This window comes from Parvimonas sp. KA00067 (assembly GCF_001553085.1).
GTDB classification, from domain to species: domain Bacteria; phylum Bacillota; class Clostridia; order Tissierellales; family Peptoniphilaceae; genus Parvimonas; species Parvimonas parva.
In genome coordinates, this window is record NZ_KQ960151.1 from 1 (window position 1) to 57671 (window position 57671).

The following is a 57671-nucleotide window of genomic DNA, read 5'->3' on the forward strand; positions in this document are numbered from 1 at the left end:
TATATTATAACATATTATTAATAATATGTCAACACTTTTTACAAAAAAAATTGAAAAAATTTAAGATTTTTTTATTTTTAAATGCAAAAAAAGATAGATTTTAAAATCTATCTTTTCAGTAAAACGTCCACAATTATTATTTGTTGTGGGCTTAAAAATGGTGCAGGAAAGAGGACTTGAACCCCCACGTCAATGACACTAGATCCTAAGTCTAGCGCGTCTGCCAGTTCCGCCATTCCTGCATAAATGGGGTGGATGATGGGATTCGAACCCATGACCTTCAGAGCCACAATCTGACGCCCTAACCAGCTAGGCCACACCCACCAAACTTTATCATTTTTCAATGCTTGTATATTATACCAGTTTATAAAATTTTTGTCAATACTTTTTTTAAAAATTTTTTATTTATATGCAATGTTCGTCTTTACAAGTATGTGTATGATGTTTTTCTTCTTCTTTTGAATGTTTTATTTCTTCAAGTTCTTCTTTTGACAGTTTTTCTCTACAACTTTTGCAAAGTCCTTTTATTTCTAGGTGATGACTTGTTACGATAAATTCTGTTTTGCTTTCAATGTCGTCTATCAAGCTATGTATCGGGCAATGATTTATCGGAATTATTTTTTTGCATTTTTCACAAATCAAGCTATGTATATGTCCGTTGTTTAATTGGAAATATGTTGTTCCGTCAATTTCTGCGGTCTTTTTTGCAATATTTTTTTCGCAAAATTGATTTAATGCTCTGTAAACACTTGATATGCTATATTTTTCGTCTTTTGTTGAGATTGCGTTGTAAATGTCTTCGGCTGTTGTCGGAACTTCTCTTTTTTGTAATTCTTTTAGTATAGCTAATCTGTTTTTTGTGATTTTTAAATCATTATCTTTTAAAATTTTCAAAAAAACTTTTTTCATAAATAAACTCCTTTGCTTGATTTTTGTTTAAAATAGTTATATAATAATGTTTATGTAAATGCGTTTTATTTGCAAATGCAAATATTCGCAAAATAAAATTTAAAGGAGTAGATTATGAAAAAAATCTTATCAAAAATCATTTCCTTTGTCCTTATTATATCACTTTTTTCAGCTTGTGGCAAAGATAATGTAAAAAATAATCAAAAAGAAGAAAAACAAACAATATATACTTCATTTTATGCTTTGCAAAGTGTAACAAAAGAAATTGTTGGAGATAAAATGGAAGTTAAAAATTTAATTCCAAATGGACAAGGTGTTCATCATTGGGAGCCGACTGCCAAGGATATGAAAGACTTATACAAAGGTAGTGTTATTTTAGTCAACGGTTTAAACTTGGAAACTTGGACTGAAAAATTCAAATCAGCACTTACGGATTTAAAATTGGTTGAGGTTTCAAAGGGTGTTAATTTGTTAGAAACAGAGCATCATCATGAAGAAGGTGAGGATCATGAACACGAGCATCATCACGAAGAAGGTGAGGATCATGAACACGAACATAAGCACGAACACGAACACGAACATAAGCACGAACACGAACATAAAGGCGAAAATAAAGACGTTGTAAAACCTATGACTGAAAAGGAAGAAAAGCATCATAGTCATGGAAAATATGACCCGCATATTTGGTTAAGTCTTAGAAATATGAAGGTTGTTGCAAAGAATATTTGCGACCAAGTTATTTCTATGGATAAGGCTAACGAAAGTTACTATAAAGAAAATTTAAAAAAGGTTGAAAATAGACTTGATGAGTTGGATAAAAAATATGCTGATGAATTGAAAAATTCAAGAACAAAGTCAATCATAACTTCTCACGAGGCTTTTGCATATCTTTTTAATGATTATGGTTTAAAACAAATTGCAATCGAAGGGTTAAATTCAGAGTCAGAACCTGATTTAGCAAAGATGAAATCAATCGTTGAACAAGCTAAAAAAGAGGGCTTAAAATATGTTTTCTATGAAGAACTTAGTGAAAGTAAAGTTGAAGAAACTATTGCGAAGGAAATTGGTGGACAAGTTAAGATGCTTTATACAATAGAAGGTCAAACTGAAGAACAATCTAAGGAAAATAAAGACTATTTTACAATGATGGAAGAAAATTTAAAGGCTTTAGTTGAGGCAACAAAGTAGGAGAATAGTTTGGATAGTATTATTTCTATAAAAGATTTAACTTTTTCTTATAATGGAGGCGTAAACATTTTAGAAAATCTCTCTTTTGATATTCAAAAGAGGGATTTTATAGCTATAATCGGGGCAAATGGTAGTGGAAAATCTACTTTGTTAAAACTGATTTTAAAAGAGCTTACCCCTTCAAGCGGAGAAATTGTTATTTCAAATACAAATATTAAAAATTTTAAAGATTGGAACAAAATCGGTTATGTTCCACAAATAAATGCAAATAGCATACCTAATTTTCCGATAACGGCTTTAGAGATTGTAACTCTAAATCTTTATGATAAAATGGGATTTTTAAAATTTTCAAGAAAAAAACACATTGAACTTGCAAAGAGAGCTTTGGCACAGGTTAATATGCTTGATTTTGCACATACGCCGATAAATAAAATGAGTGGTGGGCAACAACAGAGGATTATGATTGCAAAGTCTTTGATAAACAATCCGAAGATTTTGATTTTTGATGAGCCTACGACAGGAATAGATAAAGAGAGTAAAGAACAACTTTTTAAGATTTTAAATCATCTTAACAACGCACATGGAATTACAATTTTGCTTGTAACTCACGAGCTTGAGATTATGAAGGACAATCTTACAAAAGTTGTGGAAATAAAAGATAAGAAAGTAGTGGTGAGATAATGTTTCAACTTGAATTTATGAGAAGAGCTTTTTTAGTTGGAATTATGTTATCCATTGTTATACCTTGCATTGGGGTTGTTATGGTAAATAAGAGAAATTCTATGATAGGAGATGCTCTATCTCACGTTTCCCTTGCAGGGGTTACAATCGGACTTATCTTTAGAGTTAATCCAATTATAACGGCGATAATATCTTGTGCGGTTGCAAGTTTTTCCATAGAAATTATGAGAAGATATTTTCCAAAAAATTCGGATATATCAACTGCTATAATTATGAGTTTGGGGATTGGACTTGCAGCAGTGCTTTCTGATTTTGTAAAGGGTGCTGCCAATTTCAATAGCTTTTTGTTTGGTAGTATTGTTGCGATAAGCGACTTTGAAGTTATGCTTGTTACACTTGTTTTCATAGTTGTTATGATAGCTTTTGTAGTTTTATATAAGGCGCTTTTGTATGTTTCTTTTGATGAAGTTGGAGCAAGACTTGCAGGAATTAAAGTTCAAGCTGTTAATATAGTTTTTACATTTTTAATTTCTTTAACAATTTCTATTGCATCAAGAACTGTTGGAGTTTTAATGGTTTCATCACTTATGGTTGTGCCTGTTGCTTGTGCTTTAAGGCTTTCAAAATCTTATTTTCAAACAGTTATTTACTCTGTTTTGTTTGGAACGATATTTACAATTTCAGGAATTACAATTTCATTTTATAGAGGTTTAAAACCCGGTGGAACAATGGTTTTAACCGGTATTGTAGTTTTGGTTGCAATAGTAATTTTACAAAATTTAAAAAAGTTTTTAAAAATTTAGGAAAATCAAAATGATTTTCCTTTTTTTGCTTTAGGACTATTTTTATATTCTAATTTGTGGTAAAATATAGTTGATTTAAAAAATTTAATTTTTATGGAGAGATGATATGATTTTTGTTGAAAATAAAAACTTTGACCCTGCGTTAAATCACGCTATAGAGCTTTATCTAATGGAAAATTATGATGAAGATATTTTTATGCTTTGGAGAAATAGACCTTGTATTTTGATTGGAAGGTATCAAAATATTGACTTGGAAGTTAATTTGGACTTTACAAACGAAAACAATATGGACGTAATTAGAAGATTATCAGGTGGTGGTGCGATATATTGCGATAAGGAAAATATGCAATATAGTTTTATCACTAAAAAAACAGGAGAAGATGTAGATTCTTCTTTTAAAAAATTTGCAAAGCCTGTTGTTGACTTTTTAAATTCTCTAGGACTTAATGCTGAATTTACGGGAAGAAATGATATTCAGATAGACGGAGCAAAGGTAAGTGGAAATGCTCAATATCAAAATAAAGAAAAAATATTACATCACGGAACATTTTTATTTAAAGCAAATTTATATAATTTGACAAATTCATTAAAGTCAAGAGATATAAAATTTAAAGGAAAAGCCGTTCAATCAGTTAGGTCAAGAGTTGGATTTATCGGAGATATGCTTGATATGGACGTTGAAACTTTTATGGATAAAGCTATCGAATACATAAAAGGGGAATATGAAATTACAAATACTACGATTTTAACTGAAGAAGAGATGAAAAAAATTTACGAAATTCGTGATTCTCTTTTTGCAACAAAGGAATGGAACTACGGAAACGGCTCGCTAAAGAAGAATAGAAAAGCTGAAAAATATTCTTGCGGTGTTGTTGAGATAGGGCTTGATGTTGAAGATGATAAAATTAAAGATATTTCCATTGAGGGAGATTTTTTTAGTGAATTGGGTATAGATGAAGTATGTAGTATATTAAGAGGTGTTCAATGTTCTAAAGAGTCGGTTGCAGAGGCACTTAAAGATATTGAAATTGATAGATATATTAAGTCAATGGATAAAGAAATTTTCATTGGCGACATAATTAAATTATTTTAAGAGGTGCTATATGCTAAGAAAAAAAGCAGAAATAATGAGAAAGCCTGAATGGTTAAAATTAAAAATTCAGGGAGATAAAAATACATCAGATGTTGAAAGTATGGTTGAAGGACTGAAATTACATACTGTTTGTCACGAAGCAAATTGTCCAAATAAAATGGAATGTTATTCAAGAAGAACTGCAACTTTTATGATTCTTGGAAGAAACTGCACAAGAAATTGTACATTTTGTAACGTAACAAGACATACGCCTGACCCGATTGATTTAAATGAACCGGAAAATTTGGCAAAAGCAGTTCAAATCCTACAATTAAAACATGCTGTTGTAACGTCAGTTACCAGAGATGATCTTCCGGACGAAGGTGCGCATCAATTCGCCGAAGTTGTAAGACAAGTTAGAAAATATAATCCAAAAACTACAATAGAACTTTTAATACCGGATATGTCAGGAAGAAAAGAACTTTTGGATATAATTTATGAAACAAGACCTGACGTGTTAAACCACAATGTTGAAACAATTCCTGCGTTTTATCCAAAGGTAAGACCTGCTGCAAACTTCCAAAGAAGTTTAGAAGTTTTAAAATATGCAAAAGAATGTGGACTTAAAACAAAATCAGGACTTATGGTTGGCTTTGGAGAAACAGAAGAACAAGTTGTAGAAGTATTCCAAGCACTTAGAGATGTTGACTGTGATATGGTAACAGTTGGACAATATTTACAACCTACAAAATTCCATATCGCTGTTAAAGAGTATGTTCACCCACAACAATTTGACAGATATAGAGATATAGCTTTTAAAATGGGATTTTTAAGAGTAAATTCAGGACCATTAGTAAGAAGTTCATATCATGCAGAAGCGCTTTAGTTTTCAAAACTCATTTTTAGTTTACTAGAAATGAGTTTTTTTATGTGTTATCTTAAAGCGTGGTACTCTATTTAACAATTTGTTTCAAATAAATTTTAAAAAACTGTATTTTTCAAAGGTTTTGTGGTAAAATAAAGGTATCATATGGTTAGAGGTGTTTTATGAAAGAGTTTTACATATATTCTAGTATTGATGAAAAGAGATTGCATTGTGTTGACTTTGCTGAAAATTTAAAGAATCCGAAAATGATTTTACAGCTTTGTCACGGAATGGCTGAGCATATAAAGAGATATAAAAACTTTGCTTTATTTTTAGAAAAGCAAGGAATAAAAACTTTTGGAATGGATAATAGAGGACATGGAGAAAGTGTAGAAGAAGATGAGATTAAAGGGCATATTGCTGATGAAAAAGGGGATAAAAAACTCGTTGAAGATGTCTATGCACTTAATAAGTATATAAAAAATGAATTTCCCGGTAGGCAAATTGTAATTTTTGGTCATAGTATGGGCTCTATAATCGTTAGAAATTTTTTAAATGAATATTCCAACCAAGTTGACGGAGCAATCATTTGTGGGACTACCGGAATTTATGGAATGAAACATAGAATGGCTATGTTGTTAGCTAGAATGTTCAGTTCAAGAGGGGCAACTAAAAAGAGTGAATTTGTAAATAAACTTGCTTTTAAGGGATATAATTCCAAAATAAAGGATAAAAATACTGATTTTGATTGGCTTTCAAGAGATGAAAAAGTTGTTGAGGACTATATTTTGGATAAAAATTGCGGTTTTCTTTGTACGAATAAATTTTATTTGGATTTAATGACTTTGATAAAAGAAATGTCTGATAAAAATAATGTTCAAAAGGTGAGAAAAGACTTACCTATACTTTTTATTTCAGGTAAAGCTGATCCTGTTGGAGAATATGGAAAAGGCGTTTTAAAGAGTTACAGAATGTATAAAGAGCTTGGCATAAAGAATGTAAAATTAAAACTTTACGCTAAAATGCGCCACGAAATATTAAACGAAATCGATAAAGAGAAAGTATATATAGATATTTGTAAATTTTTAGAGAGTATAAACTAAAAGAGAAATGATTTTTTTCATTTCTCTTTTTTAGTGCTTAGGCATTAATAAAATTTTCTATTTTTTCTTTTAAATCTTCAAACTGAAATCCACCCTTTATGGCAATCATTTCAAGTGTTGCAATGTCTTTTATCATTTCAAAAAGTTCTTCATTATCAAGGTTTTTATATTCTTCGCTTAAAGATTTTAAAAAGTTTTTAACTTTTGGATATTTTTGAGTTAATTCTCCAATTTTTGTATTTTTTTCTAAATTCATTTTATATCTCCTTTATATTTTTGTTATACTAAACATATTAAAATTACTTTTTTATAAAATAAAATTGACTAAAGCTGAGTAAAGTACCACGCATGAAGATACTTCAACATGTTTACTACGCAAACGGCTCAATATGAGCCTACGGGTACACTATTGTTGACAAGTCAACAAAGTTAGGCTAGAAAATTTGCAAAAAAAAATTCCTATGAGAAAACTCATAAGAATTGGTCGGGGTGAGAAGATTCGAACTCCCGGCCCCATGGTCCCAAACCACGTGCGCTACCAAACTGCGCTACACCCCGTTACGATTACTTGTATATTATACAACTTTTATTTTGCTTTGTCAACACTTTTTTTAAAAATTTTTCAAAAAATTTTCAATATACAAGTCGTAGTTTTAACGTGGATTATCTGTTTTTTTGATGCAGTTTTTCTATATCTTCATTTGTAGGTTTATCAAACAAAAATGTCTTTATAACAGCAAGAGTTTCTCTTGTATATGATATAAGAATTGAATTTGTTGGAGTTTTTGCAGGAACTGTCTTTGCTAAAATTCCAAATCTATGAAAAATCAGTTTAGCTCTAAATAAATGGTAACTTGAAGAAATTACCATAATTTCATTTGGCTTTTTATCCAACATTTCAAGCCCGAATTTTATATTTTCAAAAGTATTTTTGCTATTTGGTTCTACGATTAGTCTTTCTTTTTCGATTTCTTTTTGTAGCAAATATTTTTGCATATATTCAGCTTGAGAAAATTCATTTCCTTTTTCTGTGCCACCACATAAAACTGCTTTGGCTTTTTTGTGTTTGTTTAAGTATTCAACGGTTGTATCAAGTCTTGAAATTAAAGTTTTTGAAAGTTTTCCGTTGTTTGCTTTTGCTCCGAGAACAAAAACATAATTTTCAAAAGTATCCATATTATTTTTTTGTGAATGAAAAATTAAAGATTGAATTAAAACAATTATACATAGTCCTAAAAATATGATAAGTTTTAAAAATTTTTTCAAAACAACCTCCTTAAATATGAGTTTCTAGTTGCTTAACAAATGCCTCAAGGTAAGTTTCTTCTTCTTTTGAAAATCTGTTAAAAATAGGGGAGTCAATATCTAAAACTCCAAAAAGTTTTTCATCTTTAAAAATCGGAATTACAATTTCAGAATTACTTTTTCCGTCGCAAGCGATATGTCCTTCAAAATTATGAACATTTTCGATATTCAAAGTCTTTTTTAGACTTGCACTTGTTCCACAAACTCCATTTCCTACTTTGATTCTAACACAAGCAGGAAGTCCTTGAAAAGGTGCAAGCACTAAATTATCGGTTTCTTTTTCTAAAATGTAAAAACCTACCCAATTTATATCTTCTAAGAAAAAATTTAGAAGTGCAACTGCATTTGATAAATTTGCAATTGTATTTGTTTCTTGATTACATAATTCATATAAATCTCTTATTAAATAGGAATATTGTTCTCCTAAAGTTCCTTCGTATTTTATCGGATTAAACATAAAAATCTCCTTAACTATTTATTAACTATTATATTAACATAAAACCTTTTAAAATACCAGATTTATATAAATAATGTATTGACAAAATGTTTATTTATTGTTATTATATTGATGTGATATTGATAACTCAAAAGAGAAAGTGCACATAGGGTTCCGAAGATTTTTCTTGCAGGTCCAAGCTGTGCAGGTGCTTTGCACTACACCTAAGGGAGAAAAGCCCAGAAGGTAGGTTTCGCTTGAAGCCTACTTTCTGGGCATTTGTTTTTTGAATTTTAATTTCTTTAAGAGTTATTTTTGTTTTTATGAAAAAAATTTATTTAGGAGGACTTATGAGTACATTTTTGGAAAAGTTTTTTAAACTTAAAGAACACAAAACAAGCGTTAGAACAGAAATTTTAGCAGGTATTACTACTTTTATGACTATGGCTTATATATTAGTTGTAAACCCTACAATTTTATCTGAGGCAGGAATGGATAAGGGAGCAGTTTTCACAACTACTGCTATCGCATCATTCATCGGAACTGTTATAATGGGTCTTTGTGCAAATTATCCTTTTGCATTGGCTCCTGGCATGGGCTTGAACGCATACTTTGCATATACAATCGTAATTGGTAGAGGATATAGCTGGCAATTTGCTTTAACAGCTGTTTTATTAGAAGGTATTATATTTTTAGTTTTAACATTTACAAAGGTTAGAGAAATGATTGTAAATTCTATGCCTTATTCACTTAAACAAGCAGTTAGTGCAGGTATTGGTATTTTCATCGCGTTTTTAGGTTTATATCAAGCAGGACTCGTTAAACAAGGAAAGGGAATACCACTAGATTTAGGAGTTATTACAAGTGCAACTTCATTAATCACAATTTTTGGTATTTTATTTACAATTTTATTACTTGTAAAAAAAGTTCCCGGAGCTATTTTATTTGGTATGCTTGCTACAACTGTTGTATCAATCATCTGTGGAGTTTCTGAACTTCCAAAAGCAGTTGTTGGAACACCTTCAAGCATAGCACCAATTTTTATGAAATTTGATTTTAGTAAAATTATTTCAACAGAAATGTTTGTAGCGTTTTTTGCATTCTTATTCGTTGACTTATTCGATACAGTTGGAACTCTTGTAGGAGTTGCATCAAAAGCTGATATGCTAGACAAAGACGGAAATCTTCCAAGAGCAAGACAAGCACTTTTCGCCGACTCAATCGGAACAACAGTTGGGGCAATACTTGGAACATCAACAGTAACTACATTTGTTGAAAGTGCATCAGGGGTTGCTGAAGGTGGTAGAACAGGACTTACAGCTATCGTTACAGCTTGTCTTTTCTTACTAGCTTTAATTTTCCAACCAATCTTCTCTGTAATTCCAACTTATGCAACATCTTCTGCTTTAATCGTAGTAGGATTATTTATGATTACAGGAATTAAGAAAATTAACTTTGAAGATTATACAGAAGCATTACCCGCTTTCTTAACAATTATTATGATGCCATTATCATACTCAATCGCAAACGGAATTGTTTTTGGTATAGTTTCTTATGCCATATTAAAATTAGTTTCAGGAAGAGCAAAAGAGGCATCACCAGTTGTTTATATCTTAGCTTTATTATTCATACTAAAATTTGTTGCAGAATCAGTTATGTAGATAAAATGAGCCTTAAGGAGCGTTCAGTTAGGGATTTTATAAAAATTATTTGATAAGTCTTTAGGTGGCAAGAGAAAAGGCTATGAGTTTAAATGCTCATAGCCTTTTTATGTTATTAAGGTTCTATGTCAAATTATTTATTGTATGAGTTAGTTCAGTAAAAAAACTATTAAAATTATTTGAAAAAAGAAGTATAAAGATAAATTATGTGCAATAAATGCGATGCTAGATTATTGTAGTGTTTTTTCTACTTGTATTGAGATTTTCTTCGTAAAATGGTATTATATATCTAGAAAGGAGGGATTTGGTGAGCAAATTTATAGATTATTTGGGTAATAAATCAAGTATTTTAGATTTTATTAGTTCAGGTATAGACCAATATTTGTATGATGGTGATACAATATTAGATTTATTTGCTGGCTCAGGTGTTGTTTCATATAAGTTTTCAGAAAAATATAATGTTATTTCTAATGATTCTGAAGCATATTCATCAACAATTTGTTCCGCTCAATTTAATAACCCTCATTACAACACTAATAATATTTTAGATATTAAAAATCAACTTCTTTCAATAAAAAGCTTTTTGATTTCTCAAGAAAATTTATCAAATTTAGTTCAAAAAGAAAACAAATTAATTCAGGAAAATAGTATTGATGAATTAAATGAATTATATAAGTCTCATGAAACTGTCTGGAATAATAAAAATTTTACTCCCAAAAAATTAAGAAGTAACAATAATTACAATCTATTTTTGAGATATTACGCTGGTTCATATTTTGGTATAGAGCAAGCATTGGAAATTGACTCTATAATAAAGTTCATCAAAGAATCAGACTCTTTATTTGTTGACTTTTTATATTCAAAGCTCTTTCTGACAATTAATAACGTAGTTTTTTCTAGAGACGGTCATATGGCTCAACCTCTAGATTTAATAACAAGCTCAAAAAGAGCCATCCTTGATAGGTCCAAAAATGTTTTTGATATTTATTTAGAATATTTAGAGAAGGATATTGATTCATCTAACACTAAAAAATATAACCATAAAACATATAACTTACCATTTTATAAACTTATTTCAAGAAAAGACATTTTAGATAAAGTTGATTTAATCTATGCTGATCCACCTTATACAGATATGCAATACTCAAGATATTATCATATTCTAAATGTTGCAGTAAATTATGATTATCCTGAGCTGACAAAAACTAAGAATGGATATACAAAAGGGCTTTATACTGAGGGAAGATTCCAATCATCATTAAGTCAAAAAAGTAAAGCTAAAGACGACCTGTACTTATTAATGAAATCATGTTTTGATACTGGTACTAACCTCGCTCTTTCGTATGCATACCCTAGAGATATCAAACAACAAAAAACTGATAGATATACAGTTTCAATTGAAGAGCTTATGAACATGGCTAAAGAAGTATTTTCCCCATCATATGTTCATGTAGAACAAATAGATTATTTTCACTCTAACAACAAAAACGCTCAGAGGAAGCCAGTAATTGAGTACTTGATTTTATGTGGCAAAAATAAGAAAAAGTCTAAATCGTATAATATAACGAAAATAAAAAGACAAATCGACTCATTGAAACCAACAAATAGAAACGAGATTTATAATACACATATTTACTGGTCACAGAAATCATTTAATATAATCGACTCTTTGATTGAAAATTTAAGCGAAGAAAATGATGTCATCTTTGACCCGTTCATGGGTTCTGGAGTGACAATTTTAGAGTCCATTACAAAAAATATGAACAGAAATGCTATTGGATGTGATATTAATGAAGCTCCAGTTTTTATTGTAAAAACTTTAGTCGAATATTCTAAAGATAAACAATTGCAAAAAGATTTGATTGATATTAGTCATCAAATAAATTCACTTATGAATTATTACGAAGCGGATTGTCCTAATTGTGATTCAATTTCTCTCATAGATAGAATAATGTTTGATAAACCAAATCGAAATTCCAATGATATAAACATTAATGCTGTCAACCACATATGTGAAAAGTGTGGGAAGGTTGTGGAAAGTGAAAATATCAAAAACTATCAAAAAGATATGTTTTTTAAGTACGAATTAGAAAATATAGATGAAAAATACGAATTCATTGAAAATTCTAAAGTAGCAGTAATAAAAAATGACAGTATCTTTAACATATTTACAAATAGGAATCTAAAAGTTTTGGACGATATGCTAGGAATTAGTAAACAATTTTCAAAGAATACTGAAAATGTTTTTAAGTATATTTTAATGTCATGCATGCACCAATGCAAAATCACAGATAAGAGATCTAATTCTCAATGGCCTCTATGGACTCCTAAAAAAGACTGTGTTGAAAGAAATGTTGTACTATTAGTAAATAAAAAAATAAATAACTTCTTAAAAGCACTATCTAGCATTCAAGAAACATATAGTGATAGCAGTTTAGTAGAATCTTTTAATGATTTAAGTATTAACTCTGCCTTTTTATTACAAAAACCAAGTCAATATATTTCTGACGATGAAATACCTGATAATAGTATTGACTTGGTCATAACTGATCCACCTTATCTAGGTCAAGTTTTATACTCTGAATATATGCAATTATATTCTTCAATATTGGGATTAAGCGTTGATATGGAAGATGAAATTGTTATCTCCTCAAGAGCAGAGAATGATAAAAATGAAGCTGATTATTATGAGGATTTAAAAAAAGTATTTAGCTTAATTGGCAAAAAATTAAAAAAAGATAAGGTTATGTGTCTATATTTTCATGATAACAGCCTTAAGGTTTGGAATAAATTAATGAAAATCTTGTTTGAAGAAGGTTTCCGATACATTGGACAAACCCATATAGAAAAATCCAATACCTTGAAAAATATTATAAGTCCTAAAAAATCTCTTAAAGGAGATTCAATACTTTTCTTCAGAAATAGTAAACACAAAAACGAATATCGATATGCACCCGAAGAAATTGAAGAAATAGAAATAAATATTATAAAAGAGGCTAAATACATGCTAAAAAATCAAAACCAATTAACTTCAGCAGAGCTGTATGATAATGGTTTAATGGAAACTTTAATTTCAAATGCATGGCTTGGCAAATTATCTGAGAAATATACTTCATTAATTGATTTGTTGCAAGAACATTTAAAATGGAATTCAGAGCTCGCAGTATGGGAAAATAATAATAATGAAAAAATCTAGTTTTCAAAAGAAAACTAGATTTTTCTTATTTAGCTATTACTTTATATCCAGCGCTCTATTATAATATTTTCCTGGGAAATATTTATTTAGTAATTCTTGAACCTTCCAACCATTCCATCCGTCCACATTAAATCTTTCTAAAGCATTCTTCCCTTCAGAAGTAAAATCTGATGATGTTACACAGATTGCTTTATCATAAGAATGATAAGAACGTTCGGCATATAACCTTTGAACAGGTTCTGAACCAACATTACTTATCCAACGCTTACACTGAAAAATATGTCTTTCAATATTTTTATCAACTAATTTAGATGCAATAATATCTACTCCTCTATCTCCAGCACCACCAACAGTAACAACATCAAAATACTTTTCTTCTTCAAGTAGCTCTTTAATTAAATTTTCAAACTCATACCCATCAAACTGTGAAATATCTTGTGAATCCTTATATTCAACATTATCTATTTTTTTCTTAACATAGTATCCATTCTTGACTTCACAATAGTTATCTATAAGCATTGAAATTTGATTTTGATAGGCAGAATCTTTAATAATTTGCTCTAAAATATTACTATCAGTACTGACTAATGAAGCTGTAATTTCTAGATATAAATCATCTAAAACAAACTTTCCTTTTTCCTCTAATAGTTTTCTAATAAACAAAGGGATTAAGTCATATAGTTTTACAAACAGTGTGGAATTATCTTCTATCGCTAAATATAATTGGTTCCCATCAATAGAAACGTCCCCTCTCGGATCTACCAAGAAGTTTTCCCTTATTATTTTTTCAGCTAAATTCATTCTTTCTAAAGTTGGTTCAATACTTTTAGATAAAAGATCATTTCTTATTAAATTAACTGCTGAACTTATAGATATAAATCTTCTCTCTTGTCTATTTATATCTTCATAAACCAACTTAGTCGCAACATATTCATAGTTCATGTTACCTTCGAACCAATATCTCTGTTCTTGTGATAATTTTTTAAATACAACTATAACTTCATTCATTATGGTATTAGCAAAAGCTGATTGTTTTCTCAACGTTGGGTCCTTTTTCTCAATGTTAACCCTCGTCACATATTCAAAACCATTCTTCCTTGCTAAATTTAAAATTTCAGAATATGTTTGTATGTATTTATTTTCTGCTAATTTCATAGTAAAAAATATATACTTTTCATCTTTTAGAACAGAGTATAAAATTCCTAGCATCTCATCTAAATCATTATAATATCTGTCAAAACTATTATGACTTTTTCTTGCTGGTGCATTGGTTAAGACAATTTCTTCATCTAAAATATCAGACGTAAGTCGGTATTTTTCTGGATAGTCAGAAAACTTTTCCAACCAGATTCTAAATAATTGATTCCTTTCTAAATACGGAACCTGATCTGTATATGGAAAGTCTGTATATATCATATCAAACTGAGTATTAGAGTTTTCTAAAATTTTATAGCTCGCATTTTTAAGTTGAACTCTATCATTGTTTGAGATATCTTCTACCAAATAATCCATAAATTCATCTTGGAATTTTAACATGGACTTGTATTTTGCTTCAAACAATACCCAAACGTTCATGTCTTGACCTTGTTCTCTAATTACATGATATAAAATGTCCGTCGAACTTCCATACATAGATATTTTAGCTAAGGCAAGAGATGTTACCAAAGCGTGTTGGATGAAATCCTTCTCTTTACATGCAGGTAATTTTGATATTTCATTCTGGATATGAAGTAAGGATTTCTTGTTTCTTTCCGAAAAATTGCGATCATAACTATCCGCTCCAGTAGAAGCAGTAATATTGATTCTACTATTTTCAATATACTTGTCAGTTGGAAACTCAGAATTATCCAACTCATATGTTCCTTGTAAAATTTCATAATCTTCTTCGTCAAACCTCTTTGACTTTTCACCACAGACAGAGCATTTATACATTAATTTTACATTTTTTCCGTCTGCAATTTCCCTATTAGTAATTGGGTTAAAGTACTCTTCGTTTTCTGGATCAAATAAAATTTTACGAATAAAATTATCTTGGCCGCAGCATTTAGTTTTATATAAATTCATAACTTTTTCTTTAGCTTCATTTTCAACTTTTTTATAAAAGCTTTGAAGTTTTGATTTATTTATTTTTGTTATTAATGTAGAAAAAACATCAAAAGTATAGGGGTCTAGTTCTATACCCTCTACATATCTATTAGCTTCCATGGATGCAATAATGAATGAACCACCTCCAAAAAATGGTTCTAAAATTTTATCACCTTGACTTGAAAATCCCTCAATAATTTCTTTTGCTAATGTATTTGATTTTCTGCCTTTAAAATAAAAAGCTTTTTTTAAATTATTAGATACTACTGAATTTTTGTCTTCAACAATATCTAATATTTTATTAGTAACATTCATTACTTCTGCATTATTGATTTTTTTCATTGTAATCTCCCTTTATTAATTCACCAGCTGGTATACCTAAATAACTACTCAGTCTCTCTAAAGTATTAAGAGGGGGTGTAATTCTATTTTTCTTTCTATGGTAGGCTTTCAACGTATCAACACTTAGAAGCCCACTATAAATTGAAGAAATATCATTCCATGAGGTTTTTCCCCTCCTAATGTACTCATTTCTCAAGTTTTTTTCCAACGAATCACTCGAATTATTTTCTATAGAATCATATATATTAATGTTACTAATTTCTAAATCTTCCTTAAATAAAATATAGGTAGGGATTTTTAATTTGTTTGCAATCTTATCAAGCGTTGATATTTTAGGACTTCGTTTATTTGAAAACCAACTTTCTATTGTCTTTTCCTTAACATCAGCAAATTCAGAAAGTTGCTTATTAGATTCAATATTAAAATGCATCATAATTTTCCTTAAGTTTGTCATAACAACATTATGTAAATAACCGATTTGCATTTTATACCTCCTTTTTTTAAAATTATATCATAAGCAAAACAATATTTGGTGTATTATTTGTTTTTTATTCGTTTGTAAAACAAAAAAGACGTTGCCATCCAAAGATCACACCGCCATATAATTATCTTTCTGTTCCATGTTTTTGTTCAGATTTCCTATTATCTTTTTACTTTTCTACTTCCTTATGCTTCTTAATCGCTCCTAGAATGGGCACTTTTTTCTCTTCTTTCCTCTTTACCCTCTCTTTTGATTTTAAGAGTTTAGAATCAAGAATACAGACCTTGGTAGTTCCTTTCCATTCTTATCTACATTTTTCTATAGTTTGTCATAGAAAAATTCAATAATCCACCTCGAATCAATCTTCTACTTTATACAGTTTTTCTATATATTATAGCACATTCTACAACCTAATTATTATAAATTTCTAAAGACGGATATATTTCCGTCTTTTTCTAATCAAAACTACCTTTTTTGTCCTAGGACTAGTGAATGGAAGTATTTCTACTAATCATGCCGATAATTTTTTAAAGAATTAAATCCCTAATTAAAAGCAACTAAAGGCTCGTTTTTTTGTGTGAAATTATAAAGTCAAAGTTTAAAAAAATTTAACTTTATCCTATTTGTTTTTTTAAAATTAATATCAAATTATTTGCTTATTTACACGAAATATGTTACAATTAGCCTTGTGTTAATTTAACAAAATGAATATTTTTATGAGGTGAATGAATTGATAAATGTAATAGATTTAAGTTTAAGTTTTCAAGGTCAAAAACTTTTTGATGACGTAAATTTATCTTTTACTCCGGGTAACTGCTATGGAGTAATTGGAGCAAATGGAGCAGGAAAATCTACTTTTTTAAAAATTTTAGAAGGTAGGCTTGAGCCTGATACAGGTTCTGTTTCCATAAAACCGAATACTAGAATGAGTTTCTTAGAACAAGACCACTTTAAGTTTGAAGATGAAAAAGTTATTGACGTTGTAATTATGGGAAATGCACGTTTAATGGAAATCATAAAACAAAAAGAGGCTATCTATGCAAAAGAGGATTTTTCAGATGAGGACGGAATTTTAGCGTCTGAACTTGAGGCTGAGTTTGCAGATATGGACGGTTGGAGTGCAGAGGCTAATGCCTCATCATTACTTCAAGGACTTGGAATCGGAACAAATTTACATGAAAGCAAGATGAGTGAGCTTTCCGGTAAAGAAAAGGTTAAAGTTTTACTTGCAAAGGCACTTTTTGGAAATCCTGAAATTTTAATCCTTGACGAACCTACAAACGACTTAGATATTAAGAGTATTTTATGGCTTGAAAACTTTCTTATGGATTATGAAGGAACTGTTATCGTGGTTAGCCACGACAGATATTTCTTAAATAATATCTGTACTCATATGGTTGATATTGACTTTAGAAAAATTAAAATTTTCGTTGGAAATTACGATTTTTGGTATGAATCAAGTCAGCTTATGGCGCAAATGATAAAAGACCAAAACAAGAAAAAAGAAGATAAGATTAAGGAATTACAAAACTTTATCGCAAGATTCTCTGCTAACAAGAGTAAATCAAAACAAGCTACAAGCCGTAAAAAATTACTTGATAAAATTCAAATTGAGGATATACAACCATCAACAAGACGTTATCCATTCGTTGGTTTTGAAATGGAAAGAGAAGTTGGAAACCAAATTTTAGAGGTAAATGAAATTTCAAAGACTATTGAAGGAAGACTTGTCCTAGACAAAGTTTCATTTATGGTTAATAAAAATGATAAAATCGGTTTTATCGGTGATGAGTTAGCTATATCAACACTTTTTAAAATTTTATCAGGAGAAATGGAAGCTGATAGTGGAAATTTTAAATGGGGTGTTACTACTTCAAGGTCATATTTTCCAAAGGATAATACGGAATTTTTCAAAGATACTCCTTACAATCTAATTGATTGGTTAAGACAATATTCAACAGAACAATCTGAAATATATATTAGAGGATTTTTAGGAAGAATGTTATTCTCAGGAGATGATGCCTTAAAACCGGCACAAAAACTTTCCGGGGGAGAAAAGGTTAGAATGATGCTATCATATATGATGCTTAAAAATTCAAATGTTCTAATTCTTGACCAACCGACAAATCACTTAGACCTTGAAAGCATCATTAGTTTGAATAACGGACTTAAAGCGTTTAAAGGAAATATCTTGTTTGCAAGTCATGATACTGAATTTATGAATACAATTGCAAACAGAATTATACACATCGAAGAAAATGTATTTGAAGATAGACTTATGACTTACCAAGAATACATCGAAAGATTTGTAGAAAATCAATAAATATAAAAAGGTACGCAAAATTTTTAGCGTACCTTTGTTTTTTAAAATTTACCAATATCTTCTCTATAAAAGAATGAATCTGTTTTTAGTTTTTCTATGTCTTTATATGCAAGCTCTCTTGCTGTTTCAAAGTCTTTTGCCATTGCAGTTACGATTAAATTTCTTCCGCCTTTAGCAAAAACTTCTCCTTCTTTTTCTTCAATTCCCATAAAACAAATGTCATTATCCACAGGAACAAGGTTCATTTTATCTTGACATTTTTCTTTTGAAGGATAACCGTTTGATGCAAGTACAACTCCGATGCAAACATCATCGCTCCAAACTATTTCAGGTTCTTTGTCATTCATTACGTCAAGAATATTTTGAACGAAGTCGGATTTTAATCTAGGAAGTAAAACTTCTGCCTCAGGATCGCCAAGTCTTGCATTAAAGCTTAAAACTTTTATTCCGTCTTGTGCGATTACAATTTCTCCATATAAAAATCCTTCAAAACCGTAACCGTCCTCGTACATTGACTTAGCCATCGGTTTTAAAATTTTTTCAACAACTTGTTCTATTTCATTATCCGTAACTTTAGCAACCGGACTACAAGCACCCATACCGCCTGTATGCTCTCCGTCCTCGCTGTCTGAAGTTCTCTTATAGTCTTTAACTATTTGTAAAGGATAAATTTTTTCGTTTTTAACTAATGCAAAAATTGAAAATTCTTTACCCATAACAAATTCTTCAACTAAAATCTTTGAATTTTCATTTTCGTCAAATATTTCATTTACTATATCCATTGCCATTTTATTACTTCTTGCAATAAAAATGCCCAAATTTTTTGACAAAGAGTCGATTTTTATGGTTACAGGGAATTTTTCAAGAGTTGAAACAAATTTCAATGCTTGTTCTCTGTCTGTGAATACAACATATTTAGTTGTAGGAATTTTTAATTTTTCCATAAGTTGTTTAGTAAAATACCTGCTTGATTCGATTCTTGTAGCAGATTTAGTCGGAGCAAAAATGTTTAAACCTACTTTATCAAATTCATCTTTGATTCCAAGAGCCAAAACATCGGAAGGGCCTACCAAAGTTAAATCTATATTTTCTTTTATTGCAAAATTCTTTACTTTTTCAATATCATACATATCAATATCTACCCTAGTCGCATCTTCCATTTTACAATTTCCCGGTAGAACATAAATTTTTTCAACCAAATTGCTTTTCTTACAAGCCTTTAACATTGCGTGTTCACGACCACCTTTACCTACAATAAGTACCTTCATAAAATCACCTCGTTTATATTTTTTTATTATTTTTTGTTTATTAATTTTAAATTTATTAATTTTAAATTTATTATATCGTGTTTCCTTTTTGATAACTAAATTAATGTAAACACGATGAAATATGAATAACTCTATTTTATAGAGTTATTCATATTATATCACTCTAATAAAGTTTTTTCAACTTTAAAAGTATAAAGCAAAGTTTTTGAGTTTTTTAATAAAAATTGATAAAAAAAGAACATTATTATTTACAATTTTTACATTTTGTTTTATAATATTATTGTTGTGTATTTTACAATTATTTATTAGGGGGAAAGATATGTTATTCTTCGAAAACGATTATTCAACGGCAACGCATCCGGAAATTTTAAAGAGAATTGGGGAACTTAATTTGGAAAAATTATCCGGCTATGGTTGTGATAAAGTTAGTGAGAGTGCTAGAGAAAAGATAAGAAAAGTTTGTCAAAGAGATGATTTAGAAATTTTCTTTTTAGTTGGGGGAACTCAAACTAATGCTGTTATGGTAAATTCTATTTTAAGAGCTTATGAGGGTGTTGTAGCTGTTACTACAGGACATATAAGTACTCACGAGGCAGGAGCGATAGAATATACCGGACATAAGGTTTTAACAATTCCTCAACATCAAGGAAAGATGAATCCAGATGAATTAAAAGATTATTTAGTAAGTTTTTATAATGATGATTTACAAACTCATTCTGTTTATCCAGGAGCTGTTTATGTTTCTCACCCAACAGAATATGGAACATTATATACAAAAGCTGAACTTGAAAAAATTTCTTCTATTTGTAAAGAATATGAAATCCCTTTTATCCTAGACGGTGCAAGACTTGGCTATGGAGTTTCAGCAAGAGAAACAGATGTTACAATGGCTGATATAGCAAGATTATGCGACGTATTTTACATAGGTGGAACAAAACTTGGTGCATTGTTTGGAGAGGCTCTTGTTTATAAAAAAGAAAATTGTCAAAAACATTTTTCAACTTTTATAAAAACTCATGGAGCATTACTTGCAAAAGGTTATGTAACAGGAGCACAATTTGATGAATTCTTTACAAATGATTTGTATTTTAAAGCAGGTAAACATGCAATTGATATGGCTGAAAAGCTAAAAGCCGGTCTTAAAGTAAAGGGATACAAATTCTACTTTGAATCTCCGACAAATTTACAATTTCCTATTTTAGAAAATGAAAAAGTTGAAGAGCTTTTGAAAGAGGTTGTATTTAGCTTTAGAGAAAAATATGATGATAATCATACAATCATTAGACTTGTTACTGACTGGTCAACAAAAGAAGAAGATGTTGATAAATTGTTAGAATTATTTTAATTTAAATTTAAATTTTAAAACTGTTACCCTTGGTAGCAGTTTTTTTTGTGAAAAATTTTAAAAAATATATTGACTTTATATATTATACACTATATAATATAGATAAGTTAATAATAGATTTTTAGAAAGGAGCAATTATGTTTTCGATACAAGGGCAAATTTTAGATTTTTGTGTTCTTGCTATAGTTAATCGAAGAGATACTTATGGTTATGAAATCACTCAAAAACTTATGGCGACTATTGAAATTTCAGAGTCAACTTTGTATCCTGTCTTGAGAAGGCTTTTAAAGGGTGGACTTTTGGAGAGTTATGATGTTTCTTTTGACGGTCGTAATAGAAGATACTATCGTATAACTAGAGCGGGACGAGATGTTTTGATTTTTAATAAAGAAAAATGGGATTTATATGTTGAACAGGTAAATCAGATTATTGGAGGTAGTGATGAATAGACGAACTTTTATGAAAAAACTTATGTCTTATTTAAAAAATATTTCTAAAGATGAAAGAGAAAATGTAGAAAATTTTTACAATGAGATGTTTGATGAGCAAGGCATAGGATTTGATGATGAGGTGCCAAGCAGTTTTGGAAATCCAAGAAAGATTGCAATGGAAATTTTAGCTGATGATATTGAAATTGAGGAAAAGAAGAGTAAGAACAACGGTAAAAAGAAAAGAAGTTTTTGGAAAAAGTTGTCTTTGGTTGGTCTTGGGATTTTTTCTTTTCCATTGTTGGTTCCAATTTTTGTTATAGCTATTGTTTGTTTTGCATTATGGGTTACTTTTTCGATTATAGGTTTACTTATTTCGCTGTTCACTCTACCGTTTTCTATGGTTTTTAATATTACTTCCGTATTTAACTGGGGCTTTAGAGTTTTATGCTTTATAATTTTGCTTTACGCCTTTATATGGCTTATAAAGTTTTTATATAGAACTTTGGTAAGAGATATTTCAAATAATCCTGGAAAATATGCTAAAAAATATGTTAGAGTTAAATATCAACCTAGTGAAGATGAAGATTATGAAATTTATGATGAGGATGAAATGGACTATTCAAATGAAAATATGGATACCTTTTTTGAGGGTATTGATTATATAGATATTGACTTAAATGCTTTAAATGTAAAATTTGAGAGAAGCGATGATGAGCTTGTCAGAGTAAAGGCAAGAAATGTAAAGAGAACAAAACTTTTCTGCGAAAAGAAAGGCGATAAGTTAAAGATTTACAATAAAGGCTTGGTTGGAAAAGTTAATAAAAACGGAATTCAAATAGATGATGAGTTCATTAAAGATTCTACTCTTACTATTTATATTCCTGAAGATGTTTCAATTTCAGGAGAAATCAATGCTACAAATCTTAGAATCAACGAATTGGAACTTGAAAAATTCAATTTACAAGTAAACGCAGGAAATGTTACTTTAAATGATATGGAAGTTGAATATTTTGATGTTGTTGTAAATGCCGGAAATATTAAAGGTGAAGTAGAATACCAAGAGATGTTTAAACTAGATGTTAATGCAGGAAATGCAACTTTAGAAGTTGAAAAATTATATGGAGAAATAGAATACGAATACAGTGTTGGAATGGGAAGTGTGAGAATTTTCGAAGAATCTTTTTCAGGCTTTGGAAAACACGGAAGAAAGAATAAAAATTCAGACATTAATATGAAGATAAAATGTGAAGCGGGTAAAGTTACGATAAGATAAGTTTTAGATCTTTAATTGTAAACTTAATTATGTTATAATGATATTGTAAAATATTTTATATTAGGAGGAAGAATATGACTAACAAGAGTGCATGGTTACAAATTGAAGATGCAGAAAAAAATTTAGTTTTTGATTTCTGTGAAGACTATAAAAAGTTTTTGACAGTTGCAAAGACAGAAAGACTTGCTTGTGTAGAAATTATTCGTCAAGCGAAAGAAAAAGGCTTTAGAGATTTAGAAGAACTTTACAAAACAGGTGAAAAATTCAAAGCCGGAGATAAATTTTATCTAAATCATAAAAATAAGTCAGTTGCTCTTTTTGTAATGGGAACTGAACCTTTAGAAAATGGACTAAATATCGTTGGGGCGCATATAGACAGTCCACGTTTAGATGTTAAACAAAATCCTTTGTATGAAGCGAATAATTTAACAAAAATGAAAACTCATTATTATGGTGGAGTTAAATTATATCAATACGCAACAATTCCTCTAGCAATTCATGGGGTTGTTTACAATTCTGCCGGAGAAAAAATTGATATACATATCGGAGAAGATAAAGACGATCCAGTATTTTGTGTAACAGATTTATTGATTCACTTATCTAAAAATCAATTAGCAAAAACAGCTCGTGAGGCTCTTGTTGGAGAACAAATGAATATTATAATGGGCAATATGCCTTTAAAGGATACTGAAAAAGATGCTGTTAAAGAAAATGTTCTAAAATTGATAAAAGAAAAATATAATTTTGAAGAAGAAGATTTCAAAATTGCAGAATTGGAAATTGTACCGGCAGGAGAAGCAAGAGATTTAGGACTTGATAGGTCAATGGTTTTAAGCTATGGTCAAGATGATAGAGTATGTGCTTTTACAACAATGCGTGCTATTTTTGAAATTGAAAATCCAAAGAGAACAGCTTGTGGATTATTCATGGATAAAGAAGAAATAGGTTCAATGGGTAATACAGGAATGGCATCATATTTCTGGGAAAATACAATGACTGAACTTGTAAATCTTGAAGGAGAATTTTGCCAATTAAAAGTTAATCGTTCATTAAAGAATTCTAAAGTATTATCTGCAGACGTTGCAGCAGGTTTTGATCCTGACTTTGCGGATGTTAGTGAACAAATGAACTCTGCATTTATCGGTTCAGGTATTTCAATTTGCAAATATACTGGAAGCGGTGGAAAATTCGGATCAAGTGATGCAAATGCTGAATTTTTAGCAGAAGTTAGAAAAGTATTCAAAGAAAATAAAGTTGTATGGCAAACTGCAGAACTTGGTAAAGTTGACCAAGGTGGTGGTGGAACAATCGCTCTACTACTTGCAAAATATGGCGCTGAAGTTTTAGATGCAGGCCCTGCTACATTAAGTATGCACTCACCTTACGAAGTTACAAGTAAAATAGACGTTTATATGAGTTACAAAGCATACAAAGCATTTATGCTTTAAAAAATTAAAGAGTGTTAGTTTTGACTAGCACTCTTTTTTATCTTTTTTGTAAAATTGTAATATTTAATTTTTTTCTACTTATATTCTTCAACAGTGTTTTTTTCTATTCTTACTGGCTAACTTAATTTTACAATATGGGAAATTAAGTTAATATAAAATTTTGTAAGCATTAATTTTAAAAGTTACTTTTTGTGGGGGTTTTTTTAAAAATAAAAACGTTTTTTGCTGTTTTTGTGATTACAATCACTGATAAATGTAAAAAAATATTGTAAAATATATATACAAAGAAAAATAAATTACATATTTAGATAAATCTAAAAAATGAATGATTAATAGGAGATGATTTTATGGACGCATGGAGAGGTTTTAAAACTGGTAATTGGACTGAAAATATTGATACAAGAGATTTCATTCAATTAAACTATACTCCTTATGAAGGAGATGAAAGTTTCTTAGCTGAGCCAACTGAAAGAACAAAAAATTTATGGAAAAAAGCTGAAGATTTAATTTTAGAAGAAGTTAGAACAAAAACTGTTAAAGTTGATACTACAAGAGTTTCTGGAATTAATAACTTCCCGGCAGGATATTTAGATAAAGAAAATGAATTAATCGTAGGCTTCCAAACTGATGAACCAATGAAGAGAATTGTAAATCCTTATGGTGGATATAGAATGGTAACAAATTCTTTAGATGCTTACGGATTAAAAATGGATCCAACTATTGAAAAATATTTCAATGAATTTAGAAAAACTCACAATCAAGGAACATTCGACGCTTACACTTCTCAAATGAGAAAAGCTAGAACTGTTGGTCTTTTAACAGGTCTTCCTGATGCTTACGGACGTGGAAGAATTATCGGAGATTACAGAAGAGTTGCTCTTTATGGTATCGACAGATTAAGAGAAGATAAATTAAATGAATACAAAAAATTAGAAAGTGAATTAGCTTCTGAAGATATAATAAGACTTAGAGAAGAACTTTCTGAACAATACAGAGCTTTAGATGAAATGAAGAAAATGGCTATGGAATATGGATGTGATATTTCTGTTCCTGCTAAAAATGCTAAAGAAGCTATTCAATGGTTATACTTCGGTTACTTAGCAGCCGTTAAAGAAAACAACGGAGCTGCAATGAGTCTTGGTAGAAATGGCGGTTTCTTAGATATCTACATCAAGAGAGATATTGATGAAGGAACTTTAACAGAAAGCGAAGCTCAAGAATTAATCGATCAATTCGTTATGAAACTTAGAATGATGAGACATTTAAGAACTCCTGAATATGATGATTTATTCGCTGGAGATCCTACTTGGGTTACTGAATCTCTAGGTGGTATGGGTCTTGACGGAAGAACATTAGTTACAAAGACTGCATTTAGAATTTTACACACTTTAACTAATTTAGATTCTTCACCAGAACCAAATATGACTGTTCTTTGGAGTTTAGATTTACCGGAAGGCTGGAAAAATTATTGTTCAAAGATGAGTATTCAAACAGGTTCATTACAATATGAAAATGATGATGCAATGAGACCGGTTCATGGAGATGACTATGCAATTGCTTGTTGTGTATCTTCAATGGTAATTGGTAAACAAATGCAATTCTTTGGAGCTAGAGCAAATCTTGCAAAATCACTTCTTTACGCTATTAACGGTGGCGTTGATGAAATGAAAAAAGCAAAAGACGGTTCTTTAATCAAAGTTTTAGATGGTATTGAACCAATTAAAGATGAAGTTTTAGATTTTGATAAAGTTTATGCTAATTACAAATTAGTTTTAGAAAAAGTTGCAAAACTTTATGTAAACACAATGAATACAATTCACTATATGCATGATAAATATGCTTACGAAGCAGGACAAATGGCTCTACACGATACTTTTGTTCACAGATACATGGCTTTTGGTGTAGCAGGTATCTCAATCGTAGCTGACTCACTAAGTGCGATTAAATATGCAAAAGTTAAACCGATAAGAGATGAAAACGGATTAGCTATTGACTTTGAAATAGAAGGAGATTTCCCAACATACGGAAACGATGATGACAGAGTTGACTCATTAGCAGTAGAAGTTATCGAAGGCTTTATGAATGAACTTAGAAAAACTCCAACTTACAGAAATTCTGAACATACACTTTCAATCTTAACTATAACTTCAAACGTAGTTTATGGTAAGAAAACTGGAACAACTCCAGACGGAAGAAAGAAAGGCGAACCATTTGGACCGGGAGCAAACCCAATGCATGGAAGAGATAAGACTGGTGCGATTGCATCACTTAACTCAGTTGCGAAAATTCCTTTTGCAGGATGTTGTCAAGACGGTATTTCAAATACATTCTCAATAGTTCCAACAGCATTAGGAAAGAGTGAAGATGAAAGAAAAGTTAATTTAACAAACTTAATGGACGGTTATTTTGAACAATTAGCATTCCATTTGAATGTTAATGTACTTGACAGAGCAACTTTATTAGATGCTTACGATCATCCGGAAAAATATCCAAACCTTACAATTCGTGTTTCTGGATATGCAGTTAGATTTAACAGACTTACAAAAGAACAACAAATGGAAGTAATTCATAGAACTTTCCACGAAAGTCGTTAAGAAGTTGCAAAGTAAATGATAAAATAAACAAAGCAGGTTGTCCTGCTTTGTTTTTTCTACATTTTTTTAAAATAATTAAAAGGTGATTTTATGGTAATAGGCAGACTACATTCAATCGAAACGATGGGTCTTGTTGACGGACCGGGCATAAGGACAATTTTCTTTTTACAAGGTTGCCCTCTTAGATGCCTTTACTGTCACAATCCTGATACTCAAGCATTACAAGGTGGTACGGAGATAACACCTGATTTTGTGCTGTCTAAAGCTAAGAGATACAAAACCTATTACAGAGGAAATGGTGGAATAACTTTTTCCGGAGGAGAACCTCTTTTACAAGGAGAATTTCTAGCTGAAACCCTAAAATTACTAAAAGAAAACGGATATAATACTTGCATAGATACAAGTGGTTACGGAAATGAAAAATATTTTAAAGACATTTTAGAAAATACGGATACAATTCTTTTGGACGTAAAAAGTTTTTCAAACCAAGGCTACATTGAAATGGTAAAACAAAAAATAGACGGATTTTTTACATTTCTAGAATATATTGAAAAATATTTTAAAGGAAAAATTTGGTTCAGACATGTAATGGTGCCCGGCTTTACAGACAATAGAGAATCAATGGATAAATTTATCGAAATCATAAAACCATATAGAGATAAAATTGAAAGAGTTGAAATCTTACCATATCACATAATGGGTGTTGCAAAGTATAAAGAAATCGGAAAAGATTACAAACTAAAAGACGTTCCAGCAATGAATAAAGAAAAAGCTGTTATGCTAGAAAGTTATGTAAGAAGTAAATTAAATTTAAATTAATAATTATATTTAAAATCACTCACTAGAGTGATTTTTTAATACTTGATTTTAAGTTGTTTTAAGGTTATACTTGTATCATATATTTGAGAAAGTACGGGGTGATTTTATGAGAATTTTAATTTGTGAAGATGAAATTGATTTAGCTGATGGTCTTTGTGCGATTTTGAAAGGCAATAAGTATTCTGTTGATGTTGTTTATGACGGAGAGGAGGCTCTTACTTATCTTGGTGCAGAGAATTATGATGCTGTTATTTTAGATATTATGATGCCGAAGGTTGATGGAATAACTGTTTTGAAAACTATAAGAGAAGAGGGAAATAGTATTCCGGTTATTATGCTTACTGCAAAGTCTGAACTGGATGATAAGATTGTTGGACTTGATAGTGGAGCAGATGATTATCTTACTAAGCCTTTTGAAGTTAAAGAACTTCTTGCAAGACTTAGAGCTATAACTAGAAGAAAAGAAAATATTACGGATAATGTTTTGACTTTTGGAAATATTACTTTGAATAGGACTAACTTTGAGTTATCTTCTAAAAAAGGAAATTATAAACTTGCAAGCAAGGAGTTTCAAATGCTTGAAATGTTTATGTCTAATCCTTCTACTATAATTTCTGCAGATAATTTTATGGATAAGATATGGGGTTATGATACGGATTCTGATATAAGTGTTGTTTGGGTTTATATTTCATATATTAGAAAAAAACTTGCAAAGTTGGAGGCTAATGTTGAGATAAAGGTTACTAGAAATGTTGGTTATTCTTTGGAGGAATTAAATGGAAAATAAACTTCGAAAAAAGTTTGTATATTTTTCTGTTGGCATTATAACTATTGTGCTTTTATCTATAACTGCGTTTGTGAATATTACAAATTTTTATAATATTAAGTATAGTTCGGACAATTTGCTTAATATTCTTGTTTTAAATGACGGAGAGATGCCGAAATTTACAATGTTTGAGGATTCTTTAGAGGAGGATAAGGCTTCGTATGCTAAGAGTTTTTCAAATAGATTTTTTACTGTTAAGACTGATGTTAAGAAAAATATTGTAACGGTTAATACTGATGATGTTTTTTTGACAAGTTCTTCTGAGGCTGTTGATTATGCTAAAGCCGTATTGTCAAAAGGGGATAAGACGGGTTATTATAAGGGATTTAAGTATGTTGTGTCGTCAGCTGAAAATGGCATTTTGATTGCATTTGTAGATGTTGTAAAGGATTATGACGTTTTTTATTCAACTTTGAAAAATAGTATAATTATTAGCTTTTTTGTATTAGGACTTGTTACATTCTTTTCGATTATTTTGTCTAAAAAAGCTGTTTCTCCTATGGTAAAGGCTTATGAAAAACAAAATGCTTTTATTACAGATGCGAGTCATGAGTTAAAGACACCGCTTGCTATAATAAATACGAGTGCCGATGTGCTTGAAATGGAAAGTGGAGAGAGCAAGTGGACGGACAATATTCATAAGCAAGTAAGCAGATTAAACGGTCTTATTGGAAATTTAATTTCACTTACAAAGTTAGAGGAATTGAATTCTTTGGAAATGTTGGATTTTTCACTTTCTGATATTGTAGAAGAATCGACAAATGAAGTTAAAGACTTGGCTTTAAGCTTGGATAAAAATATTCTGGTTGATGTTGAAAAGGACATTTCGTTTAAAGGCGATGAAAAACTGATTAGACAACTTGTAAATATTCTTCTTGACAATGCAATTAAGTATGCAAGAGAAAAAACTGATATAAAAGTAAAACTTTCAAGACAAAATAGAAAAATTACATTGACTGTCGAAAATGAAGCAGATAATTTAGAAGTTAAAAATTATAATGTTTTATTTGAAAGATTTTACAGAGCGGATTCGTCAAGAAATAGTAAAACAGGTGGCTATGGAATAGGGCTTTCCATTGCTCAGTCGATTGTTCAAAAACATAAGGGGAAAATTTCTGCTGATAGTTTTGACGGAGAAAGAATTGTTTTTACAGTTAAATTTTAAAAGTAGCGAAAGCTACTTTTTTTGTATAAAAATTCATTTAAGGTTTGTTAAAGGTTTGGGTTGTAAAATATTAGCATAAGGATAATGAATTGGGAGATTTTATAGTGTCAAGAATATTAAGGAGGGCAATATGAGGGCTAATAGATTGGTAGTTGAACTATTTAGTTTGGCTATATTGTCTGGTTGTTTGGTTGCTTGTAGCAAGCCTACAAAAAAGGTAAATATGCAGACATTACAAGCTATGAAGTTAAATAAAGAAAATAAGGCAAATCTTTTTGAAGACGATGATTATGATGCCATGATTGACGAAAAAAAAGGAATAAAAATAGATTTAAGTGATATTTCAAATGTTAAAGGGAAAAATGTTAGTGTTTCTGGAAATGTTTTAACAATTTCTTCCGGTGGAACTTACATTTTGACCGGCAGACTTGAAGAGGGACAAATTATAGTAAATGCAAAAAATAGTGATAAAGTTAGAATTGTTTTAAATGGTGTAAATTTATCTTCTTCTACAAATACACCGATTTTTATAAAAAATTCTAAAAAAACTATCATAACTCTTGCATCGGAAAGTGAAAATGTATTGGCTTTAAAAGGTTCAATAGATGAAACAGAGGACAACAAGAATTCAGTTATTTTTTCAAAAAGTGATTTAAGTTTTAACGGTACCGGAGTTTTAAATCTTTCTTCTCTTTATGGTAGAGGGATTATATCTCAAGATAAAATTGTTTTTGTTGATGGAAAATATGCAATAGATACTGCTACGGATTCTATAAATTCAAATAGTTCAGTAGCCATTGCAGATGGGAAATATAAAATAAAAGCCGGAGAAAAAGGAAATGGATTAAAGGTAAGTCACAACACAGATAAGGATAAAGGTTGTGTTTATATTTCAAGTGGAAAATTTGATATTTCAGCTGGAGAGGACGGAATTAAATCAAATTCAAGCGTAACAATAGCAAGTGGCGAACTTGATATAAAAAGTGGAGATGACGGCATCGAAAGCAAACGCATAGACATAAAAGGTGGAAACACACAGGTTGTTTCAAAAAGTGATGGGATAAAAGCGAAGAGCAAAAAAGGTGCCAACGCTGACTTATATATCAAAATCAGTGGCGGAAATGTAAATATTTTAGCAGATAAAAAAGGTTTAGATTCTGAGGGAGATATTTTTATCGCCGGAGGAGAAACTTTTGTTGAGGGCTCACAAAATAGCAAAAGCCTCGCAATGGGCTACGACGGTACAGCCAGTATAACAGGTGGAAAGTTTATCGCAACAGGAAATGACTTGATGGTTAAAAGTTTTGGGGAACTTTCAACACAAGGAAGTGTTTTGATGAGCTTTTCAAAAGAAACTAAAGAAGAACTGAAAGTTTTAGATAAGATGAGAAAAGTTATAGCAAAATACAAGCCAAAGAGAGCTTATAAGAATGTAATAGTGAGTGTTAATGATATGAAATTAGGACAAACATATAAATTAATGGCAGGAAGTGAAGTTTTAAACATAACATTGGATAAAATTAATTACGGAAGTGCCAAACTTGTTGAAAAATAATTGAAATAAATAGAAAAAATAACTGAAGATTATATAAAGATAGCTGTGATAAAATCACAGCTATTTCTTTTTTAAAAAGAGCAGTGGAGAAATCTTCAAATATGGTACTTTCTTTAACTTCAGCCACTTATCTGATATAAGAAACCATATTTTTTTCTTCTATTTTTACCATTCCAACCGATTTGTAAAACTCATTATCCCTTATATCCTCAATATCTGTAAAAAGGCAAAATGCTCTAGCATCTTTAAATTTTTCAGAAGTCAAATTAAATAGCTTTGTTCCAATTTTTTGCCTATAAAATTCTTTATCCACAATCAAATCTTGGACAATAACTATATGTTCTCCATCTCCTACACAACGGATAAAGCCAACTAATTTATCTTCTTTAAAAGCACCTAAAAAACACAGAGAATTTTCAAAAGCTCTTTTCAATTTTTCATCATCATTTAGATAGGTAAGCCAATCTGTTGATTTATAAATTCTTTTTATATCTTCAAAATATTCATTAAAATTAAATTCTTTAAATTTCATAAAACCTCCTAAATTTCTAAAAACAACTTAATTCCCTCTTTTAATTTTTCTTCGCTAAGCGTTGCAAAGCCTAATAAAATTGATGGTATTTCTCTTTTTGTTCCATAAGAGCTAAGTCCATAGACTTTGATTTTTTTCATCTTTGCCCTTTCTACGATTAATTCCTCTGAATAGCTTTTAGGATATTCCAAAACTATATGAAGTCCGGCGTCTGCACCTCTTATTGTAATATCTTTTCTTTCACTTAACATATCCATAAGTAATTGTCTTTTTTTAGAATAAATTTTTCTCATTCTGTTTAAATGTTTTTCAAACTCACCTGATTCAATAAAGCTGGTCAACATTTTTTGTACCATAATTGAAACGGGGCAGATAAAAAATTTAAAAATTTTATTATATTTTTCAACCAAATTGAAAGGTAAAACCATAAAACTAACTCTAAAACTTGGAGAAATGGACTTTGAAAAAGAGCCGATATAAATTACCTTGTCATTTATGTCAATTGATTTTAAAGCGGGTACGGGTCTTTTTGAATATTTGAATTCGCTGTCGTAGTCGTCCTCGATTACATACTTTATCTTTTTCATATTCAAAAGCTCAACACGTCTTTGCATATTCATTATAACGCCGGTAGGAAATTGATGAGCCGGAGTTATAACGCAAAAGTCGGATTTTGAACTTTTAAGTGCCTTCAAATTCATTCCGTTTTCATCGACAGGGATAAATTCATACTTTATATCATTTGTATCCATTATATTATGTAGCATTTTATATCCAGGGTCTTCGATGCCAAATTTTCCAGAAATTAATTTAAAAATTATTTGGAAAAGATATTCTGAACCACTTGAAATAATAATTTGAGACGGGTCGGCTTTAAAACCTCTCGACTTATTTAGATATTCTGCGATTTGTACTCTAAGAGGCATATAGCCTTGATAATCAACTTTTTCTAAAATGTCTTTGTTGTCAAAAATAGTTGCAGAAATTTTTTTAAATGCTTTGTATGGAAATTCCGCGCTTACTCCATTGTACGAAAAGTCGTATTCAATATTTTCTTCTTCCTTTTTTATATGTATAGGCTTGCTATCAAAGACATAGAGTTCTCCAACATCTGCAACAAAAAATCCCTGTCTTTCTTTCGAGTAGATAAAACCCTCCTCTAAAAGTTTTGAGTAAGCATTGTCAACCGTGTTGAGCGAGATTTTGTATTCCTTTGCAAGATTTCTCTTGCTCGGAAGTTTTGTATTTGCCTTGTATGTTCCATTTATTATTTCATTTTTGAAATATTCATAAATTTGTAGGTAAATTACACCGTTATTGATTACTAACATTCTGACCCCATAAAAAAATACAATTTTGACACTACAAATAGTATCAATAAATGTATTATACTATATTTGATCAAATTAATCAAAGGAGTGTTTTATATGGAAAGCAAACTAAATATAAAAAAAATAACATTAATAGGAGTAATGGCGGCAGTTGTTTTTGTAGCTTCACAAATTCAAATCCAAATACCGCTTGGAGCGAGTATGACAAGAGTACATATTGGAAACGGATTTTGTCTTTTATGCGGATTATTGTTGGGACCTATTGCAGGGGGACTTGCATCAGGTTTGGGATCAGCAATTTTTGACCTTATAAATCCTATTTATTTACCTTCTGCTCCATTTACATTTACATTTAAGTTTTTAATGGCTTTTATCTGTGGAAAAATTGCTTATTCTAATGGAGCGAATGCCGAAAACTTTAAGAAAAACTTAATCGGTTCAATTACAGGAGCAGTAACTTATGTAATTTTGTACCTATCAAAAAGCTACATTACAGATATATATGTTAAGGGATTACCACAAGCCGGAGCAATTGCAAAAGGTATTCAAAGACTATGGGCTTCAACAACTAATGCAGTAGTTGGAGTTATAATCGCTGTGATATTGGTTAAGGCTTTAAAACCAATCGTAAAGAAAACTATCAGATAATGAAAATTTTAGTTTTTAACGATTATTGTTGTGTTGGGAATTGTGCCTTAAAGGTCAATATTTCCATATTAACACAAAATGGGAATGAAGTTTTTGGTATTCCAACAAAAATATTTTCTTCACATATGGCTTATAAAGACTTTTTAAGTTTTGAAATGCCGAATTTTTCAGAAATATTTGAAAAAATCAAAAAAATTCAAAATTTTGATGCAATTTATATAGGCTTTGTGGATAGCAGAGAACAGTTTGAAGTAATAAAAAACTTTTTGAAAGAATTTAAAGGAAAAGTTATTTTAGACCCGATACTTGGCGACAATGGAACAAAATATTCAGGAGCAACAGAAGAACAAATCGAATTTTACAAGGAATTTGTTAAGTTTGCAGATATTGTAACTCCAAACTTAACGGAGAGCATTTTACTTACAGATTACAAAAAAGATTTTTCAGAAATAAAAAAAGAAGATGTAGAAAAAATTGCAGAAAAACTTTTTGAAATGGGCGCAAAACAAGTTCTAATCAAAAGTTTTGAAGAGGATAACAAACTAAATACTTTGTATTTCTCAAAAAATTCAAAAAAATGGTTTGAAACAGAAAAAATCGACATAAAAATCTGTGGAACAGGCGATACATTTTCTTCCCTTGTTACAAGTGAATTGCTAAAAGGAGAAAATTTAGAAAATTCCATTGATAAAATTCAAAAATTATTGCTTGAAAACATTCAAAAACAAGAAAAAATTGACGGACTAAACGAAATAAATTTACAAAACTTTAAAATAGGCGAATAGCCTATTTTTTGTTTCAAAAAACTTATAGAGCTCAATAAAAAATCGGATTATCACGGACGTATGTACTAAATTTAAAGAAAATAGCAATTTATTTATCATACTTATTATCGATTATGATTATTTATTTTTATTATGGGGTATATTTGTATCAAATTTTATCAAGGAGAGAGAACATGAAAAAGAAAATTACATTGATAGTTTCGGTGTTGGTATTAGTTCTTGGAATTTTTGTTTTTAAAAAATTGTCTATGAACAATAAAATGGATAAAAATGAAAATTTAAGTAGTAACACTATTACTGAAAAAAAATCTTCAAATGGAAATAAAGAAGATACAAAAAAAGAATCTAATTCAAAAGAGGAGTTGACTTTAGAAAATCTAAAAAGTCAAAAGAAACCAATCATTTTGGATTTTAGTCAAAACGGATGACATGCTTGTGCTGTTCAGCACCCGGTTTTGGAAAAACTGAGAGAAGAATATAAAGATAAAGTCATCATAAAAACAGTAGATATTAGAAAAGAACAGAAGTTTGCTTCAGAGTTCCCTATAAGAGTAACACCTACATTGTTCTACTACAATGCAGATGGTACACCTTTTAAGGCATCAGAAGATTTAGCTAAAAAAATAAATTACGTTGCTTACCAAGATAAGAAAACTGATGAATTAAAATTTGGTGGTTCTGAGAGTGTTGTTGAGTATGAGGGCTTAAAAGAAATCATTGAGGAGATGTTAAAAAATGTTAAATAATTTAGAAAGCATTATTGGGGAAGGCTTAAAATCATTTAGTATTTTTGCACCAATTCTTGCATTGCTTGGTGGTATATTAACTTCAATTTCACCTTGCTCATTGGCATCAATTCCTTTAGTTATCGGTTTTATGACCGGAACAAAAGAGAATGATACAAAGAGAGCTTTCAAGATTTCTGTCGTATTTGCAATCGGAATGGCGATAACTTATACGACACTTGGAGTTTTGGCAGCACTTCTTAGCAAGATTTTTAACCAATCAGGACAACTTTGGAATATATTTTTAGGTATTATAATGATTTTAATGGCATTACAAACTTGGGAAGTAGTAAATGTTGTTCCAAGCAAAATTTTGACAAACAAGAGCGGAAGAACAGGTTACGTCGGAGCTTTAGTTGTAGGAATAATGGCAGGACTTTTTTCAAGTCCTTGTTCAACACCAATCTTAGTTGCATTACTTGCCATAGTTGCAGGGAAAGGCAGTTTAGTTTGGGGAGTGATACTATTTTTACTTTATTCAATAGGAAATAGTATTCTGGTTGTAGTTGCAGGAACAAGTACAGGATTTGTTGGAAAAGTTATGTCAAACAAATCCTATGGAAAAATTTCGGATATTGTAAAAATTGTATTTGGAATAATAATTTTATTAATAGGATTGTATTTCTTATACTTAGGATTTTAAGATAAAAGTCGTTACGAAAGTAACGGCTTTTTTTTGTAACATTATTAAAATTCAATATTTAATAAAAAAATACTTAGTTAAATAAAAAATAAACAAGAAAATTTTAAAAAAACTGTTGACAAATTATTTTTAAGTGTATATAATGTATATATACAGTAGATGAAGGAGGGTTATATGTTAATTAATTTATACAAAGACGACAAAGACCCAATTTATTTGCAGATTGTAAAACAGATAAAAAAAGAGATTATGAATAAAAACTTACAGCAAGGCGATTTACTTCCTTCGATTCGTGCTTTGGCAACCGACTTAAAGGTTAGTGTTATTACGACCAAGAGGGCGTATATGGAGCTTGAAAAGGACGGTTTTATTCAAACTGTTACGGGAAAGGGAACTTATGTTACGAATAAGACTGTGAATGTCATTGAGGACGAGTATTACAGATTGCTGGAAGAATCAATTAAAAATGTTTATTCTTATGCAGATGCTTTGGGTCTTTCAAAAGAAGAAATTAGAGAAATTTTTGAAAATTGGAGGTAACTATGTTAAGGGTTAAAAATCTTGAAAAAAATTATAAAAAATTTAATTTGAATATGACTTTTGATTTGGAAGAGGGTTGTATTATGGGTTTAATTGGGAAAAACGGCTCAGGTAAGACAACTTTAATTTCTACAATTTTAAATATAGCAGTAAAAGACGGGGGAAGTTGTACGATTTTCGGTGTTGAAAATAATAAATTAACTCCTCTTCAAAGAGAGGATATCGGAATTGTATTTGATGAAATTCATTTTCCTAATAATTTTAAAATTTATGAAATTGAAAAGTTTTGTAGTTTAGTTTATAAACATTGGGATGCAAATCTTTTTAGAAAATTACTTGCCGATTATGAAATAGAAATTGTAAAGGAAGTAAGTGAGCTTTCAAAGGGAATGAAGATGAAATTACAATTAGCCGTTGCATTTTCACATAATCCGAAATTGTTAATTTTAGACGAGGCAACTTCCGGACTTGATCCAATCGTTCGTGATGAACTCTTGGATTCACTTTTTGAATTTGTTAGAGATGGAAAACATTCAGTTTTAATGTCCTCACATATTCTATCAGATATTGAAAAAATTTCAGATGTAATAACTTATATTGATAACGGAAAATTACTTTTTTCAGAGTATAAAGATGATTTACTTGAAAAATATTGCATAATAAAAGGTGATGAAAGTATTTTAAACGGAATTGCAAAATGTGATATTTTAGGAGTTAAACAAGGTCATTATGGCATAGAGGCTTGTGTAATTAGAAATGCCTTTAGAGGAGAAAATTTTGACAAACCTACAGTAGAGGATATAATGATATTTTTAAACAAAGGAGTGATTTAGATGAAAGAGCTACTTTATAACGACTTTTTAAGAATTAAAAAATTTTCGATAAATATTTTAATTGATATTTTAATCACATTGATATCTGTATATTCTAAAAATATTCCGATATTGTTATTAGGACTTTTTGCACTTACTGGAGATTTAATCTATATAAGTGTTAAAGAAAAGAATATCGGCTTTACAAGAGCTAAGATAAGAGATTTAAAACAAATTTATTCTGTTAAAGACATAGTATCAGAAAAATATGCTTTGGTATATATTTCAACAGCTTTAGTATTTGTAATTGATTATATTTTAATTCATCTATTTGGAAGAACGGAATTTATTTCGGCTTTTCAAGTACAAATTATAATTTTCTATTTGTTTTTACCAATTTTACTTCCGATTTTACTTAATACAAGTGAAGTTGTATCAACTGTGTCTGTATTGTTAATCGCTTTAATTGATGCAGGATTTTTCTTTAGAATGGAGGAAGAATTACTTCGATATTTTACAAGTACAAATGTTTTAATTTGTGTGATTTTAAGTTTAATTTTTGTAAGTTTATCTTTTTTAGCCAGTTTAAAGATATTAAACAAAGGAGTGATTTAGATGAAAGCGCTACTTTATAAGGATATGTTGAATTTAAAAGGGGACATTTCAATTTTTGTTCTTTTAATATTTTTAGCAACATTGATTGGAAGTGTTATTACTGACGTGAATCATTTGATTGTACTTGCCTATATTTTTCCAATAATACTTCTTATAAAAAGTTTTAATTCCGATAAAAATGCAAATTTTGAAAAATTTTTAATCTCTGGTGGAATTGAAAGAAAAAATATAGTATTTTCCAAATATTTGTTAGTTATTGGTATGGAAGTTATAAGCTTGTTTTTCACATTTTTAGCTGTTTATTTAAGTGGAAATCTTACTTTTTTACGAACTATAAGTATTTTGTTTTTGATTATGTTTATATCTTTTATAATCATTCCTATTTATTACAGATTTGGTTATAAACGTATATTCATTTCAATGGTTATTGCTTATTTAGGAATAGTAATGTTTTTTGCTTTATTTCCTGAAGAATGGAAAGAGTTTGAAATTGTAAAAATTTGGCTAAATAATGAATTTTTAATATACTCATCTTTTGCTTTAGTTACTTTATTAACATTTGGCATTTCAATATTTTGTTCACTTAGGATTGTTGAGAAGAGAGATTTTTAGGAGGTTGTTATGAAAGCATTGTTTTATAAAGATATCATAGCTTTAAAGGGAAATTTAAAAGCTCTTTTGATTGTATTGGTATTCGACTTTGTTGTAATAAAAGCAGGATTTCCTGATATGGCTTATTTAATATCAACTTTTTGGCTTATAGATTTTGTTTCTAGAACTTTTGATACAGAGAATAAAAATAATTTTTATAAATATGTAATTTCAAATGCAGTTGATGAAAAAATTATAGTGATATATAAGTACATTTTGGTATTTTTGGCGATTATTTTAATATTCCTGATTGATTTTTCATTTGCTTTTCTTACAGGAGTTGACAAAACTATTTACAGATTTTTAATTTTTTCAAACTTAAATATTTTGCTTTATGAGATCTTAATTCCGATATTTTTTAGATTCGGAAAAATTGCAAGAGAAGTGATTAGAATTTTAGTTGGAATTGTATATGTTTTAGGAATATTTTATATGGTAAAAGATGGAAGACTTTTTAGTTTTGATATTTTTACTAATATGAATATATTTTTAATAGGAGGGCTGATTGCTTTAGTTTTGTTTGTATTTTCTTTTGGATTGAGTTTGAAATTTATAAAAAAGAAAGTAGAGTAGGAGGGTGTTATGAACGGTTTATTATATTTAGAATACCTTGAAATAAAGAAAAAGTGGCACATTTATTTCATATCATTGATATTACTTTGTTTTGGCGTTTACTTTGAATTTTGGTTTGCCTATATATTTATATTTGCTCTTTTAGGAACTAGAAATATGCTAACTGCCTTTGAAAGAGAAAATAAAATAAATAGACATATCTTGACAACCGGTGCCTCAAGAAAGGATTTAGTATATACAAAGTTTTTTGTTTCAACTTTGAAGATTTTGTTCTGTTTTGCCTTATTGCTGGTAATTACTCTAATTTTTAATTATAACTTTTTGTTGACACTGTTATTCTATTTCTTGAGCGCATTAATTATAAATCCGATAATACAGTCAATGTTCTTTAAGTTTAGAGAAGAATCCGACGTTCCTGCAATATGGATTGTAATTGCGTTTTTAGTTTTATTTTGTATGCTACCTTTAAAATATATTTTTGGAGTTGAAGGCATTTATAAAAGCATAAATGTTACGACAATTTCTTATACAATTATATTTTTTGCAAGTATATTTTGGAATATTTATATCTGTAAATTAACAGCAAAGAAAATAGAAAATAGAGATTTTAAATAAGAGGGAAACTTGTTGTACGATAAAAAAGCCATTTAATTAAAGCCATTTTTAATTAAGTGGCTTTTTGTTTAAATAATTTTTTTAATTTTGTTCCACTCATTATTGATATTTTTTCAAGAGTTTTTTGATGAGTATTTATGTGAATGTTGCACTTGATTTGACAAATTATCGTTAAGAAAAATTTTTAAAAATTTTTCGTTTCATAAGTATTTCATTTTCATTTCATAAATATTTCATAAATCGGGTTTAAAATAGCTACTGTAAAGAAAATACTTTGAAATTAAAATAAATTTGAGAGAGGGGAGTTGAATAAGACAGTGGTAAAAAATGCGATAGCATATGTTTTAAGAAAAAAGAATAGAACGCTGATAGTTTTTATTATTTTGGCAGTAGTTCTTTCATGTTTATACGCTTGTCTGAATATTTTGAAATCAGGAGCCAGTTTGGAGAAGTCTTTGTATAAGTCATCAAATTCATCTTCAACCATAGCCAGAAAAGATAGTCAGGGATATTTTGACAAAAATGAGTTAAAAGGTATAAATGATATAAAGGAAATTGAAGAGATAATTACTCAATATGAAGGCTTGGCAAGATTGTCAAATAATAATGCAGTTGACAGCGGACAACAAATAACAAGAGATGATATTCCAAGCTATTTAAAAAATATTGTATCAATACAAGCTACAAGCAATGTAAAAAGAAATGTTTTGTTTAATAGTGGAGTTTTTACGATAAAAGAGGGAAGAAATATTGAAAAAAATGATAAAAACAAGATATTAGTTCATGAGGAGTTTGCTGAAAAGAATAAATTAAAACTGGGAGATAAAGTTAGTTTAGAATTTGTAGATCCAAATAAAAATGATAAAAGTAATAAGCAAACTGAATTTGAAATTGTTGGAATTTTTTCGGGAAAGAAACAGGAGACACAAACAGGATTGTCTTCAGACTTGAGTGAAAATATGATGTTTACTGATTATGATTCAGCACAAAAGGCTTTGAATCTTGAAGGAAACAAAGAACTTGTAAATAAGATGACATTTTTTACAAACACTCCTGAAAAGATGGACGAGGCAATAAATAAAGTTAAAAAGCTTAATGTAGATTGGGAAAAAACTTATACTGTTGATAAGGATTCAAACTCATTTAAAGAAGCTTTAGAGTCATTGAGTGGTGTTAAACACATAATAAAAATAATGACTTTTGCAATTATGATTGGTGGTTCTGTAGTTCTTTCATTAATATTGATATTATGGTTAAGAGAAAGAATTTATGAAATCGGAATTTTGTTATCCATTGGGGTAAGTAAATCTAAAATTATCGGGCAATTCATAATGGAATTAATATTTATATCTATTCCTGCAATTTTCGTATCATTGATATTTGGAAATTTGGTAGTAAATCAAATTATTGGAGGATTGATTAGTTCTGAGGATACTACATCAATTACATCTAATTTTGTAAGTAGTGGATATAATATGAACAGTTTAATAACTTTTGCACAAAGCTATGGAGTTTTATTACTAATTATTGTATTATCAGTAGTTTTTGCATCAGGATTGATTTTAATAAAGAAACCGAAAGAAATTTTATCACAAATTAGCTAGGAGGAAATAGATGAACACATTAGAAATTAAAAATGTAACATATAGTTATGCGAATTCAAAAGAGAAAGTTTTATCATTAATAAATCAAGGATTTGAACTTGGAAAATTTTATGCGATTATCGGTAAATCAGGAACAGGAAAGTCAACATTACTTTCATTGTTGGCAGGATTGGATAAGCCGAATAGCGGAGAAATTTTGTTCAATAACGAAAATATAGAAAAAGCAGGTTATAGTAATCACAGAAAGAATAATATATCTTTAGTATTCCAAAACTACAATCTTATAGATTATCTATCACCATTAGAAAATATCAGATTGGTAAATAGTAAAGCCTCTGAAGATATTTTACTTGAATTGGGACTTGATAGAACTCAAGTTAGAAGAAATGTAATGAAACTATCAGGTGGACAACAACAAAGAGTTGCTATTGCAAGAGCTTTAGTATCAGAAGCACCGGTTATTTTGGCAGATGAACCTACAGGTAACTTGGATGAAACTACTGCAGGAGAAATAATAGAAGTATTGAAAAAACTTGCAAAAGAGAGAAATAAATGTGTAATAGTAGTAACTCATAGTAAAGAAGTTGCAAGTGCAGCTGATACAATACTTGAGCTTAATAATAAGAGATTAAAAGAAGTAACAAAAAGTAATTAGGAGGTAAGCAATGTTTAAAAATGCTTTTGCATACGTAACCAGAAAGAGTTTAAAATCATTAATTATATTATTAATTATCTTATCAATGTCAGCGCTTAGCTTGATAAGTTTATCTATAAAAGATGCTACAAATAAGGCGTCAGAAGAAACTTTTGGAAATATTACAAACAGTTTTACGATGGAAATAAATAGAAGAGTAAATCAAGGTACTGCCAGAGGGGGCGGTAATGTAAGAGGTCAAGATATAAAGAAAATTGTTGATTCAGGACATGTAGATAATTTTGTTAAGAGAATCAACAGTGTTGCCAATCTTGATGACAATTTAGATATAGTTCAAGCACCGGGAGCTGGTCAAAATGAATCTGCAGAAAGAGCTAAAAACTTCAAAAGAGCAGTTATGTTAACAGGTGTAAACAGTTCTCAAAAAGAAACAAAATTTGTTTCCGGAGCATATAAATTAGTTGAAGGTGAACATTTAAACAGCGAAGATAAAAACAAAATTTTAATGCATAAAGATTTAGCTGCAAAAAATAATTTAAAAGTTGGGGATAAGATTAAATTAAAATCCAATTTATATGATGCAGATAATGAAAAGGGAGCAAATGAAACTGTAGAAGTAGAAATTAAGGGTCTTTTTGACGGACATGGTAAAGGTGGAGTAACTTATTCACAAGAACTTTATGAAAATACTTTAATTACAGATGTTCATACAGCTGCCAAAGTTTATGGAAATACTGAAGATACAGCAACTTACCAAGATGCAACATTTTTTGTAAAAGGGAATAGAAATTTAGATCAAGTAATAAAAGATCTTAAAAAATTGGATATTAACTGGAGATCATATAATTTAATTAAGAGTTCTTCAAACTTCCCTGCATTACAAAAATCAATTTCAGGAATATATTCAATTGCAAATCAATTATTTGCAGGTTCTCTAATATTTGCAGGTTTAGTAGTTACACTATTATTATTCTTGTGGATGAATGCCAGAAAGAAAGAAATTGCAGTATTGTTATCAATAGGAATTTCTAAAACTAAGATATTCGGACAATTTGCCATTGAATTACTTTTCGTTGCAATACCGGCATTCATAGGTTCATATTTCCTAGCGGGATATACAGGAAAAATGCTTGGAAACAGTATTTTACAAAAAGTTACGGGAAGTATTGCAAAACAAATTGCTAGACAGTCAGCATCAACTAAATTAGGAGGCGGAGCTGAAGTTGACGGATTTAATAAGACATTAACAAGTTTAGATGTCAGCATTAATCCAAAAGCCCTTATTTATGTAGTATTGTTTATGTCAATTATACTTGCAATTGCATTGGTAATATCTTCTTCAAATATTTTAAGAAAGAAACCAAAAGAATTATTAATTGATACAAAATAGTTTTTATCATAGAGGGTACTTCGTAATATTCTAATACGATAGCAAAAATTATCGGTGTATATACATCGATAATTTTTGTGTTTTATGGTAAAATAATATTAGTAAATTTTTTATATAAAAGGAGGGCCTATGAGAATATTAGTTGTAGAAGACGATCAAATAATCAGAGAGGGAATTTCTGAATATTTATCTGAATTCGGTTATGACATCATTCAAGCAAAAGACGGACAGGAAGCCTTAATAAAATTTAATAACAATGAGATTAATTTAGTAATTTTAGATATACAAATTCCTTTCCTAAGCGGATTGGAAGTCTTAAAAGAAATCAGAAAAAAAAGTAATTTGCCTGTGATAATGCTTACAGCATTTAATGATGAGGAATATAAGATAAATGCTTTTTCAAGTTTGGCGGACGGTTATATGGAAAAGCCGTTTTCACTCCCCGTCTTAAAAGCCAGGATAGATTCTTTAATTAAGAGGCATTATGGAAGTCGTGAGAAATTTGAATATAATAATGCTGAAGTTAATTTCACAAGTTATACAGCCAAGTACAACGGTGAAGAAGTGGATATAAACGCAAAAGAACTTGAGATATTGAAATATTTATTGGAAAACGAAGGACATGCTTTGACCAGAGCACAGATAATAGATAATGTGTGGAAAGAAACGGATGAAATTCCTTTTGACAGGGTTATAGATGTCTATATAAAAGAGTTGAGAAAAAAACTTGGTTTGGATTGTATTGTAACAATCAGAAATGTTGGTTATAAATTGGAGAGAAAATGAAGAATTTAAAAATATTTCCAAAAATGTTTTTCAAGACATTTAGAATTCTTGGGACTGTAATTGTATTAATACATTTATTGGTGTTTTTTATTTTTCCGAGAACTTATTTAGAGACGAGAAAGCAGGAACTTTATGCAAAAGCTGATGAAATCTCAAATAATATTAAGGGAAAAGATTTAAAATTTGTAGAACGGTCTTTGGAGTTTTTTTCTAAAAGTAGCGATATAAAGGTTGTAATAAAAGGAGAAAACGGAGAGGATGAAGTACAAATAGGTGATAACATCAATGTAAATTTAAAGAGTAAAGATAATTCTTTAATCATTGAAGAAAGAGAAGTAGAACTAAAGAACGGTAAAAAAATCTTCGTACAATTTATCTCTACTGCAGACATGAAAAAGGATGCCAAAGAACTCAGCTTTAAATTCTTGCCATATTCATTGGCTATATCTTTTGTTTTTTCAATCATAGTTTCGCTTATTTATGCAAAGGAGATAACTAATAATATAAAAGAAATAAAAAATGTTACTAAAAAAATGATGAATTTGGATAGAACTGCCTATTTAAAAATTGATTCTACAAATGAAGTTGGAGAATTAAAGGAACATATTAATGATTTGTATAGTACTCTACTAAAGTTGATAGACGATTTAGAGCTTAAAAACGAAGAAATAGTAAAATTAGAAAAATTAAAATATGATTTCTTTAGAGGAACATCTCATGAATTAAAAACTCCTCTTGCAAGTTTAAAAATAATATTGGAAAATATGAAATACAATATCGGAAAATATAAAAATAGAGATTTATATATCGAAAATTGTATTGACATAGTCGATCATTTAACTAGAAGTATTTCACAGATGCTGTCAGTTTCTTCCTTTGAACATTTGAAAAATGATGAAGAAATAATAGTTGTTAATGATATATTAGATGATGTCTTGAAGCAATATATGTTACTTGCAAATCATAGAAATATAAAAGTCAACAATAATCTGAAAAATGAAAAAATCTATATAGGAATGACGGCACTTAAAATTGTACTGTCCAATTTAATAAACAATGCAGTTAAATATTCCGATGAAAATGGTGTAATAAACATCGGAACAAAAGATGATTGGCTTTATATCGAAAATTCATATAAAGATAATGAAAATTTGGATGTAAATAAAATATTTGAAATTAGTTTTAGCTTAAATAAAGAAAACAGTAATGGTCTGGGCTTATACATTGTTAAAAATATTTTATTGAACTACGGAATAAAATACAAAGTAGAAAAAAGTAAAATGGGAATTGCATTTTTGATTGAGCTGTCAGGTAATATGGATAAATAAATGTAACGAAGATACATCCACTAATAAAACAGTAAATTGGATTTGCGATAAAAACCCCACCCTTCCACGATGCTTCGCATCGGGTGGGTACCCGGGAACCTTGTTGTTTCACAATAAAAAAAGCAGACATTTTTGTCTGCGTTTTAAGGAGCGAGAGCTCCTTTTTTAATTTCATCATTTTGTTTTAGTAATTTTTTTCTTATTACTAAGTAGCAACAGATATGTGCGATTGTTGTCAATATCCAAGAGATTGGATATGAAATGTAAAGAGATTCTTGTGTTCTGTAAATTTGAAATATTGTAAATATCCAAATTACTCTAAAAAGACAAGCTCCGGTTAGTGAAACAATCATTGGGAGAATTGAGTAGCCCATTCCTCTTAATGAGCCGACTGTTACATCCATTAGTCCACATAGTAAGTATGTTGCAGAAACGATCTTCATTCTGTTAAGTCCAAAAGTTATTACTTTGGGGTCGTTTGTAAAAATTCCAAGTAAAAAATCTCCACATATATATGCACCGATTCCAAGCACAAGTCCTACGACTGAAACAATGGCAAGTCCTTGTAATAAAATTTTATCTATTCTATGATATTTTTTTGCTCCCATATTTTGACTTGTAAAACTTAGAGTTGATTGGTAAATTGAATTCATTGACATATATACAAAGCCTTCAATATTTATTGCGGCTGTATTTCCTGCTATAACAAGTTGCCCAAAGATATTTATTGAAGATTGAATTAATACATTTGAAATACTAAATACGATTCCTTGAACACCTGCCGGTAGTCCGATTCTTAAAATAGTTTTAACTTTTTCTTTTTGTAATTTTATTTTTTTAATATCCAAGTGCATATATCCTGTACTTTTTTTCAAAAATAATATCATCATAATTGCTGAAATATATTGTGCGATTATTGTTGCTATCGCAACTCCTTCAACACTCATCTTTAAAACTATAACAAAAAATAAATTTAGGACAACATTTACTATTCCTGAGGTGATTAAAAAGTATAGCGGTCTTTTAGTATCTCCGATTGAACGTAAAAGTGCTGCTCCAAAATTGTATAAAGCTGCAGCGGGACTTCCTAAGAAAAATATTTTCATATAAAGTACAGATAGGTCGATTATTTCATTTGGCGTTCCCATAAGTTCAAGCATAGGTCTTGAGGCGATAATTCCTACAAAAAGCAAAATTGTTCCAGCAATTATTGCAAGTCCAATTGCATTGTGAACAGTATCTGATGCGTTTTTGTAATCTCTTGCTCCACAATATTTTCCCATTGTAACGCTTATTCCCATAGAAATTCCAATCAGCAAACTGATTAATAAATTTATTAAAGAAGAAGTAGCACCAACTCCTGCAAGAGCAGTGCTACCTGAAAAACGCCCAATTACTATTATATCTACTGTATTAAAAAGTAATTGAAAAACACTTGTAAAAATAATTGGAATTGAAAAAAATATCATTTTTTTCAAGGTCTTTCCATTTATCATATCTATTTCATTGCTTTTAACCATTATATCCTCCGTAAAAAGTCTAAAATCATCCTAAATATAATATCATATATTCACACTTTTTGCAATGATAAAAGAGAAACAAAATTTATTTTTTAGTTTATTTGTTGAAATATATGAGCATATAATTATTTTAAAATTAAAGATATTAAGAGAATAATTTAATTTACTAATTCAAATTGTTTTAATTTTCGGTCAAAATAATTAGTAATAATATAAGATATAGTTTATTTTAAATAAAATAGGGTATTAATATAGTGAATAGATATAATTAAAAAAATTAGTTTGTTTAGTATTTTAATTTATTTATAAATATAATTTAAAAGAGAAAAATTTATGATTTAGTCACTTATTATTGGAGGGTTAATAGGTTTTATAGCTGGTGGAATAACTAAAAAAGGTGGAGCAATGGGAATAATCGCTAATATAATAGCAGGATTGTTAGGTTCATCTGTTGGTCAAGCGTTGTTTGGAACATGGGGTCCTAAATTAGCTGGTATGGCAATAGTTCCATCTGTATTAGGAGCAGTAATTGTTATTGCTGTAGTATCATTTTTCTTTGGTAAAAAAGAATAATTTAATTTATAGAATATTTATTAAAATAGAATAATATATAAAATGAAAGGGGAATAATTATGTCAGTTAAAGAAAAATTAGATCAAGTTAAAGGTTCAGTAAAAGAAAGCGTTGGAAAGCTAACTGGAGATAAAAAAACAGAAAAAGAAGGAGCTACTGAAAAAGTAATTTCAAAAGTTAAAGAAGTAGCTGAAGATGTTAAAGACGCTGTAGAAGGAACAATCGAAGGTGTTAAGAATATGGTAGATAAAGATAAAAAATAGTCAATAAAAAAGAAGCGAATATTCGCTTCTTTCAGACTGATGACAAAGGTGCCAATGATTGCTCATTGACACCTTTGTCATCAGTCTGAAGGAACCTGTGGGTTCCTTAAAAAATACTTAAACAATATAAGTAAATAAATGTTGTAAATATTGATGCGAAAACTGTTAATACCATATTTTCAGTTATATATGAAACAATCGCTGAAATTGCGATTGTTACTATAATCATCAATCTGTTATATGGGTCAATAGTTAAAACTTCTTTTAAGATTAGTACCGTCATTGACGTGAAAGGTACAATTTTAAAGAAAATCATCAATCTTTTATTAAAAGTTTTTCCTCTAAGAAAGAATAATGGAAGAACTTTTGGAATTATTGTTATCGCAGCTGCAACTAATGTAGCTACAACATAGTAAGCATATCTATCCATAAATTTCTCCTTATCCTTTTATTTCTTCTTTATCTTCTAAAGTTTCATCACCAATTAAGAATATACCAACTATTGAAGAAAGGATTATTGAGACGACAATATCCCAACCCATAGGGAATAAATTTGTATAGTAAATAATGGAATATATAATCCCTGTTGCAATGACAACTCTAATTGTTACCATATGTTTTTTTACATTTGGAACGAGTATGGCAACAAATAGTCCAAGTAATCCCATACTAAATGAGGCTTTTAAATACATCGGTAAAAAATCACCTATATAATAACCTACGATTGTAAAAATTCCCCAAACAAAATATGGAGGAATTTGCACTCCTAATGCAAATTTTGTGTTTACTTTATCTTTGTTAAATGAAAGTATTGAAAAACTTTCATCTGTTAATAACCAACCCACGATCGGAAATGCTAAATGATTCACTTTATCTACTGTCGCTCCAAGTGATGCAGACATTAAAAACAGTCTTGAATTTAGTAAGAATACAGAAATTGCAATTCCAAGAATCGGAACTCCCGACATTATAAATCCGACCAACATAAATTGTGCTGCTCCTGAATACAAGACAAATGAACTTAAAAAAGCATGTACTAAACCTGCTGTACTTGTATTACATAGAATACCAAAAGTAATAGCAGACGGTATATAACCTATCAATATAGGAATTGAGTGTCTAACACCCAACATATAATCATTTTGTTTTGATTTCATATCTTCCCCCGTAAAACAATAAGAAATCTAATACTCTATCTCTCTTCTATCTTCTAATGCTTTTAAAAATGTAAGCTCATCATAGCTATCTACACTTCTACCTATCGGAATACCATTTGCAATTTTAGAAATTTTCAAATTTTCAAATTTTTTCAACAAATCTACTATATAAAGCTCTGTCAATTCACCGTCAATAGTTTGACTTATGGCAAAGACAATCTCTTTTACATTGCCATTTTCGATACGGTCTAAAAGAGATGCTACATTTAAATCATCTAAAGTTATTCCCTCTCTTGGAGTAACAAGACCGTTTAAAATGTGGTAAGTGCCTTTATAAACCTTCGTTTTTTCCAAACTAACAACACCTTGAATATCCTCAACAACAGTTATAATCGACTTATCACGCTTTTCATCTGCACAAATATTACAAATTTCATCTTCAGTTAAATTTCCACAAATTTTACAATGATGAGTATTTTTTTTCATATTTATAAGACTTTTTGCAAATTCAATCGTATAGTCATCGTCCATTTCTAAAATTTTTAAAGCCATTTTAGTGGCTGATTTTCTTCCGATAGTAGGAAGTTTTGACAAGTAATGAATAACTTCATCTATCGATTTTGTATAATTATTCATTTTATAATCCTGGGATATTTATTCCGCCAGTTATTTTATTTATTTCTGAATCATGTTTTTCTTGAGCTTTTCTATTAGCCTCATTAACAGCTGTTATGATTAAATCTTGTAACATTTCTATATCATCCGGGTCAACAACCTCAGGAGAAAGCTTTATACTTAAAACTTCCTTTTTGCCATTAACAGTTACTTCAACAGCTCCACCACCGGAAGTAGCTGATACCTCTTCTTCATCTAAAAGCTTTTGAGTATTTTCTAATTCTCTTTGCATCTTTTGCATTTGTTTCATCATATTACCCATATTCATTCCGCCACCGAATTTAGGGAAACCACCTTTAGCCATAAAATACCTCCTAAAATAAAAAATATTTAAAAATTATTTATTCAAAATTTTGCAATTAAACTCATTTTTAGAAATCTAATAACAAAATAATTATACCATTTTTTTTATTTAAAATCAAATTTTTACAATACTTAGATAAAATATAAGCAAAGTTTTTGCAAAATTAAAAGTAAAAGCTATTGTGAAATTACACAATAGCTTTATATGTTTTTATTAAATTTTAAGCTACAAAGTTAGCATAAATTGTTAATGAATTTCTTGTAGGCAAATTAACTCTTGTAAAAAACTCATCAAGAATTGCTTTTTCTTTTAATACAAAAGCGTTGTTTTCATCAAGTTTGTAAGAACCAAATTTAAATAAATAGGCTTTACAGTCAATATATAAGAAGTTTTCCTTTGTTACATAGTGAATTTCCTTTACACTTTCGTCAAAAAGTTTTGATACAGTTTTTTTGAAGATAGTTTCTTTAAGAACGTCTTTAAAAGGAGTTAAGTCTATATTTTCATCAACAATTTCATTTTGTTCTTCAACTTGTGGCTCTTGCTTGGCTGAAATTTTTTCTTCTTTTTCAATATTTTCAGTATTTTTTTCGCTTATGTTTTCTTTTGTTTCAAAAGGATTTTCGTTTTGCAAAATTTCATTGTATATGTCAAAAGTTTCATCAGAATTGAAGTCGTCTATTTCATCAGTTTTTTCATACTTTTCTTCTTTTTTTTCTTCTGCTTTGTTTTCTACAACTTCTACTTTCAAATTTCCACTTTTGATAATTTTTTCAAGAGTTTCGATTCTTTTTTCAAGCTCTGATTTTTCTTTTTTAAATGAATTTATTTTTATGATTAAAAGTTCAGCTAATGCGTTTTGCATATCACTTTTTTTCATTTTGTCCTCAGTTTCTAAAAGATTTTCTAAAATGAAAATAAGCTCTTCAATAGTAAATTTATTTGCATGTTCTAAATATCTTTTATATTCGACATCATTTAAAGAAGTTAAGCTTTTTTCGATGCTTTTTACCAAAATTATATTTCTAAAATGCTTAACTAAATCTACTATTATGTTATAAGGAGTCTTTCCATTTTTAACTAAGTTTCTAAAAATTTCTATGGTTTCATTCTTTGAAGAATTTAAAATTGACTTTGAAAATTCAAATAACATATTTAAATTTACAAGACCCAAACATTCATTAATATCCTCAACAGTTATTTTTTCCTTTCCTGTTGCAACTACTTGGTCTAAAAGACTAAGAGCATCTCTCATTGCTCCAGAGGAAAGCTCTGAAATTAAATTAACCCCCTCAGATTCTATTTCGACATTTAGATTTTTTAAAATGTAATTTATATTTTGGACTATATTTAAATTGTCAATTCTTTTAAATTCAAACCTTTGGCATCTTGAAATAATAGTGTCCGGAAGTTTGTCGATTTCAGTTGTAGCAAGAATAAAGATTAAATGCTTTGGAGGTTCCTCCAAGATTTTTAAAAGAGCATTAAAACCCTCATTTGTAATCATATGAGCCTCATCGATTATATATACTTTGTATTTTACAAGTTGTGGAGGATAGATTACTTTTTCTTTTAATTCCCTTATATCATCTATACGTCTATTACTTGCTGCGTCCATTTCTACAACTTCAAGAGCTTTGTCATTTAGAATCATTTTACAATTTTCACATTCATTACAAGGATTACCGTCGATTGGATTTAGACAATTTACTGCACGAGCAAAAATCTTTGCACAACTTGTCTTTCCCGTACCTCTAATACCTGAAAAAAGATAAGCATGACCTAAGTTTCCTGTTTTTATTTGATTTTTTAAAATTTCAACAATATGATTTTGACCAACAACTCTTGTAAAGTCCTTTGGTCTAAATTCTCTATAAATAGCTTGTTTCAAAATCTCACCTCTAAGTTTATGTTATTAATATTGTTTGTTTTTTATATAATTCTAGGGCAAATTTTATTATACCACACTTCTTTTTATATTGCCACTAATAGAAATTTAACAAAGTTATTTATAAATAAATCACTTTAAAAACATAGTTTTTAACATTGACAGTTGTTTTTATTTTTTATAAAATATTTATAGAGGGAGAGGGATAAAATGAAAAAAGATAAATTATTTACTAGAATTATTATGACCTTAGTAGGTATGATTATACTTGGAATAGGTGTTTTTTTTACAATACAAGCAAACTTGGGGGTTGACCCTGCAAGTACAGTAGAACTTGGAATGGTGAAACATTTGGGAATTAGTTATGGAACTTGTGCAGGAATTTTTAATATAGTATTTTTAACTATAATATTTTTTGTGGATAAAAAATATATAAATATAGCATCAATCTTGGCTATTTTTAGTATAGGCTATACAGTTGAAGCAATGAATTACTTTTTCGGTTGGCTTAATTTAAGTTCTTTAAATTATATTTATAGAATCATAATTTGCCTTATCGGAGCTTTTATTGTTGCTATCGGTGTTACCGTTTATATTTTTGCTGATTTGGGTGTTGGAGCGACAGATGGAATTTCTGAGCTTATAAGCGATAAGACAAAATATTCTTACAGAAATGTTAGAGTTATTTCTGATTTTCTGCTTGTTGTAACAGGATATTTACTTGGAGGAGTTGTAGGACTTGGAACTTTAATTATAACTTTTTCAGTTGGACCATTTATTCAATTTATAAGAAAAGTTATTTCACCATTTTTGAAGAAAATTTTAGGTGAAGAAATGGTGGATAATGTAAATTCTGATGAAAAAAATTTTGAAAAAGAAATAGTTGCTTAAAATAGGGGGGGAACCCTATTTTTTTATTATGAAATAACAAGGTTCTCGGGCACCTACCCGATGCAAAGCATCGTGGAAGGGTGAGGTTCTTATTATGAAATAACAAGGTTCTTATTGGGAAAAGTGGTATTATATAAAATAAAGATTGCATTTTATCAAGGAGGTTTTTATGGATATTTTAAAATTAGTTAAAGAAAAAGAAGAAGAAGTTATAAAGATAAGACGTGATTTGCATCAAATTCCAGAGTTGGAATTGGAACTTCCACAAACTATGGAATATATCTCAAAAGTTTTAGATAAAATTGGAGTTAATTATAAAAAGTTATTAAATGGAAATGCAATAGTCGTTCAAATTGACGGAGCACAAAGTGGGAAATGTATTGCTATAAGGGCAGACAGTGATGCTCTGCCTGTTGTTGAAGAAACGGGACTTCCTTTTGCATCTACAAATGGAAATATGCATGCTTGTGGGCATGACGGACATACTGCAATGGCACTAGGAGCTTGTATGATTTTAAATGAAAATAGGGATAAGTTAAAGGGAAGTGTAAAAATATTTTTCCAACCGGGAGAAGAAACGCCCGGAGGTGCTTTACCTATGATTGAAGAGGGTTGTATGGAAAATCCGAAGGTCGATGCAGTCATAGGACTTCATGAAGGTTGTTTAATTCCTATTGAATATGGAAAAATCGGCGTAAAGAGTGGTGCTATTATGGCATCAGCAGATATTTTTGAACTTTATGTAAGAGGTAAGTCATCTCATGCAGCGACTCCTCATCTTTCAGCTGACCCGATTGTAGTTGCATCAGAAATTGTTCTTGGACTTCAAAAAATAACTTCAAGGGAAATAAATCCACTTTCAAATGCAGTTTTAACTATTGGAATAATAAATGGGGGAACTGCTCATAATGTAATTCCTGAAACAGTTTATATAAAGGGAACGGTCAGAACTTTAGACGAAAATGTTAGAAAATTTATAGCAAAAAGGATTGAAGAGATTGCGAGTGGAATCGCAGGAGCATATAATTGTGAGGCTGAAACAATTTATCACTTTATGTATCCGGTTGTTATGAATGATGAAAAATTTACAGAATTTTTTATAGAAAATACAAAAGAAATTTTAGGAGAGGACTCCGTTGAAATCATAGAAAACCCAAGTATGGGTGGTGAGGACGTTGCATATTTCTTGCAAAGAGCAAAGGGAACATACTTTATGTTATCAAATCCAAAAATTTATGAGGATAATAAAATATATCCACACCATAATAGCAAATTCGACGTGGAAGAAAGTTTATTCTACAAAGGAATGTGTGCAGTTTTAGGAACTGTTTTTAAATATTTAAGTTAAAAAAAACGGATTGCGTATTTGCAATCCGTTTTAAATTTCTATTCATATATTAATTCATCTAATTCAGCATTGAACATAGGTTCTATTGTAATTATCACTGTTGATGTTAACAAAATGATGACAAAAGAAATAAGCATATACAAACTAATTCCACCAAATACAACTTCATCTGTAAGCATAGCCACTCCTATACCCCAAACAACAAATATCATTGTTGGAATAACTAAAAGTATAAAAGGAATAACTCCGGCTAAAAACTCCCAGCCGAATAAACTTAATTTTTTTCCATCCATCTCATCTTTAGCACCTATGAAACACTCACCGTTACTAATAGTTGGGTCTGATACTTTTATATAAATGGCTCTTTGATATTCTAAAGCTTTTATGATTCCCGGAATTACAAATAGTAAAGTCCAAAGGAATGTTTTAAATAATATCATTAATATTAATGTAAACATATCAAAACCAAAGTTAAATATATTCTTAAATGCACTAATTACTGAAGGAGATCTGTTTTCTTTTATTGCACTATAAATTTCAATATTTATATATTTATAAAGAATTGATGAAAGTATAGTCAATAAAAGTGATATAGGAAAAATAAGTTTTACCTTAAATAAAACTTTAAAAGGCGCAGGCAAAACATTGCCGTCTTTTAGAGTTTCTTTGATTAAAATTACAGGGTTTCCATCACTTGCTACCATAGTTGAAACAAATGTAATCAAAAGCATACTCCAAAAGTGTCTTTTTACAAAATCAATACTTTTCACAAAAATGTTTGACATAAAATCTCCCCCTTAAATTTTAAATTTGTAGGTTTTAAATATTACTTAACTTTATCTGCAACTGCTTTTGCAACTGTATCAGCTACATTTTCTTCAAATGCAGATACTATTATATAATCTTCTCTAATCTTGTCGTCCGGAATCATACTTGCAAGTCCGTAAGATGCAGCAAGTTTCATTTCTTCAGTGATTTTTTTAGCTTTTGCTTGTAATGCACCTTTGAAAATTCCAGGGAAAGCAACTACATTATTAATTTGGTTAGGCATATCTGATCTACCTGTTGCAGCAACTCTTGCTCCAGCTTCTTTTGCATCTGCATAAAGAATTTCAGGTTGTGGATTTGCCATTGCAAATACGATTGCGTCTTTATTCATTGAGGCTACCATTTCTTTAGTAACTAAGTCTTTTTGACTAACTCCGATGAATACATCAGCTCCAACGAAAGCTTCTTTCATTGTCATATCTTTTTGTTCTTTATTTGTAATTTCTGCTAATTCTTTTTTTACAAAATTGTAGTTTTCGCTGTGTTTTTTATTTATTGCACCTTTTGAGTCGAATGCAATTACATTTTCAACACCCAACATCATAATTAATTTGATGATTGAGTAACCGGCAGCGCCTGCTCCTGAAACTACAACTTTAATATCTTTAGCTTCTTTTTTAACTAATTTTAAAGCATTGATTAAAGCTGCTGTAACAACTATTGCAGTACCGTGTTGGTCATCGTGAAATACCGGAATATCAAGTTCGTCGATTAATGTTCTTTCGATTTCAACGCATCTTGGAGAAGAAATATCTTCAAGATTGATTCCACCAAATGTTGGGGCAAGAGCCTTTACGATAGAAATAATTTCTTTAGGGTCTTTTGTATCTAATACGATAGGAACAGCATTTACTCCACCGAATTTTTTAAACAAACAACATTTTCCTTCCATAACCGGCATAGCAGCCTCAGGACCTATATCTCCAAGACCTAAAACAGCAGTTCCGTCTGAGATAACAGCGATAGTATTTGCTTTACTTGTGTATTTATAAGCTAAAGAAGTATCTTTGCTTATTTCCATACAAGGTCTTGCAACCCCCGGAGTATAAGCATAAGTTAAATCTTCTGCATTTTCTAATTTTGCTTTTAATTCTGTTGACAATTTTCCTTGCCATTGTTCGTGAAGCGCTAAGGCTTTTTCGTAAACGTCCATTTTTTTCTCTCTCCTTTTAATAAAACATTTATTTAATTTTAATATACTACAAAGACTTTAAAAAGTCAATGATTATATTCAAATTTTAACCTAAAAATTCCAAGACCTTAAGCATCTTGGAATTTTTAATTGTGAAATTTATCTATCCAAAAAATATTGGAACTAAGAATGATGCTAATAAAATTATGAAAGCACCACCAAGTCTTGATGAAATTTGTGCAAAAGGCATAAGTTCCATTCTATCTGATGCAGTTAAAACTGCAACGTCTCCTGTTCCACCCATATTTGCCATACAAAGTCCAGCTGTAATTGCTGATTCTACAAAGTAGAAACCTACAAGATGTCCGATAACTCCAGCTCCAATGATTGCCCCAAGTACAACTAATGCACAAAGAACTAAGTATTGGAATGAGAATGAACTGATGATTTGACCTAAGTTTGTATAAGCAATACCGATTCCAAGCATAAGTGCGCTTGTAAAGTTCTTAGCAACGAATGAATACCAAATTTCTGCCGGCTTAATAACTTCTTTAGGAAGTAAATTCAACATTTTTACTATTGCAACAGAAATAATCATCCAAGCATAAGTGTGAATATTTACTCCTAACATTTTCATTCCAAGTGCAATTAAAGAACCTAGAGTATAGAAAGAAGTTGCAACTATAATTCCGGCACCGTAGTCAATAACAGTAGCTTGTGAATTATCTTCTTCGTTTTCAACTTTGAAATCATCTCCTGTATTTCTAACTAACATACCATTTCCAGTTAATTTAGGGAATGATTTACCTAATCTATTTAAAAGTCCACCGGATACTATTGCAAGTGCATTTCCAAGAGCAACAGCAGGAACTAATTTAGCTAAGATTATATCAGTATCAACGCCTAAAGTAGGAGCGAAAACTTTTGAAATAGGAACAGCGCCTGCACCCATTCCACCACCCATAATAGGAATACCTATATAAGCAGTAGTTTCTTTAAAGCTCATTCCAAAGAACATTCCACCGATTGCAACAAAAAGTAATGAAAGGGCAACGGCACCTAATATACAAGGTAAATATCTTAAACAAGCCTTGATTAAAAGTTTTCTATTCATTCCTAGAATAGAACCTGTGATTAATGCAGCGATATAAAAATCTAAGAAACCACCTGATTTCATAAATGTTGTAGTATTCTTTATAACGCTCTCAGGAGCAACTTTAAAATAAACAATAGCAGCTCCACCAAAAATACAAATAATTGCTCCACCACCAAAAAATGTATTAATTATCGGAGTGTGATTTCCAATTAAATTGAATAATTCTCCAAAAATCATTAATACAAGAAATGCTCCAATCATACCTGATGGTAATGTGTTTGTGTAGATTGAAACTATACTTAGGACTAAAGCTATCACATAAAATGGAAGTTTTAATCCTGAAATTTTTAAATCTTTCATAAAAGACCCCCTTCTAAAAATTTTTGATATAAAATTAAAATCTAATACTGTGATTTCAATCAGGTTTTAATTATATAATCATTATAACCAAAAGTCAATAAATATTATCGTAAAATATGAACTTTTTTTCACAAAAGATTTATCTAAGTAAAAGGAAATAGTTATTTTA

55 protein-coding genes, 3 tRNA genes and 1 pseudogene are annotated in these 57671 nt (G+C 29.7%); 38 read left to right on the top strand and 21 right to left on the bottom strand.

Annotated elements, in window-relative coordinates; all coding sequences use genetic code 11:
• Nucleotides 1-158: 158 nt before the first annotated feature.
• The 3 genes from HMPREF3181_RS05240 to HMPREF3181_RS05250 form a co-directional block, all read right to left on the bottom strand.
• A tRNA-Leu gene (locus HMPREF3181_RS05240) sits at nt 159-242 on the bottom strand.
• Between the two features lie 5 nt (nt 243-247).
• A tRNA-His gene (locus HMPREF3181_RS05245) sits at nt 248-324 on the bottom strand.
• An 81-nt stretch (nt 325-405) separates the two neighbouring features.
• A complete protein-coding gene (locus HMPREF3181_RS05250; RefSeq protein WP_068474044.1) occupies nt 406-909 on the bottom strand; it encodes a Fur family transcriptional regulator in 504 nt (167 codons plus the stop codon).
• A 114-nt stretch (nt 910-1023) separates the two neighbouring features.
• Here HMPREF3181_RS05250 and HMPREF3181_RS05255 point away from each other — a divergent pair, with 114 nt between their 5' ends.
• The 6 genes from HMPREF3181_RS05255 (at nt 1024) to HMPREF3181_RS05280 (ending at nt 6621) form a co-directional block, all read left to right on the top strand.
• Nucleotides 1024-2097 (top strand): metal ABC transporter substrate-binding protein, encoded by a 1074-nt coding sequence (locus tag HMPREF3181_RS05255; RefSeq protein ID WP_068474047.1) that lies wholly within the window; start codon nt 1024-1026, stop codon nt 2095-2097.
• A gap of 9 nt (nt 2098-2106) precedes the next feature.
• On the top strand, nt 2107-2778 hold the full coding sequence (locus HMPREF3181_RS05260; protein WP_068474050.1) for a metal ABC transporter ATP-binding protein: 672 nt from the start codon (nt 2107-2109) through the stop codon (nt 2776-2778).
• Complete coding sequence (locus tag HMPREF3181_RS05265) at nt 2778-3581, top strand: metal ABC transporter permease (protein ID WP_068474053.1); 804 nt, start codon at nt 2778-2780, stop codon at nt 3579-3581. The genes HMPREF3181_RS05260 and HMPREF3181_RS05265 overlap by 1 nt, the downstream gene beginning before the upstream one ends.
• A gap of 106 nt (nt 3582-3687) precedes the next feature.
• Nucleotides 3688-4674: a lipoate--protein ligase gene (locus HMPREF3181_RS05270; RefSeq protein WP_068474054.1), complete on the top strand. Its 987-nt coding sequence runs from the start codon at nt 3688-3690 to the stop codon at nt 4672-4674.
• Nucleotides 4675-4684: 10 nt separating this feature from the next.
• A complete protein-coding gene (lipA, locus tag HMPREF3181_RS05275) occupies nt 4685-5539 on the top strand; it encodes a lipoyl synthase (RefSeq protein ID WP_068474057.1) in 855 nt (284 codons plus the stop codon).
• A gap of 161 nt (nt 5540-5700) precedes the next feature.
• Entirely contained in the window at nt 5701-6621 is a 921-nt protein-coding gene (locus HMPREF3181_RS05280; protein WP_068474060.1) for an alpha/beta hydrolase, read from the top strand.
• 37 nt (nt 6622-6658) lie between these two features.
• Here the strand turns inward: HMPREF3181_RS05280 and HMPREF3181_RS05285 are convergent, their stop codons facing one another.
• The 4 genes from HMPREF3181_RS05285 to HMPREF3181_RS05300 all read right to left on the bottom strand — a co-directional run bounded on the left by HMPREF3181_RS05285 (nt 6659) and on the right by HMPREF3181_RS05300 (nt 8383).
• Nucleotides 6659-6877, bottom strand: coding sequence for a DUF1858 domain-containing protein (locus HMPREF3181_RS05285; RefSeq protein ID WP_068474063.1), 219 nt, complete (start codon nt 6875-6877; stop codon nt 6659-6661).
• 225 nt (nt 6878-7102) lie between these two features.
• Nucleotides 7103-7179 (bottom strand) — tRNA-Pro (locus HMPREF3181_RS05290).
• Between the two features lie 105 nt (nt 7180-7284).
• Nucleotides 7285-7887 carry a YdcF family protein gene (locus tag HMPREF3181_RS05295; RefSeq protein ID WP_068474068.1) on the bottom strand — a complete coding sequence of 201 codons (603 nt, stop codon included), beginning with the start codon at nt 7885-7887 and terminating at the stop codon, nt 7285-7287.
• A 10-nt stretch (nt 7888-7897) separates the two neighbouring features.
• A complete protein-coding gene (locus tag HMPREF3181_RS05300) occupies nt 7898-8383 on the bottom strand; it encodes a GAF domain-containing protein (protein ID WP_068474076.1) in 486 nt (161 codons plus the stop codon).
• Between the two features lie 329 nt (nt 8384-8712).
• Here HMPREF3181_RS05300 and HMPREF3181_RS05305 point away from each other — a divergent pair, with 329 nt between their 5' ends.
• Complete coding sequence (locus tag HMPREF3181_RS05305; RefSeq protein WP_068474086.1) at nt 8713-10023, top strand: NCS2 family permease; 1311 nt, start codon at nt 8713-8715, stop codon at nt 10021-10023.
• A gap of 307 nt (nt 10024-10330) precedes the next feature.
• Entirely contained in the window at nt 10331-13219 is a 2889-nt protein-coding gene (locus tag HMPREF3181_RS05310) for a DNA methyltransferase (RefSeq protein ID WP_068474093.1), read from the top strand.
• 36 nt (nt 13220-13255) lie between these two features.
• Here HMPREF3181_RS05310 and HMPREF3181_RS05315 read toward each other — a convergent pair whose 3' ends face one another.
• Together HMPREF3181_RS05315 and HMPREF3181_RS05320 are read right to left on the bottom strand one after the other, a co-directional pair.
• Nucleotides 13256-15646, bottom strand: coding sequence for a restriction endonuclease (locus tag HMPREF3181_RS05315; RefSeq protein ID WP_068474100.1), 2391 nt, complete (start codon nt 15644-15646; stop codon nt 13256-13258).
• Complete coding sequence (locus tag HMPREF3181_RS05320; protein WP_068474110.1) at nt 15630-16130, bottom strand: helix-turn-helix domain-containing protein; 501 nt, start codon at nt 16128-16130, stop codon at nt 15630-15632. Before HMPREF3181_RS05320 ends, HMPREF3181_RS05315 begins: the two co-directional genes overlap by 17 nt.
• Nucleotides 16131-16857: 727 nt before the next feature.
• On the opposite strand from HMPREF3181_RS05320, the gene HMPREF3181_RS05325 reads away from it, so the two are divergent.
• Nucleotides 16858-18450 (top strand): ABC-F family ATP-binding cassette domain-containing protein, encoded by a 1593-nt coding sequence (locus HMPREF3181_RS05325; RefSeq protein ID WP_068474119.1) that lies wholly within the window; start codon nt 16858-16860, stop codon nt 18448-18450.
• A 41-nt stretch (nt 18451-18491) separates the two neighbouring features.
• Here the strand turns inward: HMPREF3181_RS05325 and purD are convergent, their stop codons facing one another.
• On the bottom strand, nt 18492-19718 hold the full coding sequence (gene purD / locus HMPREF3181_RS05330) for a phosphoribosylamine--glycine ligase (RefSeq protein ID WP_068474122.1): 1227 nt from the start codon (nt 19716-19718) through the stop codon (nt 18492-18494).
• Between the two features lie 319 nt (nt 19719-20037).
• Here purD and HMPREF3181_RS05335 point away from each other — a divergent pair, with 319 nt between their 5' ends.
• The 9 genes from HMPREF3181_RS05335 to HMPREF3181_RS05375 all read left to right on the top strand — a co-directional run bounded on the left by HMPREF3181_RS05335 (nt 20038) and on the right by HMPREF3181_RS05375 (nt 31174).
• The gene (locus HMPREF3181_RS05335) at nt 20038-21063 is read left to right on the top strand and encodes a threonine aldolase family protein (RefSeq protein ID WP_068474124.1); all 1026 of its coding nucleotides are present in this window, start codon (nt 20038-20040) and stop codon (nt 21061-21063) included.
• A gap of 137 nt (nt 21064-21200) precedes the next feature.
• Nucleotides 21201-21512 (top strand): PadR family transcriptional regulator, encoded by a 312-nt coding sequence (locus tag HMPREF3181_RS05340; protein WP_068474136.1) that lies wholly within the window; start codon nt 21201-21203, stop codon nt 21510-21512.
• Nucleotides 21505-22767 carry a DUF4097 family beta strand repeat-containing protein gene (locus HMPREF3181_RS05345; RefSeq protein WP_068474139.1) on the top strand — a complete coding sequence of 421 codons (1263 nt, stop codon included), beginning with the start codon at nt 21505-21507 and terminating at the stop codon, nt 22765-22767. The genes HMPREF3181_RS05340 and HMPREF3181_RS05345 overlap by 8 nt, the downstream gene beginning before the upstream one ends.
• Nucleotides 22768-22841: 74 nt before the next feature.
• Nucleotides 22842-24215: an aminopeptidase gene (locus HMPREF3181_RS05350; RefSeq protein WP_068474142.1), complete on the top strand. Its 1374-nt coding sequence runs from the start codon at nt 22842-22844 to the stop codon at nt 24213-24215.
• Between the two features lie 347 nt (nt 24216-24562).
• Nucleotides 24563-26809, top strand: a complete 2247-nt coding sequence (gene pflB / locus HMPREF3181_RS05355; protein WP_068474146.1) for a formate C-acetyltransferase — start codon at nt 24563-24565, stop codon at nt 26807-26809.
• Between the two features lie 90 nt (nt 26810-26899).
• Complete coding sequence (pflA, locus tag HMPREF3181_RS05360; protein ID WP_068474148.1) at nt 26900-27628, top strand: pyruvate formate-lyase-activating protein; 729 nt, start codon at nt 26900-26902, stop codon at nt 27626-27628.
• A 106-nt stretch (nt 27629-27734) separates the two neighbouring features.
• Complete coding sequence (locus tag HMPREF3181_RS05365) at nt 27735-28415, top strand: response regulator transcription factor (RefSeq protein WP_068474151.1); 681 nt, start codon at nt 27735-27737, stop codon at nt 28413-28415.
• The gene (locus HMPREF3181_RS05370; protein ID WP_068474155.1) at nt 28405-29619 is read left to right on the top strand and encodes a sensor histidine kinase; all 1215 of its coding nucleotides are present in this window, start codon (nt 28405-28407) and stop codon (nt 29617-29619) included. The genes HMPREF3181_RS05365 and HMPREF3181_RS05370 overlap by 11 nt, the downstream gene beginning before the upstream one ends.
• A gap of 130 nt (nt 29620-29749) precedes the next feature.
• Complete coding sequence (locus HMPREF3181_RS05375) at nt 29750-31174, top strand: carbohydrate-binding domain-containing protein (RefSeq protein ID WP_068474158.1); 1425 nt, start codon at nt 29750-29752, stop codon at nt 31172-31174.
• A 127-nt stretch (nt 31175-31301) separates the two neighbouring features.
• Here the strand turns inward: HMPREF3181_RS05375 and HMPREF3181_RS05380 are convergent, their stop codons facing one another.
• Both HMPREF3181_RS05380 and HMPREF3181_RS05385 read right to left on the bottom strand, forming a co-directional pair.
• A complete protein-coding gene (locus HMPREF3181_RS05380; protein WP_068474162.1) occupies nt 31302-31706 on the bottom strand; it encodes a GNAT family N-acetyltransferase in 405 nt (134 codons plus the stop codon).
• Between the two features lie 8 nt (nt 31707-31714).
• A complete protein-coding gene (locus tag HMPREF3181_RS05385; protein WP_068474163.1) occupies nt 31715-33037 on the bottom strand; it encodes a MocR-like pyridoxine biosynthesis transcription factor PdxR in 1323 nt (440 codons plus the stop codon).
• 66 nt (nt 33038-33103) lie between these two features.
• Here HMPREF3181_RS05385 and HMPREF3181_RS05390 point away from each other — a divergent pair, with 66 nt between their 5' ends.
• The 16 genes and pseudogenes from HMPREF3181_RS05390 (at nt 33104) to HMPREF3181_RS05465 (ending at nt 45467) form a co-directional block, all read left to right on the top strand.
• Complete coding sequence (locus tag HMPREF3181_RS05390; protein WP_255353739.1) at nt 33104-33685, top strand: ECF transporter S component; 582 nt, start codon at nt 33104-33106, stop codon at nt 33683-33685.
• The gene (locus HMPREF3181_RS05395; RefSeq protein ID WP_082713919.1) at nt 33685-34470 is read left to right on the top strand and encodes a bifunctional hydroxymethylpyrimidine kinase/phosphomethylpyrimidine kinase; all 786 of its coding nucleotides are present in this window, start codon (nt 33685-33687) and stop codon (nt 34468-34470) included. Before HMPREF3181_RS05390 ends, HMPREF3181_RS05395 begins: the two co-directional genes overlap by 1 nt.
• 173 nt (nt 34471-34643) lie before the next feature.
• Nucleotides 34644-34898, top strand: a complete 255-nt coding sequence (locus tag HMPREF3181_RS05400) for a hypothetical protein (protein ID WP_068474167.1) — start codon at nt 34644-34646, stop codon at nt 34896-34898.
• A gap of 18 nt (nt 34899-34916) precedes the next feature.
• Nucleotides 34917-35216: pseudogene (locus HMPREF3181_RS05405) on the top strand (thioredoxin domain-containing protein); the annotation flags it as partial.
• Nucleotides 35206-35898, top strand: a complete 693-nt coding sequence (locus HMPREF3181_RS05410; protein ID WP_068474174.1) for a cytochrome c biogenesis protein CcdA — start codon at nt 35206-35208, stop codon at nt 35896-35898. The pseudogene HMPREF3181_RS05405 and the gene HMPREF3181_RS05410, both read left to right, overlap by 11 nt.
• A gap of 174 nt (nt 35899-36072) precedes the next feature.
• Nucleotides 36073-36438 carry a GntR family transcriptional regulator gene (locus HMPREF3181_RS05415; protein WP_068474177.1) on the top strand — a complete coding sequence of 122 codons (366 nt, stop codon included), beginning with the start codon at nt 36073-36075 and terminating at the stop codon, nt 36436-36438.
• A gap of 2 nt (nt 36439-36440) precedes the next feature.
• Nucleotides 36441-37271 carry an ABC transporter ATP-binding protein gene (locus HMPREF3181_RS05420; RefSeq protein WP_068474180.1) on the top strand — a complete coding sequence of 277 codons (831 nt, stop codon included), beginning with the start codon at nt 36441-36443 and terminating at the stop codon, nt 37269-37271.
• The gene (locus HMPREF3181_RS05425; protein WP_068474183.1) at nt 37272-37865 is read left to right on the top strand and encodes a hypothetical protein; all 594 of its coding nucleotides are present in this window, start codon (nt 37272-37274) and stop codon (nt 37863-37865) included. It begins immediately after the preceding gene.
• Entirely contained in the window at nt 37866-38477 is a 612-nt protein-coding gene (locus tag HMPREF3181_RS05430) for an ABC-2 transporter permease (protein WP_068474186.1), read from the top strand.
• Nucleotides 38478-38486: 9 nt separating this feature from the next.
• Entirely contained in the window at nt 38487-39089 is a 603-nt protein-coding gene (locus HMPREF3181_RS05435) for an ABC-2 transporter permease (RefSeq protein ID WP_068474189.1), read from the top strand.
• A 9-nt stretch (nt 39090-39098) separates the two neighbouring features.
• Complete coding sequence (locus HMPREF3181_RS05440) at nt 39099-39704, top strand: ABC-2 transporter permease (protein WP_068474192.1); 606 nt, start codon at nt 39099-39101, stop codon at nt 39702-39704.
• A 317-nt stretch (nt 39705-40021) separates the two neighbouring features.
• Entirely contained in the window at nt 40022-41308 is a 1287-nt protein-coding gene (locus HMPREF3181_RS05445) for an ABC transporter permease (protein WP_068474603.1), read from the top strand.
• 10 nt (nt 41309-41318) lie between these two features.
• Complete coding sequence (locus HMPREF3181_RS05450) at nt 41319-41963, top strand: ABC transporter ATP-binding protein (protein WP_009447539.1); 645 nt, start codon at nt 41319-41321, stop codon at nt 41961-41963.
• Nucleotides 41964-41973: 10 nt separating this feature from the next.
• Nucleotides 41974-43353 (top strand): ABC transporter permease, encoded by a 1380-nt coding sequence (locus HMPREF3181_RS05455; protein WP_068474195.1) that lies wholly within the window; start codon nt 41974-41976, stop codon nt 43351-43353.
• A gap of 129 nt (nt 43354-43482) precedes the next feature.
• A complete protein-coding gene (locus HMPREF3181_RS05460; protein WP_068474198.1) occupies nt 43483-44139 on the top strand; it encodes a response regulator transcription factor in 657 nt (218 codons plus the stop codon).
• The gene (locus HMPREF3181_RS05465) at nt 44136-45467 is read left to right on the top strand and encodes a HAMP domain-containing sensor histidine kinase (RefSeq protein WP_068474201.1); all 1332 of its coding nucleotides are present in this window, start codon (nt 44136-44138) and stop codon (nt 45465-45467) included. The genes HMPREF3181_RS05460 and HMPREF3181_RS05465 overlap by 4 nt, the downstream gene beginning before the upstream one ends.
• A gap of 143 nt (nt 45468-45610) precedes the next feature.
• Here the strand turns inward: HMPREF3181_RS05465 and HMPREF3181_RS05470 are convergent, their stop codons facing one another.
• A complete protein-coding gene (locus HMPREF3181_RS05470) occupies nt 45611-46987 on the bottom strand; it encodes an MATE family efflux transporter (RefSeq protein ID WP_068474204.1) in 1377 nt (458 codons plus the stop codon).
• Between the two features lie 405 nt (nt 46988-47392).
• Between HMPREF3181_RS05470 and HMPREF3181_RS05475 the strand changes: the two genes are divergently transcribed.
• Nucleotides 47393-47560, top strand: a complete 168-nt coding sequence (locus HMPREF3181_RS05475) for a GlsB/YeaQ/YmgE family stress response membrane protein (RefSeq protein ID WP_197415929.1) — start codon at nt 47393-47395, stop codon at nt 47558-47560.
• A gap of 59 nt (nt 47561-47619) precedes the next feature.
• Nucleotides 47620-47823: a CsbD family protein gene (locus HMPREF3181_RS05480; protein ID WP_068474207.1), complete on the top strand. Its 204-nt coding sequence runs from the start codon at nt 47620-47622 to the stop codon at nt 47821-47823.
• Between the two features lie 106 nt (nt 47824-47929).
• Here the strand turns inward: HMPREF3181_RS05480 and HMPREF3181_RS05485 are convergent, their stop codons facing one another.
• The 5 genes from HMPREF3181_RS05485 to dnaX form a co-directional block, all read right to left on the bottom strand.
• Nucleotides 47930-48253: an AzlD domain-containing protein gene (locus HMPREF3181_RS05485; protein ID WP_068474210.1), complete on the bottom strand. Its 324-nt coding sequence runs from the start codon at nt 48251-48253 to the stop codon at nt 47930-47932.
• 10 nt (nt 48254-48263) lie between these two features.
• On the bottom strand, nt 48264-48980 hold the full coding sequence (locus HMPREF3181_RS05490) for an AzlC family ABC transporter permease (RefSeq protein WP_068474214.1): 717 nt from the start codon (nt 48978-48980) through the stop codon (nt 48264-48266).
• Nucleotides 48981-49007: 27 nt separating this feature from the next.
• Nucleotides 49008-49616 (bottom strand): recombination mediator RecR, encoded by a 609-nt coding sequence (recR, locus tag HMPREF3181_RS05495; RefSeq protein ID WP_068474218.1) that lies wholly within the window; start codon nt 49614-49616, stop codon nt 49008-49010.
• Nucleotide 49617: 1 nt separating this feature from the next.
• Nucleotides 49618-49959 carry a YbaB/EbfC family nucleoid-associated protein gene (locus HMPREF3181_RS05500; protein WP_068474221.1) on the bottom strand — a complete coding sequence of 114 codons (342 nt, stop codon included), beginning with the start codon at nt 49957-49959 and terminating at the stop codon, nt 49618-49620.
• A 220-nt stretch (nt 49960-50179) separates the two neighbouring features.
• A complete protein-coding gene (gene dnaX / locus HMPREF3181_RS05505) occupies nt 50180-51850 on the bottom strand; it encodes a DNA polymerase III subunit gamma/tau (RefSeq protein ID WP_068474224.1) in 1671 nt (556 codons plus the stop codon).
• Between the two features lie 207 nt (nt 51851-52057).
• Between dnaX and HMPREF3181_RS05510 the strand changes: the two genes are divergently transcribed.
• Both HMPREF3181_RS05510 and HMPREF3181_RS05515 read left to right on the top strand, forming a co-directional pair.
• On the top strand, nt 52058-52738 hold the full coding sequence (locus HMPREF3181_RS05510; RefSeq protein WP_068474227.1) for a YczE/YyaS/YitT family protein: 681 nt from the start codon (nt 52058-52060) through the stop codon (nt 52736-52738).
• Between the two features lie 169 nt (nt 52739-52907).
• Complete coding sequence (locus HMPREF3181_RS05515; RefSeq protein ID WP_068474229.1) at nt 52908-54086, top strand: M20 metallopeptidase family protein; 1179 nt, start codon at nt 52908-52910, stop codon at nt 54084-54086.
• A 38-nt stretch (nt 54087-54124) separates the two neighbouring features.
• Here the strand turns inward: HMPREF3181_RS05515 and HMPREF3181_RS05520 are convergent, their stop codons facing one another.
• The 3 genes from HMPREF3181_RS05520 to HMPREF3181_RS05530 all read right to left on the bottom strand — a co-directional run bounded on the left by HMPREF3181_RS05520 (nt 54125) and on the right by HMPREF3181_RS05530 (nt 57502).
• Nucleotides 54125-54871, bottom strand: a complete 747-nt coding sequence (locus tag HMPREF3181_RS05520) for a DUF975 family protein (RefSeq protein ID WP_068474233.1) — start codon at nt 54869-54871, stop codon at nt 54125-54127.
• A 41-nt stretch (nt 54872-54912) separates the two neighbouring features.
• Complete coding sequence (locus HMPREF3181_RS05525) at nt 54913-56067, bottom strand: NAD(P)-dependent malic enzyme (protein ID WP_068474236.1); 1155 nt, start codon at nt 56065-56067, stop codon at nt 54913-54915.
• 142 nt (nt 56068-56209) lie between these two features.
• On the bottom strand, nt 56210-57502 hold the full coding sequence (locus HMPREF3181_RS05530) for a 2-hydroxycarboxylate transporter family protein (RefSeq protein WP_068474238.1): 1293 nt from the start codon (nt 57500-57502) through the stop codon (nt 56210-56212).
• Between the last annotated feature and the right edge of the window lie 169 nt (nt 57503-57671).

What these genes read in the sequence shown, in the direction of transcription:
- HMPREF3181_RS05250 (WP_068474044.1), bottom strand. Translation starts at nt 909, where the DNA reads ATGAAAAAAGTTTTTTTGAAAATTTTAAAAGATAATGATTTAAAAATC.
- HMPREF3181_RS05255 (WP_068474047.1), top strand. Translation starts at nt 1,024, where the DNA reads ATGAAAAAAATCTTATCAAAAATCATTTCCTTTGTCCTTATTATATCA.
- HMPREF3181_RS05265 (WP_068474053.1), top strand. Translation starts at nt 2,778, where the DNA reads ATGTTTCAACTTGAATTTATGAGAAGAGCTTTTTTAGTTGGAATTATG.
- HMPREF3181_RS05270 (WP_068474054.1), top strand. Translation starts at nt 3,688, where the DNA reads ATGATTTTTGTTGAAAATAAAAACTTTGACCCTGCGTTAAATCACGCT.
- lipA (WP_068474057.1), top strand. Translation starts at nt 4,685, where the DNA reads ATGCTAAGAAAAAAAGCAGAAATAATGAGAAAGCCTGAATGGTTAAAA.
- HMPREF3181_RS05280 (WP_068474060.1), top strand. Translation starts at nt 5,701, where the DNA reads ATGAAAGAGTTTTACATATATTCTAGTATTGATGAAAAGAGATTGCAT.
- HMPREF3181_RS05285 (WP_068474063.1), bottom strand. Translation starts at nt 6,877, where the DNA reads ATGAATTTAGAAAAAAATACAAAAATTGGAGAATTAACTCAAAAATAT.
- HMPREF3181_RS05300 (WP_068474076.1), bottom strand. Translation starts at nt 8,383, where the DNA reads ATGTTTAATCCGATAAAATACGAAGGAACTTTAGGAGAACAATATTCC.
- HMPREF3181_RS05305 (WP_068474086.1), top strand. Translation starts at nt 8,713, where the DNA reads ATGAGTACATTTTTGGAAAAGTTTTTTAAACTTAAAGAACACAAAACA.
- HMPREF3181_RS05315 (WP_068474100.1), bottom strand. Translation starts at nt 15,646, where the DNA reads ATGAAAAAAATCAATAATGCAGAAGTAATGAATGTTACTAATAAAATA.
- HMPREF3181_RS05320 (WP_068474110.1), bottom strand. Translation starts at nt 16,130, where the DNA reads ATGCAAATCGGTTATTTACATAATGTTGTTATGACAAACTTAAGGAAA.
- purD (WP_068474122.1), bottom strand. Translation starts at nt 19,718, where the DNA reads ATGAAGGTACTTATTGTAGGTAAAGGTGGTCGTGAACACGCAATGTTA.
- HMPREF3181_RS05335 (WP_068474124.1), top strand. Translation starts at nt 20,038, where the DNA reads ATGTTATTCTTCGAAAACGATTATTCAACGGCAACGCATCCGGAAATT.
- HMPREF3181_RS05340 (WP_068474136.1), top strand. Translation starts at nt 21,201, where the DNA reads ATGTTTTCGATACAAGGGCAAATTTTAGATTTTTGTGTTCTTGCTATA.
- HMPREF3181_RS05345 (WP_068474139.1), top strand. Translation starts at nt 21,505, where the DNA reads ATGAATAGACGAACTTTTATGAAAAAACTTATGTCTTATTTAAAAAAT.
- HMPREF3181_RS05350 (WP_068474142.1), top strand. Translation starts at nt 22,842, where the DNA reads ATGACTAACAAGAGTGCATGGTTACAAATTGAAGATGCAGAAAAAAAT.
- pflB (WP_068474146.1), top strand. Translation starts at nt 24,563, where the DNA reads ATGGACGCATGGAGAGGTTTTAAAACTGGTAATTGGACTGAAAATATT.
- pflA (WP_068474148.1), top strand. Translation starts at nt 26,900, where the DNA reads ATGGTAATAGGCAGACTACATTCAATCGAAACGATGGGTCTTGTTGAC.
- HMPREF3181_RS05365 (WP_068474151.1), top strand. Translation starts at nt 27,735, where the DNA reads ATGAGAATTTTAATTTGTGAAGATGAAATTGATTTAGCTGATGGTCTT.
- HMPREF3181_RS05370 (WP_068474155.1), top strand. Translation starts at nt 28,405, where the DNA reads ATGGAAAATAAACTTCGAAAAAAGTTTGTATATTTTTCTGTTGGCATT.
- HMPREF3181_RS05375 (WP_068474158.1), top strand. Translation starts at nt 29,750, where the DNA reads ATGAGGGCTAATAGATTGGTAGTTGAACTATTTAGTTTGGCTATATTG.
- HMPREF3181_RS05380 (WP_068474162.1), bottom strand. Translation starts at nt 31,706, where the DNA reads ATGAAATTTAAAGAATTTAATTTTAATGAATATTTTGAAGATATAAAA.
- HMPREF3181_RS05385 (WP_068474163.1), bottom strand. Translation starts at nt 33,037, where the DNA reads ATGTTAGTAATCAATAACGGTGTAATTTACCTACAAATTTATGAATAT.
- HMPREF3181_RS05395 (WP_082713919.1), top strand. Translation starts at nt 33,685, where the DNA reads ATGAAAATTTTAGTTTTTAACGATTATTGTTGTGTTGGGAATTGTGCC.
- HMPREF3181_RS05400 (WP_068474167.1), top strand. Translation starts at nt 34,644, where the DNA reads ATGAAAAAGAAAATTACATTGATAGTTTCGGTGTTGGTATTAGTTCTT.
- HMPREF3181_RS05410 (WP_068474174.1), top strand. Translation starts at nt 35,206, where the DNA reads ATGTTAAATAATTTAGAAAGCATTATTGGGGAAGGCTTAAAATCATTT.
- HMPREF3181_RS05415 (WP_068474177.1), top strand. Translation starts at nt 36,073, where the DNA reads ATGTTAATTAATTTATACAAAGACGACAAAGACCCAATTTATTTGCAG.
- HMPREF3181_RS05420 (WP_068474180.1), top strand. Translation starts at nt 36,441, where the DNA reads ATGTTAAGGGTTAAAAATCTTGAAAAAAATTATAAAAAATTTAATTTG.
- HMPREF3181_RS05425 (WP_068474183.1), top strand. Translation starts at nt 37,272, where the DNA reads ATGAAAGAGCTACTTTATAACGACTTTTTAAGAATTAAAAAATTTTCG.
- HMPREF3181_RS05430 (WP_068474186.1), top strand. Translation starts at nt 37,866, where the DNA reads ATGAAAGCGCTACTTTATAAGGATATGTTGAATTTAAAAGGGGACATT.
- HMPREF3181_RS05435 (WP_068474189.1), top strand. Translation starts at nt 38,487, where the DNA reads ATGAAAGCATTGTTTTATAAAGATATCATAGCTTTAAAGGGAAATTTA.
- HMPREF3181_RS05440 (WP_068474192.1), top strand. Translation starts at nt 39,099, where the DNA reads ATGAACGGTTTATTATATTTAGAATACCTTGAAATAAAGAAAAAGTGG.
- HMPREF3181_RS05450 (WP_009447539.1), top strand. Translation starts at nt 41,319, where the DNA reads ATGAACACATTAGAAATTAAAAATGTAACATATAGTTATGCGAATTCA.
- HMPREF3181_RS05455 (WP_068474195.1), top strand. Translation starts at nt 41,974, where the DNA reads ATGTTTAAAAATGCTTTTGCATACGTAACCAGAAAGAGTTTAAAATCA.
- HMPREF3181_RS05460 (WP_068474198.1), top strand. Translation starts at nt 43,483, where the DNA reads ATGAGAATATTAGTTGTAGAAGACGATCAAATAATCAGAGAGGGAATT.
- HMPREF3181_RS05465 (WP_068474201.1), top strand. Translation starts at nt 44,136, where the DNA reads ATGAAGAATTTAAAAATATTTCCAAAAATGTTTTTCAAGACATTTAGA.
- HMPREF3181_RS05470 (WP_068474204.1), bottom strand. Translation starts at nt 46,987, where the DNA reads ATGGTTAAAAGCAATGAAATAGATATGATAAATGGAAAGACCTTGAAA.
- HMPREF3181_RS05475 (WP_197415929.1), top strand. Translation starts at nt 47,393, where the DNA reads ATGGGAATAATCGCTAATATAATAGCAGGATTGTTAGGTTCATCTGTT.
- HMPREF3181_RS05480 (WP_068474207.1), top strand. Translation starts at nt 47,620, where the DNA reads ATGTCAGTTAAAGAAAAATTAGATCAAGTTAAAGGTTCAGTAAAAGAA.
- HMPREF3181_RS05485 (WP_068474210.1), bottom strand. Translation starts at nt 48,253, where the DNA reads ATGGATAGATATGCTTACTATGTTGTAGCTACATTAGTTGCAGCTGCG.
- HMPREF3181_RS05490 (WP_068474214.1), bottom strand. Translation starts at nt 48,980, where the DNA reads ATGAAATCAAAACAAAATGATTATATGTTGGGTGTTAGACACTCAATT.
- recR (WP_068474218.1), bottom strand. Translation starts at nt 49,616, where the DNA reads ATGAATAATTATACAAAATCGATAGATGAAGTTATTCATTACTTGTCA.
- HMPREF3181_RS05500 (WP_068474221.1), bottom strand. Translation starts at nt 49,959, where the DNA reads ATGGCTAAAGGTGGTTTCCCTAAATTCGGTGGCGGAATGAATATGGGT.
- HMPREF3181_RS05510 (WP_068474227.1), top strand. Translation starts at nt 52,058, where the DNA reads ATGAAAAAAGATAAATTATTTACTAGAATTATTATGACCTTAGTAGGT.
- HMPREF3181_RS05515 (WP_068474229.1), top strand. Translation starts at nt 52,908, where the DNA reads ATGGATATTTTAAAATTAGTTAAAGAAAAAGAAGAAGAAGTTATAAAG.
- HMPREF3181_RS05520 (WP_068474233.1), bottom strand. Translation starts at nt 54,871, where the DNA reads ATGTCAAACATTTTTGTGAAAAGTATTGATTTTGTAAAAAGACACTTT.
- HMPREF3181_RS05525 (WP_068474236.1), bottom strand. Translation starts at nt 56,067, where the DNA reads ATGGACGTTTACGAAAAAGCCTTAGCGCTTCACGAACAATGGCAAGGA.
- HMPREF3181_RS05530 (WP_068474238.1), bottom strand. Translation starts at nt 57,502, where the DNA reads ATGAAAGATTTAAAAATTTCAGGATTAAAACTTCCATTTTATGTGATA.